This window comes from Acinetobacter puyangensis, from assembly GCF_900096995.1.
Lineage (GTDB): Bacteria > Pseudomonadota > Gammaproteobacteria > Pseudomonadales > Moraxellaceae > Acinetobacter > Acinetobacter puyangensis.
The window spans coordinates 346,029-403,699 of record NZ_OANT01000002.1 but is presented as its reverse complement, the minus strand read 5'-3'; the positions used below and the strand labels follow the sequence as shown (position 1 = coordinate 403,699).

The 57,671-nt window shown below is 37.2% G+C and carries 67 protein-coding genes (2 of these 67 cut by a window edge); 13 read left to right on the top strand and 54 right to left on the bottom strand.

Annotated elements, in window-relative coordinates; genetic code table 11:
- The 26 genes from CRO21_RS06405 to CRO21_RS06275 all read right to left on the bottom strand — a co-directional run.
- Positions 1-753, bottom strand: partial view of a glycosyltransferase family 2 protein gene (locus CRO21_RS06405; RefSeq protein ID WP_097078487.1) — the 5' portion only. 480 nt of this gene lie to the left of the window's left edge; 753 of the gene's 1,233 nt are visible here — the first part of the coding sequence; the start codon lies at positions 751-753; its stop codon lies off the left edge, out of view.
- Positions 754-764: 11 nt separating this feature from the next.
- Positions 765-4,535, bottom strand: coding sequence for a leucine-rich repeat protein (locus CRO21_RS06400; protein WP_097078486.1), 3,771 nt, complete (start codon positions 4,533-4,535; stop codon positions 765-767).
- Positions 4,536-4,606: 71 nt separating this feature from the next.
- The gene (locus tag CRO21_RS06395; protein ID WP_097078485.1) at positions 4,607-5,236 is read right to left on the bottom strand and encodes a hypothetical protein; all 630 of its coding nucleotides are present in this window, start codon (positions 5,234-5,236) and stop codon (positions 4,607-4,609) included.
- On the bottom strand, positions 5,236-6,849 hold the full coding sequence (locus CRO21_RS06390; protein ID WP_228150378.1) for a hypothetical protein: 1,614 nt from the start codon (positions 6,847-6,849) through the stop codon (positions 5,236-5,238). Before CRO21_RS06390 ends, CRO21_RS06395 begins: the two co-directional genes overlap by 1 nt.
- Positions 6,850-6,925: 76 nt before the next feature.
- Positions 6,926-7,411: a hypothetical protein gene (locus CRO21_RS06385; protein WP_228150377.1), complete on the bottom strand. Its 486-nt coding sequence runs from the start codon at positions 7,409-7,411 to the stop codon at positions 6,926-6,928.
- Between the two features lie 32 nt (positions 7,412-7,443).
- A complete protein-coding gene (locus CRO21_RS06380) occupies positions 7,444-7,719 on the bottom strand; it encodes a hypothetical protein (protein ID WP_097078483.1) in 276 nt (91 codons plus the stop codon).
- A 78-nt stretch (positions 7,720-7,797) separates the two neighbouring features.
- A complete protein-coding gene (locus tag CRO21_RS06375; RefSeq protein WP_228150376.1) occupies positions 7,798-8,673 on the bottom strand; it encodes a hypothetical protein in 876 nt (291 codons plus the stop codon).
- 17 nt (positions 8,674-8,690) lie between these two features.
- Positions 8,691-9,140, bottom strand: a complete 450-nt coding sequence (locus tag CRO21_RS06370; RefSeq protein ID WP_228150375.1) for a hypothetical protein — start codon at positions 9,138-9,140, stop codon at positions 8,691-8,693.
- A gap of 18 nt (positions 9,141-9,158) precedes the next feature.
- Positions 9,159-9,815: a hypothetical protein gene (locus CRO21_RS06365; RefSeq protein WP_097078480.1), complete on the bottom strand. Its 657-nt coding sequence runs from the start codon at positions 9,813-9,815 to the stop codon at positions 9,159-9,161.
- A 74-nt stretch (positions 9,816-9,889) separates the two neighbouring features.
- On the bottom strand, positions 9,890-11,929 hold the full coding sequence (locus CRO21_RS17660) for a hypothetical protein (protein WP_228150374.1): 2,040 nt from the start codon (positions 11,927-11,929) through the stop codon (positions 9,890-9,892).
- Positions 11,917-13,371: a hypothetical protein gene (locus tag CRO21_RS06355; RefSeq protein WP_097078479.1), complete on the bottom strand. Its 1,455-nt coding sequence runs from the start codon at positions 13,369-13,371 to the stop codon at positions 11,917-11,919. The genes CRO21_RS17660 and CRO21_RS06355 overlap by 13 nt, the downstream gene beginning before the upstream one ends.
- Positions 13,355-13,789: a hypothetical protein gene (locus tag CRO21_RS06350; RefSeq protein WP_322853230.1), complete on the bottom strand. Its 435-nt coding sequence runs from the start codon at positions 13,787-13,789 to the stop codon at positions 13,355-13,357. Before CRO21_RS06350 ends, CRO21_RS06355 begins: the two co-directional genes overlap by 17 nt.
- Before the next feature lie 256 nt (positions 13,790-14,045).
- Entirely contained in the window at positions 14,046-14,570 is a 525-nt protein-coding gene (locus CRO21_RS06340; RefSeq protein WP_097078476.1) for a hypothetical protein, read from the bottom strand.
- A gap of 244 nt (positions 14,571-14,814) precedes the next feature.
- Positions 14,815-15,453, bottom strand: a complete 639-nt coding sequence (locus tag CRO21_RS06335) for a hypothetical protein (RefSeq protein WP_097078475.1) — start codon at positions 15,451-15,453, stop codon at positions 14,815-14,817.
- A 162-nt stretch (positions 15,454-15,615) separates the two neighbouring features.
- Positions 15,616-16,404, bottom strand: coding sequence for a hypothetical protein (locus CRO21_RS06330; protein WP_097078474.1), 789 nt, complete (start codon positions 16,402-16,404; stop codon positions 15,616-15,618).
- A gap of 12 nt (positions 16,405-16,416) precedes the next feature.
- Positions 16,417-17,724, bottom strand: coding sequence for a hypothetical protein (locus tag CRO21_RS06325; RefSeq protein ID WP_097078473.1), 1,308 nt, complete (start codon positions 17,722-17,724; stop codon positions 16,417-16,419).
- 180 nt (positions 17,725-17,904) lie between these two features.
- The gene (locus CRO21_RS06320) at positions 17,905-18,813 is read right to left on the bottom strand and encodes a hypothetical protein (RefSeq protein WP_097078472.1); all 909 of its coding nucleotides are present in this window, start codon (positions 18,811-18,813) and stop codon (positions 17,905-17,907) included.
- Positions 18,814-18,816: 3 nt separating this feature from the next.
- On the bottom strand, positions 18,817-19,383 hold the full coding sequence (locus CRO21_RS06315; protein ID WP_097078471.1) for a hypothetical protein: 567 nt from the start codon (positions 19,381-19,383) through the stop codon (positions 18,817-18,819).
- A 62-nt stretch (positions 19,384-19,445) separates the two neighbouring features.
- Entirely contained in the window at positions 19,446-21,218 is a 1,773-nt protein-coding gene (locus CRO21_RS06310) for a hypothetical protein (protein WP_097078470.1), read from the bottom strand.
- A gap of 104 nt (positions 21,219-21,322) precedes the next feature.
- Complete coding sequence (locus tag CRO21_RS06305; RefSeq protein ID WP_097078469.1) at positions 21,323-22,273, bottom strand: hypothetical protein; 951 nt, start codon at positions 22,271-22,273, stop codon at positions 21,323-21,325.
- Between the two features lie 118 nt (positions 22,274-22,391).
- The gene (locus tag CRO21_RS06300; protein WP_097078468.1) at positions 22,392-22,700 is read right to left on the bottom strand and encodes a hypothetical protein; all 309 of its coding nucleotides are present in this window, start codon (positions 22,698-22,700) and stop codon (positions 22,392-22,394) included.
- Between the two features lie 12 nt (positions 22,701-22,712).
- Complete coding sequence (locus CRO21_RS06295) at positions 22,713-23,246, bottom strand: hypothetical protein (protein WP_097078467.1); 534 nt, start codon at positions 23,244-23,246, stop codon at positions 22,713-22,715.
- Positions 23,246-24,379, bottom strand: a complete 1,134-nt coding sequence (locus tag CRO21_RS06290; protein WP_097078466.1) for a hypothetical protein — start codon at positions 24,377-24,379, stop codon at positions 23,246-23,248. The genes CRO21_RS06295 and CRO21_RS06290 overlap by 1 nt, the downstream gene beginning before the upstream one ends.
- Positions 24,379-24,660 (bottom strand): hypothetical protein, encoded by a 282-nt coding sequence (locus CRO21_RS06285; RefSeq protein WP_097078465.1) that lies wholly within the window; start codon positions 24,658-24,660, stop codon positions 24,379-24,381. The genes CRO21_RS06290 and CRO21_RS06285 overlap by 1 nt, the downstream gene beginning before the upstream one ends.
- A gap of 2 nt (positions 24,661-24,662) precedes the next feature.
- Positions 24,663-25,865 carry a gp53-like domain-containing protein gene (locus CRO21_RS06280; protein ID WP_097078464.1) on the bottom strand — a complete coding sequence of 401 codons (1,203 nt, stop codon included), beginning with the start codon at positions 25,863-25,865 and terminating at the stop codon, positions 24,663-24,665.
- Between the two features lie 84 nt (positions 25,866-25,949).
- Complete coding sequence (locus CRO21_RS06275; protein WP_097078463.1) at positions 25,950-27,488, bottom strand: hypothetical protein; 1,539 nt, start codon at positions 27,486-27,488, stop codon at positions 25,950-25,952.
- Between the two features lie 144 nt (positions 27,489-27,632).
- Here CRO21_RS06275 and CRO21_RS06270 point away from each other — a divergent pair, with 144 nt between their 5' ends.
- Positions 27,633-28,103, top strand: coding sequence for a BLUF domain-containing protein (locus CRO21_RS06270; RefSeq protein WP_097078536.1), 471 nt, complete (start codon positions 27,633-27,635; stop codon positions 28,101-28,103).
- Positions 28,104-28,710: 607 nt separating this feature from the next.
- Here the strand turns inward: CRO21_RS06270 and CRO21_RS06260 are convergent.
- The 9 genes from CRO21_RS06260 to CRO21_RS06220 all read right to left on the bottom strand — a co-directional run bounded on the left by CRO21_RS06260 (position 28,711) and on the right by CRO21_RS06220 (position 37,197).
- On the bottom strand, positions 28,711-29,217 hold the full coding sequence (locus tag CRO21_RS06260; protein WP_097078461.1) for a hypothetical protein: 507 nt from the start codon (positions 29,215-29,217) through the stop codon (positions 28,711-28,713).
- Positions 29,218-29,224: 7 nt separating this feature from the next.
- Positions 29,225-29,434, bottom strand: a complete 210-nt coding sequence (locus tag CRO21_RS17790) for a TraR/DksA C4-type zinc finger protein (protein ID WP_097078460.1) — start codon at positions 29,432-29,434, stop codon at positions 29,225-29,227.
- Positions 29,435-29,436: 2 nt separating this feature from the next.
- A complete protein-coding gene (locus CRO21_RS06250; protein ID WP_097078459.1) occupies positions 29,437-30,243 on the bottom strand; it encodes a hypothetical protein in 807 nt (268 codons plus the stop codon).
- 3 nt (positions 30,244-30,246) lie between these two features.
- On the bottom strand, positions 30,247-31,167 hold the full coding sequence (locus tag CRO21_RS06245) for a hypothetical protein (RefSeq protein ID WP_097078458.1): 921 nt from the start codon (positions 31,165-31,167) through the stop codon (positions 30,247-30,249).
- 266 nt (positions 31,168-31,433) lie between these two features.
- Positions 31,434-31,910 carry a hypothetical protein gene (locus tag CRO21_RS06240; protein ID WP_097078457.1) on the bottom strand — a complete coding sequence of 159 codons (477 nt, stop codon included), beginning with the start codon at positions 31,908-31,910 and terminating at the stop codon, positions 31,434-31,436.
- 124 nt (positions 31,911-32,034) lie between these two features.
- Positions 32,035-32,499, bottom strand: a complete 465-nt coding sequence (locus tag CRO21_RS06235) for a GIY-YIG nuclease family protein (RefSeq protein ID WP_171293994.1) — start codon at positions 32,497-32,499, stop codon at positions 32,035-32,037.
- A gap of 389 nt (positions 32,500-32,888) precedes the next feature.
- On the bottom strand, positions 32,889-33,908 hold the full coding sequence (locus tag CRO21_RS06230; RefSeq protein WP_097078455.1) for a DUF4365 domain-containing protein: 1,020 nt from the start codon (positions 33,906-33,908) through the stop codon (positions 32,889-32,891).
- 320 nt (positions 33,909-34,228) lie between these two features.
- A complete protein-coding gene (locus CRO21_RS06225; protein WP_097078454.1) occupies positions 34,229-35,146 on the bottom strand; it encodes a TonB family protein in 918 nt (305 codons plus the stop codon).
- Complete coding sequence (locus CRO21_RS06220) at positions 35,143-37,197, bottom strand: lysozyme (protein ID WP_097078453.1); 2,055 nt, start codon at positions 37,195-37,197, stop codon at positions 35,143-35,145. Before CRO21_RS06220 ends, CRO21_RS06225 begins: the two co-directional genes overlap by 4 nt.
- Positions 37,198-37,348: 151 nt before the next feature.
- On the opposite strand from CRO21_RS06220, the gene xseA reads away from it, so the two are divergent.
- Both xseA and xseB read left to right on the top strand, forming a co-directional pair.
- The gene (xseA, locus tag CRO21_RS06215; RefSeq protein ID WP_097078452.1) at positions 37,349-38,614 is read left to right on the top strand and encodes an exodeoxyribonuclease VII large subunit; all 1,266 of its coding nucleotides are present in this window, start codon (positions 37,349-37,351) and stop codon (positions 38,612-38,614) included.
- Positions 38,604-38,798: an exodeoxyribonuclease VII small subunit gene (gene xseB, locus CRO21_RS06210; protein ID WP_097078451.1), complete on the top strand. Its 195-nt coding sequence runs from the start codon at positions 38,604-38,606 to the stop codon at positions 38,796-38,798. The genes xseA and xseB overlap by 11 nt, the downstream gene beginning before the upstream one ends.
- Positions 38,799-39,000: 202 nt before the next feature.
- Here the strand turns inward: xseB and CRO21_RS06205 are convergent, their stop codons facing one another.
- The 19 genes from CRO21_RS06205 to CRO21_RS06120 form a co-directional block, all read right to left on the bottom strand.
- On the bottom strand, positions 39,001-39,645 hold the full coding sequence (locus CRO21_RS06205) for a hypothetical protein (protein ID WP_097078450.1): 645 nt from the start codon (positions 39,643-39,645) through the stop codon (positions 39,001-39,003).
- Between the two features lie 198 nt (positions 39,646-39,843).
- The gene (locus CRO21_RS06200) at positions 39,844-40,710 is read right to left on the bottom strand and encodes a hypothetical protein (protein ID WP_097078449.1); all 867 of its coding nucleotides are present in this window, start codon (positions 40,708-40,710) and stop codon (positions 39,844-39,846) included.
- Entirely contained in the window at positions 40,710-41,390 is a 681-nt protein-coding gene (locus CRO21_RS06195) for a helix-turn-helix domain-containing protein (RefSeq protein WP_097078448.1), read from the bottom strand. The genes CRO21_RS06200 and CRO21_RS06195 overlap by 1 nt, the downstream gene beginning before the upstream one ends.
- A 2-nt stretch (positions 41,391-41,392) precedes the next feature.
- Positions 41,393-42,070 carry a RusA family crossover junction endodeoxyribonuclease gene (locus tag CRO21_RS06190; protein WP_378234953.1) on the bottom strand — a complete coding sequence of 226 codons (678 nt, stop codon included), beginning with the start codon at positions 42,068-42,070 and terminating at the stop codon, positions 41,393-41,395.
- Positions 42,057-42,248 (bottom strand): hypothetical protein, encoded by a 192-nt coding sequence (locus CRO21_RS17525; protein ID WP_171293985.1) that lies wholly within the window; start codon positions 42,246-42,248, stop codon positions 42,057-42,059. The genes CRO21_RS06190 and CRO21_RS17525 overlap by 14 nt, the downstream gene beginning before the upstream one ends.
- Positions 42,245-42,646 carry a hypothetical protein gene (locus CRO21_RS06185; RefSeq protein ID WP_097078446.1) on the bottom strand — a complete coding sequence of 134 codons (402 nt, stop codon included), beginning with the start codon at positions 42,644-42,646 and terminating at the stop codon, positions 42,245-42,247. Before CRO21_RS06185 ends, CRO21_RS17525 begins: the two co-directional genes overlap by 4 nt.
- Entirely contained in the window at positions 42,643-43,251 is a 609-nt protein-coding gene (locus CRO21_RS17620; protein ID WP_097078445.1) for a restriction endonuclease, read from the bottom strand. The genes CRO21_RS06185 and CRO21_RS17620 overlap by 4 nt, the downstream gene beginning before the upstream one ends.
- Entirely contained in the window at positions 43,244-44,287 is a 1,044-nt protein-coding gene (locus CRO21_RS17650) for a DUF1376 domain-containing protein (RefSeq protein WP_228150373.1), read from the bottom strand. The genes CRO21_RS17620 and CRO21_RS17650 overlap by 8 nt, the downstream gene beginning before the upstream one ends.
- Positions 44,288-44,293: 6 nt before the next feature.
- Positions 44,294-44,599: a hypothetical protein gene (locus CRO21_RS06170; RefSeq protein ID WP_097078444.1), complete on the bottom strand. Its 306-nt coding sequence runs from the start codon at positions 44,597-44,599 to the stop codon at positions 44,294-44,296.
- Positions 44,596-46,059: a DNA cytosine methyltransferase gene (locus CRO21_RS06165; protein WP_097078443.1), complete on the bottom strand. Its 1,464-nt coding sequence runs from the start codon at positions 46,057-46,059 to the stop codon at positions 44,596-44,598. Before CRO21_RS06165 ends, CRO21_RS06170 begins: the two co-directional genes overlap by 4 nt.
- On the bottom strand, positions 46,056-47,099 hold the full coding sequence (locus CRO21_RS06160) for a DNA-methyltransferase (protein WP_097078442.1): 1,044 nt from the start codon (positions 47,097-47,099) through the stop codon (positions 46,056-46,058). The genes CRO21_RS06165 and CRO21_RS06160 overlap by 4 nt, the downstream gene beginning before the upstream one ends.
- Positions 47,096-47,959: a DNA repair protein RecN gene (locus CRO21_RS06155; RefSeq protein WP_097078441.1), complete on the bottom strand. Its 864-nt coding sequence runs from the start codon at positions 47,957-47,959 to the stop codon at positions 47,096-47,098. The genes CRO21_RS06160 and CRO21_RS06155 overlap by 4 nt, the downstream gene beginning before the upstream one ends.
- The gene (locus tag CRO21_RS06150; protein WP_097078440.1) at positions 47,956-48,684 is read right to left on the bottom strand and encodes a hypothetical protein; all 729 of its coding nucleotides are present in this window, start codon (positions 48,682-48,684) and stop codon (positions 47,956-47,958) included. The genes CRO21_RS06155 and CRO21_RS06150 overlap by 4 nt, the downstream gene beginning before the upstream one ends.
- Positions 48,671-49,057: a hypothetical protein gene (locus CRO21_RS06145; protein ID WP_097078439.1), complete on the bottom strand. Its 387-nt coding sequence runs from the start codon at positions 49,055-49,057 to the stop codon at positions 48,671-48,673. The genes CRO21_RS06150 and CRO21_RS06145 overlap by 14 nt, the downstream gene beginning before the upstream one ends.
- A complete protein-coding gene (locus tag CRO21_RS06140; RefSeq protein ID WP_097078438.1) occupies positions 49,054-49,656 on the bottom strand; it encodes an ASCH domain-containing protein in 603 nt (200 codons plus the stop codon). Before CRO21_RS06140 ends, CRO21_RS06145 begins: the two co-directional genes overlap by 4 nt.
- On the bottom strand, positions 49,653-50,222 hold the full coding sequence (locus CRO21_RS06135; protein ID WP_097078437.1) for a hypothetical protein: 570 nt from the start codon (positions 50,220-50,222) through the stop codon (positions 49,653-49,655). Before CRO21_RS06135 ends, CRO21_RS06140 begins: the two co-directional genes overlap by 4 nt.
- Positions 50,219-50,545 carry a hypothetical protein gene (locus CRO21_RS06130; RefSeq protein ID WP_097078436.1) on the bottom strand — a complete coding sequence of 109 codons (327 nt, stop codon included), beginning with the start codon at positions 50,543-50,545 and terminating at the stop codon, positions 50,219-50,221. The genes CRO21_RS06135 and CRO21_RS06130 overlap by 4 nt, the downstream gene beginning before the upstream one ends.
- Positions 50,546-50,557: 12 nt before the next feature.
- The gene (locus tag CRO21_RS06125) at positions 50,558-50,890 is read right to left on the bottom strand and encodes a hypothetical protein (protein WP_097078435.1); all 333 of its coding nucleotides are present in this window, start codon (positions 50,888-50,890) and stop codon (positions 50,558-50,560) included.
- Positions 50,891-50,992: 102 nt separating this feature from the next.
- A complete protein-coding gene (locus CRO21_RS06120) occupies positions 50,993-51,175 on the bottom strand; it encodes a helix-turn-helix domain-containing protein (protein WP_097078434.1) in 183 nt (60 codons plus the stop codon).
- A gap of 103 nt (positions 51,176-51,278) precedes the next feature.
- On the opposite strand from CRO21_RS06120, the gene CRO21_RS06115 reads away from it, so the two are divergent.
- The 10 genes from CRO21_RS06115 to CRO21_RS06070 form a co-directional block, all read left to right on the top strand.
- The gene (locus tag CRO21_RS06115) at positions 51,279-51,665 is read left to right on the top strand and encodes a helix-turn-helix domain-containing protein (protein WP_097078433.1); all 387 of its coding nucleotides are present in this window, start codon (positions 51,279-51,281) and stop codon (positions 51,663-51,665) included.
- Positions 51,666-51,851: 186 nt separating this feature from the next.
- Positions 51,852-52,322 carry a hypothetical protein gene (locus tag CRO21_RS06110; RefSeq protein ID WP_097078432.1) on the top strand — a complete coding sequence of 157 codons (471 nt, stop codon included), beginning with the start codon at positions 51,852-51,854 and terminating at the stop codon, positions 52,320-52,322.
- A 138-nt stretch (positions 52,323-52,460) separates the two neighbouring features.
- The gene (locus CRO21_RS06105) at positions 52,461-53,381 is read left to right on the top strand and encodes a hypothetical protein (RefSeq protein ID WP_097078431.1); all 921 of its coding nucleotides are present in this window, start codon (positions 52,461-52,463) and stop codon (positions 53,379-53,381) included.
- 82 nt (positions 53,382-53,463) lie between these two features.
- Positions 53,464-53,964: a hypothetical protein gene (locus CRO21_RS06100; protein WP_097078430.1), complete on the top strand. Its 501-nt coding sequence runs from the start codon at positions 53,464-53,466 to the stop codon at positions 53,962-53,964.
- Between the two features lie 276 nt (positions 53,965-54,240).
- Positions 54,241-54,507 carry a hypothetical protein gene (locus CRO21_RS06095; RefSeq protein WP_097078429.1) on the top strand — a complete coding sequence of 89 codons (267 nt, stop codon included), beginning with the start codon at positions 54,241-54,243 and terminating at the stop codon, positions 54,505-54,507.
- Between the two features lie 300 nt (positions 54,508-54,807).
- Positions 54,808-55,131: a hypothetical protein gene (locus tag CRO21_RS06090; protein ID WP_097078428.1), complete on the top strand. Its 324-nt coding sequence runs from the start codon at positions 54,808-54,810 to the stop codon at positions 55,129-55,131.
- 43 nt (positions 55,132-55,174) lie between these two features.
- The gene (locus CRO21_RS06085; RefSeq protein ID WP_097078427.1) at positions 55,175-55,984 is read left to right on the top strand and encodes a DUF2303 family protein; all 810 of its coding nucleotides are present in this window, start codon (positions 55,175-55,177) and stop codon (positions 55,982-55,984) included.
- Positions 55,985-56,060: 76 nt separating this feature from the next.
- Positions 56,061-56,420 carry a hypothetical protein gene (locus CRO21_RS06080; protein ID WP_097078426.1) on the top strand — a complete coding sequence of 120 codons (360 nt, stop codon included), beginning with the start codon at positions 56,061-56,063 and terminating at the stop codon, positions 56,418-56,420.
- Positions 56,421-56,422: 2 nt separating this feature from the next.
- Positions 56,423-56,746, top strand: a complete 324-nt coding sequence (locus CRO21_RS06075) for a hypothetical protein (protein WP_097078425.1) — start codon at positions 56,423-56,425, stop codon at positions 56,744-56,746.
- Positions 56,743-57,671, top strand: partial view of a YqaJ viral recombinase family nuclease gene (locus CRO21_RS06070; protein WP_097078424.1) — the 5' portion only. The gene runs 52 nt beyond the window's last position; only the first 929 of its 981 coding nucleotides appear in the window; its start codon is at positions 56,743-56,745; its stop codon lies off the right edge, out of view. Before CRO21_RS06075 ends, CRO21_RS06070 begins: the two co-directional genes overlap by 4 nt.

Here is a 57,671-nt window from a genome sequence, read left to right as displayed (position 1 = left end):
GAACTTCTCTATTTTATTTTCAAACAGAATCCGTAATATACCTTCCTCCCATTTACGTCGTTGAGACCATAGTCCCATTAATGTAAACATCCCTCCTGCAGCTGCCCTTGTATCACTAGACACGGCACAGCGATAACCACGCTTCCATAAACGCACAGTTAACTCCATATCTTCAACAACAGAGTCATGTGACCATACACCATAAGAGAGTTTAATCTCTTTTAAGATCTCATTTCTGAATAAAGAAAATTGACCTCCTAAAGTATGGGTATGACATCCTCGACGAAGTAACTCAAGTGTTGTAGATGCAAACTCTAACATTTGCATTCTCTCAAGTAGATTGCTGTGTTGGACAGTATATCGTGGCATGATTCCGGCAACATTAGGATCTGATTTTAATTGGGCTAGTAATTTCTCAATAAAATCTTCTTCCTCTAAAATCGTATCTGCATCTAACGTTGCAACATATTCATAATCGTTAACCATATTCCAACCATAGTTTAAGGCTCCTGCTTTTTTATGTTTGTTGTCAATAGTTTCAACAACTGTAACATTAAAAGCCTTTGCTATCTCAACTGTTCGGTCAGAACAATTATCAGCAACCACCACAACTAAACCCGGCTTTACTGTTTGTTTTGATATTGATTGCAATGTTTTTGGTAAATCATTTTCTTCATTATGTGCCGGGATAATGAGAGCCAGTTCATGAAGAATATGATCATTTTCAAGATCAGTATTTAAATTAGTAGTCATGATTATTCCCACTAATTCAATTCAACATTAACTGTGACTTCTTTAGATTTATTGCTGACAATATCACGAATGTAAATATCAACAATATCACCCTCAATTAATATTGGGGTATCTTCGCCTTCCTCTACCTCAGTTTGAGTTAGATCAATGATAAAACTGCCGTCTTCAGATACTAGTGCACTACCTATTATTGCCCCTTCTCTTTCTATGTAGGCTGTATCACCATAAGTTGCCGTACCTTCAATGATTGTAGCGGTCAGTGTTGTGAATACAGGCGAATCAGGTAATACATTTTCAGGGGTCTCAATGGAAGATGGCCATCCACTAAAGACCGAAGTATCCAACGAAACATAGCCTGACAATGAAATACTCGCTGTCTCAAGGAAACTCATACCAGCGAAAGCACCTGAACCAATTCTCTCTACACTAGAAGGTATATCTAAATTCCGAATTCTTATGGCAGCAGCAAATGCGCTACTACCGATATTTAATAGATTATTACCCAAGAATTTAACTTTCTTGATTTCACCATGCCCAGCAAATGCAGCAGGCATAATAGTAACAATTGTGCTATTGATGATGAGGTTATCTATCAAAATAGAGTTACCAGCCAGATAGCCTGCTGGAATAACCCCATTTTCAAAACTAACTCTGATAATTTTATTCTCTATCATATCCAGATATTGAATATCCCAACCCTCTAAATCAGTAGGAATATTAAACTCAGGAACCTGTGGAATCATATTCCAGTTATCAGGGTCAGTTTCTTGATATTGAATCATATGTGGAACAAATCTGTTCCACTGATCGTCTTGGTAATATTGCTTTATGTCAGTAACATAAATTAAAACATTCGGTTTAATTGAGATGGAAGCAACATCAATGGTCATTAGAGTTGGCTTCACTCCATCTCTTAGAAATAGAGTATCTAATGTACTAGGTGCTAAACTATACATTGTGCTATAAATCTCACCTACTGAAGTATAAGCACCCCAATAGAATTTCTCTAGGCTGCGAGGTAAAACAACTGTTTCAAGTGCAGAAGCCTCAAAAGAAGCTGAAAATTCTTTTAATGAATCAGGGAAAATAACTTGCCGAATACCCAGTTTATTAGGGCCTTGATCAGGCCCAGCAGCAAGGAAAGCTGCCTCGATTATCTCGACCCCTTTATCAAAAGTTAACTCAGTCATTCCAGTATTATTCTGAAAAGCACCTGATTTAATCACTTTAACGTTCGCAGGAATATGCCATTTGGACACATTTTGTATTCCTGCGAACGTTGTTGGTTCAATTGTTTCCCAACCTTCACCCAAATCAAATTCAGTAATCCCATACATATTACAAAATGCATGACTGGCAACACGTTTAACATCAGCAATAATCTTTACTTTAGAACCGACAGGTGGATTACTACTGACGAAAGCACTATTTTCAATTTCAAGCTGAGTACCATCAATTACGATTTCAATAGGCTGCCCATCATTATTTTCTTTATAAAAGTTACAAGTTACAAAAGCAGCTTCATCAATTTTTCGAGTTGATTTTGGAATATTAAAATTTCCGTCAGGTTGGTAAATATATGCAGTGTTAAATGCACCTTTACCGATATATTCTAATCGATTACTAAACTCTAATCCGTTACGGAAATTTTGAACAATAAAAGCACCGTCTTTGATTTCAACGGTATCTAATATTGTTTTACTAAAACTTCTCCAGACATAAGATTGATTTTCAATCGTTTCCGCAGATATTATTATATCTAATTTATCACTAGACAAATTTCCGCCATTGAACATTGCAATACATCTTTCTGGTAAGGTAGGTGCCGATATAGAAAGAGAATCTCCCATGTAGTAAGTACCTAGAAATGCTGCGTTTCCAATAGATTCATTTACCTTAAGTCTAGTATTCCCCATTGAAGCGGTTATGAATGCCCCACTACCAACCGTATCCACCTCCCAATCAATTCCTTTAAATACACCACCATAAATAAATGCACCGTTTCCAATACTGATTAATTTGTCTTTTTTATCTGGATTATTAGGGTTTAAGTTTATTTCATAAAAGCTAGAGTTTACACAGCCACCATCACCAATGTAATCTACATTTAGTTCTACGGTTCCCCAGCATTTTGCACTATTTCCTGACCAACCTCTTGCATCTAGATTAGGGTAATCCACCATACGAGTTATTAGACTTTCAATACCACCGTTTTCAATCCCTTTGGCTGTTATTGTCGCCGTATCGGAACGGGTCATTAATATACCGCCAGGTTCAATTACTCCTTCCGCTTCAATAACCAGGCTTTCTAATCCTCTTAGATAATTTACAGTTCCTCCTTTGATAGAACCTTTTGTTTTAATTCGTAAATGTTTTAAGCTGTTGTGAGCTTTCGGTAAGGCATTACCACTTAGATCATCTACGTTAATATCAAATATCGAATTAACAACCCAACCATTACCACTGGCGAATTGCGCACCGTCTACAACATTTGCATGACCAATTACGAAACTTTCTAAATAATTATGAGCAGCTCCAAAAGCATCATGTTCAATACGGTCTACTTGCAGAATTACGATTGACTTAAAATTACCAGCGGCAAAACAGCTTACATCTAAAATTAATTTTTCATTCCCAATAATTTTTAAGTTACCGATCGGACTATAAGGGAATGCACTAACACCAATATATTCAACACTCGAAGGAATTGTTAAATCAAAGTAATTAAAAGTTCTAATCCATTGTTCTGTAACAGGATCATACTCTTGATTAGTAGTTGATACTTTTTCCCAATTTTCATTAAGTTTAGATACACCAGCAAAAGCCCCTCCCAGAATTGAAAACTGTGTATCGGAGATAATAATCTTTGTTTGCCCTTCAATTACTCGCAGTCCTTCATCAATAGATATTGATCCAATCCCTGTAGCTGAAAAAGAGTCCGACTTAAGAGTATCCACGCTAGATTTAATTTTAAGATTCATAATTTTAGAACCAGAAAAAGCTCTAATTCCAACAATAGTTTTAATTAGTGAATCTTTACCAATCGAGAGATTTTCAATCGTAGAGCCACCAAAAGCACCCTCATCGATCATTAAGGTATTTGTAATTGTAACGTTGATTGCAGTTACTGCCCCAAATGCGCTTTTACCTAGAGTATTAACATTATCTACTGATATATCTATTACGCCATCCATGTTCACGAATGCATATTCGTCTACCATGCCACCACTTAATAACGTAACGGTGCCAACATTCTGCCAATTAGCGAATGCCCATTCACCAATGTGGCGAACACTTTTATTAATAATTAGATCTTTTCGATCATCAATTATTGGGAAAGACATCTCCCATAGGTATTGCTCTAATTCATCTTCCGTAAGTTCAGCTTGTTCTTCTGCACTTAGCTCAACAACAGTCGCCTTACGACCACGGTATGCATTCGCAGGGATATTCCCTGCATGATATATCCGTATAACTTCCCCTGTTGAGATAAGTGTATATTGCACATCCCACAAATCAGAAATCCGTAACACCTGCACACTAGGCACTCCGGTATCAAGCATAGACTGGACAGCGATATAATCTTTATTAGTCGGGTCATAGCCTAGTTCGGCCTTGATATTGCTATTTGTAATAGTCATCGGCTTATCGATACGACCACGGCGGAATTGACCGACAATCAATGGTGCACCCAAGCCGGTCACGCTATTTGTTTCAGTTCGATCCTGTAAGCCTGACCACTGAATTCCTGCCGCTTCACCTAATACTTTTGTCCGGATCATAAAAAATGCCTAAATTGTTCATAGACATATTATTTAAGATTTAATAATTGTGTTTTTAGCTGGGTTCCATTTTATAAATTGACTAGCATAGGAAACATTTTGGTAAATGTGACAGGTACGACTAACACACCATTTAAGTTTGTTGCATCAAATGGCACACTCGCGGCTTGTAGTGCGACGATATAAGCTTGTTCAATTGCTCTGAAATTATAATCATTTCTATCAAAACTATATATTTGCACTCTCATCAAATAATCTTTTGGTGGGAATTGGGTGCCATCATCATTAAATGTACAGTTTTTTATTAACCGAAAGCTTTCTGAAATATCACCATTTTTAGTTTCAATAAAAGATATTTGCACCTCATTTGAAGCATTACCCGTTATATGATTTAGGTTAAATGCACCAACCTTAATACTGTCTGTATCTGCATCAATTAAAGACGCTTCAACGTTTTGGGCTAAAAATGGTATTTTGTAAGTAGAATTATCAAAAAGGGCCAAATCTAAATTTGCAATCTTACCATCATTAAATAACGGCGAAAATTCCACCCCAAAATGTGCTGTTGATATTGTACCAAGTGCATATATAGCATTGTAAAGCGCATAAGCATCTTTGGCAGTCCTTCCTACCCATGGACCTGGATTTTCATCTGTAGCTGTAACTACAATTGTTTCTAATGTGCCTTGATTGGAAGCCATCAAATACCTTCCTCTTCTTCAATATTTTGATCATCAGTCGGAAGATCATCTGAATTATTACTACCAGCGAGTTGTTCCTGTTCTCTCTGCTGTACTAAATCTTTTGCCAATTTAATAGCTTCATCGTAATCCATGCCACCGTCACGCTCTAAAAGACGAGTGATCGTTTCTTCACTTAGGCCCAAGTCTTTTAATGATGCAATTGCTTGAGCTTTAAGCATCAAATTATTCATTCGCTGCTGTTGATTTGTAATTGCTTCGGTCATTGCCGCAGATTGATCACTGTAATATTCAATCTTCCATGGATAATCGTTAGTTTCATTGAACTCTTCATTGTAAGCATATCCCCAGTCCAAAGCTAAAATCTGATTTACAAAATCCATAGTTGCCTGACGTTGCATCATCGAACGGCGCATAATTTGTGCTGATGTATGAAATGCAGAACCATCACCTAAACCACCAGCCAGCATATCTGCCCAGCCTACCATGGATGGATCAAGGCCAAGTCCACCCATCAGCAGGCGAATATTAATCATTAAAGTTTCAGTATTGATCGGTGATGTACGTTGTCCCTTTAAATCACCCAATGTATTTAAAATTTGTTTCTCATTATTTGTAGGTAGAAAATGATATTTTGTATTCCAGATTGAATCGCCACCCTCTAATGCATCACGCACGAACTTCTCATGGTCACGCATCATGGTATTAAGGCCATTTTTATATGCATCACGTTGTGCCGGTGGCATTGCAGACATATTAACCGACAAAAAAACCTGATTCACAGCATCTGCGATCTGCTGACTGTTCATTGTCGATAATGCCAATATAATATTATCGTAAAATGGTTCTACATCAGCACAATATGAGCCGCCTACTGGCGCTGGTACAATAGGTGCTTCATTAATATTATCAACTTGTAATGTCTTGATATTAAAAAAACTATCTGATGCATGGTATTGTGGCACATGAGAAATTCGAGGCATTTTCAAACGAAGCATCTGGATCATATTTAATTTTGAGACAACTTTTTGCCAATTTTTATAATCTAATGCCTGGTACGCTACAGTTTTATTGACCTGTTCATAGGCTTGAATAAGTGGTGGATAGGTGAATTCATTAGCCATTAGATCAACAATACCCATGCCTTTGGTACCGTAAACTCGTGTGTAACCATCGCCAAATCCTATTGCATCCCGGCATATTTTAACAATATGTTTGTTAATCAGCTTTTCCATGGGCTTTATACGTTTTTCTAATTTTTCCAATTGAGCTTTATTGATTGTGCCCCCACCTCCCCGTAAACGTTGGGCCGGTGTGATAAAAACCTGTTGACTGGTCGTTGCATCACCACCTAAAGCAGCTGTAACGTGGATCCCCATTGCTTCCGAAATAGGTGCAAATCTAAGCATTTTCTCCCATTTGCTATAGATCTCCATGCGAGTGCGTTTTTTATTGTCTTTAGTTTCAAAAGTTCCAAGCGAAAATGGATTTAGTGAATCTTGAATACGAGCCATAGATTCTTGACTTGCATTACTTAATTCATTTTGTTGAAGGTTGGACATGCCGCTTGAATCAGCACCCAGTAAAATCGCTAAAATATCCTGCGCTGCCATAAAAAAAGCCAAAAAACCAATTAATGGTTATTTTGGCTTAGACTTATTGTACAATTTTTGAGTTGTTCCAATACGATTAATTAGACTTATTGGGTTTATTGGTATCACCAGATCCTCGCTCTACACCACTATGATCATGGCTTACAGTTGAAACACCATCTGCGACCATATCAACAGTTGCCGTAATAGTTCCAATAGTGGTCTGATTACCAGTGTGGGTAATATCTCCATCAATAATGACATGGCCTGTTAAATAGATTTCAGGTGCCGCAATTGCCACCTTGGCAGTCGCTAAAAGTTCAATATTTTTCTGCCGTATCCGTCGAATATCAGTGGTGTTTCCCGAACCATGGCTACTGTAAAATGCTATAACTGGTCGGGCTTCGTCACCACCCTCAAAGAAAACATAAACATCATTTTGCAAAACAATTTGCCGTTCCGTATCTCGATCATCATCACCAACCGGATACGCAAAAGTTGCCGTCAAACCCTCACTAGCACCATCAGTTAAACCAAAGATATGCACTTTCGCTGTACGGTTTGATGCATCATAGCTGAGCATTTTTGCTCGTCTAAAAAGGGATTGCAACATAACTAATTGTGGTTTCCAATCCGTAACACCTGCACACTAGGCACTCCGGTATCAAGCATAGATTGCACGGCGATATAGTCTTTGTTGGTCGGGTCATAGCCTAGCTCGGCCTTAATATTGCCGTTTGTAATTGTTATTGGCTTATCGATACGACCACGGCGGAATTGACCGACAATTAATGGTGCACCTAAGCCTGTCACGCTATTTGTTTCAGTCCGATCCTGTAAGCCTGACCACTGAATTCCTGCCGCTTCACCTAATACTTTTGTCCGGATCATGTTCTAACTACCAAAAAATGATTTATTAATCCTATTTTGATTGATTTGTTATATACCTTTTATTGAGAGTTCCATTAATTAAAGTGATGCAATCCAAAATTTACTGGCCATAGCGGATGCTCCACCAAGTGAACCGGTATTAATCAGATGTGCAGCTGTAACTATCACATAATTTTTACTATCAATATTGATTAAATCTCCGGCATTGAGATCAGTCATTAATGGTCGCATTATTGTACCTCGCTGAATCAATACCTTATTTAAATTTTTCAGCTGACGGCTACTCAATCTCGCCCTTTGAATGATCTTTTGATCAGATGTTGTATCTTCTCCAAGTACAGTGCTGCCATCATCATCTACCGAAACATATGATGCTTTTTCAATATTTGCCAATCGATCACTATGGATCCAAGTAACTGCACTTGGATCAATTTTTTGTTTAGCCTCTTGTTTAAACAGTGCATCAATCTTTAATGCACAAATTTTTTTATTCTGGTACCCAATGACTGCTGCTTCTTGTTGCATATATAAGGCAATTCGTTGAGTAGGTAGGGATCCTTTGAGGCAAATAAATTCAGGCAGAGGCAAATCAGATCCAAGTCCAATTTTTGCACCACATGCCCGGTATGCTGAATTAAAAGAAGTTTGCTCTAATATAACCGCATTGTTTGCTGCTTGAATTAGCCGATTGCAACCTACAGGAATTGCAACACAGGCAATGCCACCAATCCGACGGCCATTTTTGACCAATTGTGTCTTTAGTGGAGCAACTTTGATGATATTCAGCATTACACCAAAATCACCAATGCTCAACTGAGCATCCAAAACCAATGCAGCGGATAACTGTTCAGTGTCCTGTACCGTAAATTCTAGACTTACTGGCACAGGCACAAGATCAGTGCGTAACGTAGCATTTAATAGATCAGATGCTGAAATCGTTAAATTTTCATTCAACAATGTAATCTGCATCTTTACTCACTCATAGTTTTATAAGAAAAAGGCGGTTCAACAAATGCTTCCAGTTGCATAGTCTTACGTGCCTCCAAATAAATTTGATTGGCTTCACTGACAGATAGACCAAAACCATCACCACCAAGCGACCGAGATCCTTCGACCAATCGTGATTGAACCAGATCACAATGCGCACGTAATACAGGATCAATTACTGCCCACTCGTAAGCTTCTAGAGTGATATTTTTATCAAAGGGAATGATCATCGTGGCGTTACGCTGGGCTTCCAGTACTGCCCAAGCGGAATAATATTGCGCCTCCATAAGCGCAATATTGATTACATCATCAATTAGTAGAGAATACCCGGCACCGGATAATTCATCATGCAACTGAGTTGCTAAAGTTTCAATCGTACCCGCATCTACTCTGAGGTAAACCGGGCGCGCTGTATTTTCATCGTCTGGCTGCAAATTAAAAGTCATATTGAGCTACCCAAATAATGAACCTAATGTATTGGCTGCATTAGCAATTTGACCGACAGATGATAAAGCAGCCTGAGTTGCTCTGATTGTTGATTGAACAGTATTTGAGAAACTTGTGGCAGCAGCAGTTTTTTGCCCCACAGACACAGTACCATTACTTCCAATATCAGCATATAGTCCAAAATAGTTATAATCACAAGGACAAGATATAGTCATAACTTGCGAGCGGCTTTCGGAATCAAATTCACCTGGTTCAAACCGCAAAGCTAAATTATGAAGACTATATGCACGAGTATAGCTGTCCATACGACCATCATAATAGGTGGCTTGTTCAATGATCCCGCCAAGTGTATTTACTACATATTCAGCAAGTTCCTGTTCATAGCCTGACTCAGTTGCGATAATCTGAATATTACCGGTATATTTTGTATTGGGCACACCGGCAACAATACCAGTAAGTCCACCAGCATACTGCACCTCTGCTGGATCACCATTGCTGACAATTGGACGCATTGATGATTTGATGTGATATCGCATCAATGAAATACTACTATCTTCAAAAACCAACATTCCTTGTGAAGCGAGTAAAGGCGCACCTATCGCTTGAATAGACTCATAATCTTGGCGTAGTTGAGACAATAAAACTGGATTGGTCTGACGCATTGTTCTGAACTCATAATTATTTCATAGTGCTAGTTTGCAATATGCTTTAGAGGTACATTGCGCAAGGTTCCAATCTAAAAAACTATACTTTCCTCAGAAACGGCCAATTTCTCTTTTGTAGAAGTGTAGGCACTAATCCGATAAAAATAGCGTTGATCATGTTGTAATACAAAATCATCTGCATAATTCAACTGATCAGTGGTTAATTTCAAAATCGGATATGGAGAAAGCTGATAGGTACGATCAGTAAGTACATTCAATAAAGCTTGTGACCAGATCAATGCCAGATCATTATTTTCATATATTTCATCATATGCAGCGGCTTGTTGAATAAAAGATTGACTCGCCTCATCCGAAAGATTATTAAGCAGATAATCCTCTACAAAAGTTGTCACCTCCTCATTACTGACCGTAATTTGTCGATACGCATCAGGATCGGAGACATAATCAGGATTATCAATACAATTTAAATTGATAGTTAGTGTCTTTTCAGTGCCATCAATTTTACTCAAATAAGTCACCAACACTTCACAACTTGCATCCGTGATACCACAACTATGAGAAGCTGACTGAAATTCACCGTAATCATCGCTTTCAGCACTATTGGCCAAAAGTTCATTTTCATAATAGTTTTGAGCAGCTTCGTTAAAATCACGATAACTATAAATTACGTCTTCATATTGATACAAATATGCAAAATGATTTGGATTGTCTATCCTAACTACATCAATAGTTATGGTTTTTATTGTTGTATTATCTGATTTACTCAAATAGTGAATTGTTACTTCACAGTTTTTATCCAGGATATTACAGCTATGAGAAATTGAATCAAAATAACCATAGTCATCTTCATCCGTAGCATTTGCCTGAATAATCTGCGAATAATATGTCGCTGCTGCATTATCAAAACTTTGGAAGCTATAAGCTTTGCCATCAATTACATATGAACTTTCATAGTAATCTGGGTTAAGTTCTGAATAATAGGCATTCCCCGTATTAGAAATAGACCAAGCATTATTCGATAAGATATTACTAAGAGCATTTAACCCCTTAAAGTTCACTAGATCGTAGGCTTTGGCTGATTGCCAACGATTGATAATAATCGAAACTATATCAACAAGGGCAATTGATGTATTTGCACCGGTGCTGTAGTTGTAGAGTGTGGCATGAATTGATTTGTTTAACGCTACTGTAGCACTTATAAATAGCATACCTTCATCATTCATCACTTGATTTAAAGAAAAGATGAATCCACTATTTTTTGCTAATAAATCTGGTGTGAAATTCTGATAAAGATCAATAAAATATTGTTGATATTCTGATACTGTAAAGGATTTTTCAGCGATAGAATTCAAGCTTAGATTCAACAAGCTTTCTTCACAACGATAGATGTGAAATCCTGTCACAACATCATCACTTTGCCAACTACAGATAATTTTCTCGTCAATTTTTTGCAAATTCAGTAAATAAGGTGGTGCAAAGCCGCTATAGCGATCATATTCAACGCCAATTCTGACAAAGTTGTAGGTTTTTGCTACACAGGCGACACCAATTTGAGATTCACCCAAATCTTTATTAAGAGCTTTGGCAATCACTTTAAGCACAATATTTGCCGGCACAAGTTTTCTGACAGCTGGAGATAGCTCTACAATTTCAGATAAATCAACATTTTCACCAATTTCAAGGTTAATTCGACTTGTTAGGAAATGATGATTTTGCTTAATTTCTGATAAAAAACGTGGATAATTTTCTATTTGGTCCGTTTTATGCCAAAGCCTTTTTATAGTCCAATTATTTGCCCAAAGCATTTTTAAGACAAATTCTAAAAAATTAAGACCGCGCTCACTGCCAAGACTTTGCCATGTTGCAAAAATAACCTGCATAATCTTGTCTGATGAATCTGAACGCCTTAATACAACCAGACCATCTTGTTTAGTGAAACGTTCAACAACTCGGGCACTACCAATATGTGGACAGCCATAATCAACCAAATCCTGAAAATCAGCATGGATTTCATTTGCCATTACAGCAATAAATGCTGAGACCAAATCAGTTTCAAGTCCATCTTGAGCAAAAGATTGCTGGATGGGTTGAGTAAAACTTACAATATCCATGAAGTTCCTATGCTGTCTGCTGTTCGTTCAAGATTAATATTGATACTTTCAGCACTCATATATAACCACTGATGTGGTAATACACTGTCTGAAGAAGCGATAAGTGAAAAATCACTGATACGATCTTGAAATGCGGAAATATTGTTCCGTAATAACGTGGAAATTTCTTGTTTATTGAAGCCATTCACCAGCCAGCGGCTTGCAGATAATGTCGTGCGACCATACTTTTCTACCAAAAGCGCCTTAATCTGTGCTGTAACACTATCAATATCATGTACTGCTGCTAATTGACCGGAAATTGTCAGTGCATATTTCTTTTCTTCGACTGTTTCAGTAATCACCCGATCCTGATACAAATTATCAGCATGGCCTATTAGTTGGCTGATCTCGGCTATGATACTGCTCTGTTCATCTTGATTTTGCGCGACAACAGCAACATGTAAATGATTGATATCTTGATAAGTTGCACCATAATATCGGTCCTGTAAATTTTCATTCCAAACACTAATAAAATGACAACGAGACATGAATTTCTTACGCACTAAATAATCAAAATTTCCTAAATACACAGCATTTTCATCATAAAGTGAGGGATAACTCGACAAAACACGTAATTGATTGATATTGAGGGGATCTGACCCAGCACGAATAACACCACCTGAAATAAACTTTATTGTCAGTTTTTGTTCAGCATTATTATTTATATCTACCAAAGATGCATCTTTAAGTCTTGATGTATCGACATATCCATAAGTTTCTGTAATTCCAAAAGTAAATACTTCACCAATTTTGGCAGTACGGCCAGCACGTTCACTATCTCCAAATTGAACAAATAATCGTCTTAGACTATCTGTAACAATATTTACGGCATAATCATCAATATCAACATTCATCCAACGTGGCTGTAATGCATATTGATTTGGGGTAGGTGTATCATCATCAAATATAGAAAGCACACACAATGACATATCATCTTGTAATTGAATCTCTGCCTGATGAAACACTTCAGTCATTGGAACCGTATAACTCACTTCTCGATATGTACTTTGCTCTGCAATAACGGTGGCACTATCTCCAGCAGCAATTGTTACCGATTGCAGTAACCGCCAAGGCCGCCCCCCACTGTTATCTTCAATTTCCCTACCTTGTGATAAAGAAACACTATTGTTTCCATTATTGTTGATCAGCATCTGATGTTGACATGCGGTAGCCGTTGGTAAAATATTTTTGTTGCTCGCATCGGCAATGATTGAACGATCACGAGTTTTAATGAACGGTTCAAGTGTAGCAATATCAATTTCACGTGACATTAGGGACAAATATGCTGCCATTGAGCGTATTTGCTGGATAACAATAGGATCACCAGCATTATAACGTTGCAGAATATCCGAATCAGATAACTGGGCAACCAGTTTCGTTTCAAACTCAGCTTGCGTTAGCATCGTATGTTTCCCCTTGTTCACTCAATAACTGATTTTGAACATTGTTTAAATTAATTGTGATTGTTCCAACGCTCAGAACAATAATGCGTTTTTCAAATCCTTCAGCAGTGCTATACAATGCCAATTGACTACTATCTAACCCTGCTAAAATTGGAATATCTGTTTTCATCTTTGCAATAAACTCATCCGCTACCGTCGAGTTTAAAGGTCGTAACAACAAACCATTCAAATCTGCACCATAACTTGATCCAAAATAGCCATTGGGTGGTGTAAATAACCAGTGCTCGATCATGGCAATAACATCACTGGTTACAATCATGGATAGAATCTCATTTTGGCAGCGTGCAGTAGTCGGTACCCTATCGCAATGTAAATAAACCAGATGCAAAACAGAAAATATAGAATCACCAGAGTCCATGCACTGACCCCATATCCCCCAAGATCAATAATGACCTGCATAAGTCGCCAAGCTGAAATCAAGATAAGTAAAGTTACAAATGCTAAAACCCATGCCAAAAGCACCATAATTTTTTTTAAAACGATAGGTAAAAAGGGATGCGAATTTAATGTATGAATCATGGTTTTATGCTTGTTAGCCCAATAACCAGATAAAAATGCCAGCAATGTCACGAATCCAACCAATATTACATCTAGGATAAGAACCATAATCGCTCCTAAGCTGAAAGTAATTTTGCTTGTTCGATTTGTTCAAGCAATTGATCTCTAACTGTTGTGCTATCTGCAATCTGTTGATCAAGTGAATTTTCTTGTTCAGTTACCTCTTTAAGTAAACTTGTGAGCGATTTAGAGGGACTTGATGTACTTGGAATTTTTACCTTTTCTTTGGTCCGTGAAATCTCAAATTTCTTTTGGCCGTTACGGATTAGTTTGGCTACACCATTTACACCATTATCAAAAGTCATTTTAAGATCATTGGAAAAATCCCCAGACAAGACGATTGATTTACCATTCAATTCTGCTTTGAAAACGTCCGCACCAGCCCGAATGAATAATTTTAAGGCTTGGCCACCGGCAAAAATAAATTCTACCGGTACTGCACTTACACCAGATACCCGCTTGACTTTTTCTAAGTTGATAATTGGGATTTCCTGACCAGTCGTAGATGCAAGTGCATTTTTAATTTTTTGAATATATGGATCTGTTACAGCCAATGTCGCTAAATTAAGTTGAGTTGCCATCACACAAATACCAATTGATTTCAATCTAGTTATTTTGGCTGATAGAAAATAGTGAAATTTTTATAGGTTCCAGAAATAAAAATGCCACCCTAAGGTGGCCAAGTCATAGTTTAAAATATTTCCCTTGTAACAAATAAGGAAACTGTGGCTGTAAATCTATTTCCGGTTGTGTAATCTCTCTATCATAAATAGGTTTCTCTCACTAGACAAAGTAAATACGTAAACAAACCTTAGAGCCACGAATTCAATCTGTTTTAGTGACGTCCGTATTTATTTTGAATATAGGTGAATTTATTACATTCATCACATTACTAGGTACCGCTTTTTCATCAATAATCCTATTTATAGTCTCAGAATTTATATTGAAGCCAGAATTTGAGGCCGATGCTGTTGCTTGTTTCTTGTCTGGTTCAGTATTTTGATTGGTTGATTCATTAGATTGCTTAGCAGTATTAATACTAGCAAGCCCTTTTAATTTCTCAAGATACTCCAAATTATATTGATTAGCACTTTTGAATTTGATGACTAACTTGCTACCTCTTAGATCCTCAATTTTCGTATCTTGAGATGCATCAAATGAAAAAACACTTTTAGATAATGATTTTAGACTCAGTGGATCTGCCGCTATACCCAACTTTCCATCTTTAGATGCATTAGCACTCAAATTAATTTCTAACTGAATATCATCAACATAAACCCCTGCCTTTACACTTTCAGCATCTAAGTTTTTTTTCATGTTAGCAATACCAATTGCAATTTGAGGTAAAGCATCCTCAACGCTTATGTCTTGACGAGTTTCTTTATAATTTCTATTAATTTGGGACGACATACAGCCACTCAAACACAAAGTCACTAAGCATGTACTTAATATTTCATTTTTCATTTCAAAACTCCTTTTGATTATTGTTTTACTAATAAACATTATAATTACAATTTAAACAATATTTACAACATATTGTTACAATGTAAATAAATACTCAAAACTAATATCTAGACAAAAAGACCGCCTAAGCGATCTTTTTATCAATCATCCAAAAAATCAGGATCAATATAATCCCAATTTCCGACCTTTTTTAAATGATTTGACACGTAATTTGATTGCATTGGCTGTGCGGGCTTTTAAACCTGCTTTTTTCACTGCAACTTTTTGTTTTGCTGTTAAGCGAACAGTCTGGTTAGGTAAACGTTTATTTACTATAACCTTACGGCCTTTGCGAATAGCCCAAGCACCTTTGTAGACCACTTTTTTACCATGTACTTTACGTGCTGCAAAACTACCTACCCGCGCCTTACCTTTTTGTTTCATTTGACTTGAAGATAATGCAGCATCGAAACCGGCTTCACCTTCATATGGTTCCCCGTAAACAAAATCGCTGATAAATGCATCAAGTGGCTCACCATCATCTGGCAAATTAGCCAATGCAGATTCAGAACCTGCTTCAATCGCTGCATCTGCTACAGTCACATCGTCACTAAACATTTGAGCAATCGTTGTCTCATCAACACCCAGGCTTTCAAAAGCATCTTGAACTGCACCTACGACCAAATCAAATAAAACATTATCATCATCGTCAGCATCATCTACTGCCTCAACCAAAAGTCCATCCAGATAATCAGAAGGAAGTTGATCACCTAAATCACCGGCACTTAAATCTGCAATTAAAGTCGAAACAATGCCTAAACCAAGAGAACGGGCGTGTTCAATGATAGATTGTGCCTCACGAACTTCACTGGTACTTAATTGCTTGGCAGCATCTTCAAATTCAGCTGCTGTAGCACCGTCAAATAAAGCAAATGACCCTTTTACACGTTGTAAACTACCAAAACCATTCATGGTTATTTTCCTCTATTTAGTAATGACATCATCAAAAATGACTGAACGCACAGCACCTTCAGGGCGGCGTGCAAGATATAAACGAACTCGTTCAAATGGTTTTGATTCGTCCGGTACCAGACTGAATTGATATGGCTGGTAACCTAGATCCTCTGCATCCACGATTAACCCTGCGCTATAACAGGCATTTAAAAATTTGGTAATATCCCGACCGGCATCTTCGAGAAAAGATGTTGTTTTTTTCAACATATGACGTTTTAGAATTTCAGTCACACGATTAGTTGTATAGCAGGCAATTTCTGCCGCATTTACGACACGTAAGGCGCTGGTTTCACTAACATATTGAGTAAGTACATCACTCATCACGAATTGGATACCAGTATCATAATTGATACGTCGCACGACATTGATTTTTGCTTCTGCTAGTGCCTCGATGGTTTCTTCATCAAAAATCACATCATCTCGTGGGGTCATTGCCTTTAATTTAAACGGATAAGGTTCACCAGCAACTGGGTCGGCAATCATCGGAATGGATTGAGCAGTAGTTTTCACATTGCGTAAAGCTTTCAAGCCCAAATAATGGCCCAATACATAACAAGGCTTTTGACGTCCTCTTAATGAACTTGCATCACGTGGACGGCATGTGTTGGGTGACCAGATCAGTTGTACTCGATGATCTTGTGCATCAAGTGATTGAGCCAAACTTATGGCGACATCCTGATCTAAAGTAGGATCCAGTTCGACTATCAATGGAATATTAAGATTATCTATCACACGATATAAAGCAGAATATACTTCCAAATAATCAAGACCATTCAGGCCAATATCACTTGGACGCTGATCAAGAGAAATCAAAGTTTTATAAAGTGTATCTGCATCAAAACCAGGTGGTTGATCTTCAATAAGGACCAATTGAATAGAATTTCGGCCTAAGCTGTTAACGGAATTGTACGCATCACTTAGGAGTATGGCTGCGATCATATTACTGTAACTATTGTTGCCATAAACCAGTTCAAATGATTTGAAAATATTTTTAGCTCCAGCAACATTCCAGAGTGATGAGTTATCCTCTTCATTCCAGCTTAAATTACCTTGTACTTGATATATTTCATCACCAGCCAGTGTATCAATCCATGTTAATCGACAAACAATTTGGCTTCCTTTTGTCGGATTGGCCACTTTTCCGAAAAACTGAATTTTTAATGCAACTTCTGAACCTAGATAATTGTATAGATCATAGTCAATTCCGAATGCAGCACCTTCAGTATTTCCTAAACTGATTTGACCACTGGAATTTAGATTTACTGCGACTGCTGTCATAGATTACCCCCTTGTGACGAGGTAAGGACAACTTCACATTTGCTTTTTTCGATCATTGGATTGCCACCAAACATCATTGATATATGTATTGTGGCAAATACTTTTTTGGGTATTTACCGTATGTTCCAAAAAGTAGGCTGCACCATGCAGCCTAATAGGAGTAATTAACTTGACGGTCGGCTATGACATAACTTCCGTTGAAGCTTTGATGGTATATTCATCTGCTTCTAGTGTAATGGTTATAATCTCTCCAACATCAACTTCACTACCTGCTTTAAGAGATGCTTTGATAGAACTTAAATTATTTTGGTCAACAATTGAAATTTCAAAATTTGGATTATCAACTGTCCATTTAATGGATTTAAAATGATAATTATTTGGCATATTGGACCATACGACATTGATGCCATATGATGCTACTGCCACCTGACTCATTTGAGGCGCGCCATTCAAAATGGGTTCAGCGGGTACAATAGCTGGGGAGTGTACTGTAAATCCGCGGGTTGTTCCCAATGGTGCAACTTGTCCATATTCATCATTCGAGCGCATCACTACTATTGAAATAGCTTTGTCCCCCTCAGGTATGTCTTCCTTGATATTAAAAGGAATAACAAGATCCTGACCGGGCTGTAAAGTAAAATTTGTATTTACAAGGGAATCTACCAAGCCTGTAGATACTGGTTCAACAAATTTAATTTGCACTGGCCGCGTTAGCCCACTATCTGGACGGACTATACAATTTAACGTATCACCTGGATTAAGATGATAAACACTTCGGTAGTCAAGATTCGAAAATTCTGATTCAATCGAAAACTTAGTGATAATATTAAATACATCGACCACATCTGAGAGTTTAAGAGCTGAAAATCCATGTAGATGATTAATTTGTGCAATATTTTTTAGTAGTTGCTCATAAGCCAAACGCCCAGTTAATGTAAATTCAACTTGGCCCAAAGCCCCTACCACTAAACCGGTTAAAGGTTCTAAAATGTCACGAGAAGCTAAATTACCAAGCTTCAGCACATATTCAGTAGCTTCATCACCTAATAAATCAGTAAATGCATTGGTACCATTAATTGCAATTGTCATGAATTAAAACTCCAATTTACGACCAAAGGCTTGCAATTGTGCAAGATTTTTTCGTATCTGATCATAATAAGTACGACTATTCGCTTCAATTGTGACTGTTTCACCCGGCTTAATTGAAGTACACGTCATGGGTTCAACAACTGTCATTGATCCAGAATTGGTTACCTTAATACTAAGATCTGACGATTTTGTTACAGTGGTATCCTGTTTAATTTCGTCTTGCGGAACTACTTCAACAATATTTTCAGTTGGTTTAGAGGTCGTTAAAGCTGTTTTATCTGTAGTAGTCTTACTTGTTTCTTTTTTTGTGTATTTACGCTTCGTAGTTGTTTTTTCAGCACTTACCGCTTTCATATCAATCGAATTTGCTGCTTCAGCTGTTGTCGAATTCGATGGGGAGGTATCTTCGGATTGGTTGGTTTCATCAGCTACAACAAGGCTATCAGATCCATTTGTTGCTGCATCATTTGAACTTTCATCTGCTTTATCCTCCGGCTGTCCTGTTAGATTTTCATCTGAAAGGGTTGAAGTGGCAACGGGATCATTTAGGGTTTCTGTGTTTTCAGTCATTAGAATATCCTCAAATTTTATAAAAAAAGGCGTAAAACTACGCCTTTTCTATGTTCCAGTGATTACGCACCAAGGGCTGGCAGGTTAATCATTTCGATTAGTGCCACTTGATCTGCATATCGCTCAAGTGGATTTAATTCCGCAGCCATTTGTGCATGTAGGCCGAACTGAATATCCCGTGTATCCGGTTTAGCTTCACGGAAAATTGGTGGCTGAGTAATGGTCCCAACCATTGGATTACGTGCAGGTTCATTACCATTCCCTACCAGCATAATTTCGGCAGCATTCACACCTTCAATGACAACCCCCTGAGCAGTCGGTGTGTGATAAACATCGGTACCATCATTCAGTGTACCGATTCGCACGATCTCACCCCATGATGCAGTAGCACCAGTTTTGGTGAATACGCTTGAATCAAGCTGATTAAAGAATACAGCCCCCAAATCACCAACATAAAGGCCAAATCGGACAGTTGCGCCACCGGAGGCCTGACGAATCTTTAATTTTGCAAACTGAATGAATTTCAGGATTTCACGAATAAGATCTGCCGTAGTATTCATTGCAGCAGTTAAATTACCGGTAGCCCCGCGTGAAGCATCAAAAGTGAAGATACGCTTTGCAGCACCGTCGCCACTGGTATATTTCGCACGGTCTTTTGCTTCTTTCAATAGGCGTACATTTTGTTCCAGGAAATATTTACCTTGCATCGCGGCCAATGCCGCACCCACAAAACCAACACCTAATTCATTGGCCATCTGATTATTGGTGTTATAAGAAACATTAATGTGGTTAACGACCGGTACAGACTGAATTAAGTCATATTCTGGTTCTAGCGATACACCAACTGGATTCAGCAAATGCTTTTTACTACCATCTTTTGCATCAAAATCTGCAACCAAATGCACTTCAATTGCTGTATTTGCCGGTAATGCCTGATCAAAAGTTGCAGTAATAGTACGTGTGTCAATATTTACTGATACAGCATTCAATGTAAAAGTAGTACCAGCAATTTCAATTTCTGGACGTTTGATCGTTGCACTGACTGAACCTTTAGCAACTGAAAGATTTTGATCACCACGGGTATGCGCTAATTCACGACCATTTACTCGCAATGAAACATTGCCTGAAAGAAATGGCAGTAAATCACCATTTTCATTCGGAGTTTTTGCAGTAAAATCCTCGTATGTAGTCCGAGCAGTCACCGCATAAACATTAGGAGTAGCACTTTCAGCAGTCAATGCAAAAGCAAAACGTCCTTCGGCGTATGGTAGAGCTGCGTTGGCACCATCCAGATAGTCACCTTGTGCCATTGCACCAAAAGCTGAGTCAGTCATATACCGAACAGCAACTACAGGGACACGAACAGAATTGGTTGGGTTTGGCAACATCGCGACAATTGGTAAGGAATTCGCAATGACATTGGCAATGGTCACTACAGTCATAGCCGGAACTACAGCAGCCTGTTCATAAGAGCCATTGGAGATATCATCAAATTGTGCCAAGCCATCGAACATAGCTTGATTATATTTTCCTTCCGCAACACTTTTACCAGCACTCAAGGCCGAAGCAATCACGCTCGGATGCGGTAACTCCCCACCGTTTCGGCTTTGATATGCTTCAATCCCCATGCGCACAGCATCATCAATCTTGGCTTGGTATTTTTCTTCAATGCTATCAAAAATTGCCTGCAAAGGTTCGGGACGTGCTGAAGGTTCTACACTGATACTATCGAAACCAGCGACTTGACCATTACTAAAATAATATTTTGCACAAGTTGCAATTGCCTGAGATTGTGCGTCAAAATGTTGTTGTGCTTCGTTGCTTAATGCACCCATGTCTTTTACCTATGTAAAGAAAATCTTCATTGGGAGCATCTTTACATAAGCAAAAATAGGGTTTTATGGTGGGTTCCAAAATAAAAAAATAAGTGTATGTTCAGTTACTCATTAATATCACATAAGAACTTATTATACTTTTCACTAAGCAAACCGAATTCACCCCAAGATGGACTAACAGAGAAACCAACACCACTTTCTTTAATTGTGCCCCAAAAAAGTACAAATCGTCCTGAACACCCTCCTTCACGAATTCCTCTACGATCCTGTAATTTAGATTTAATCTTTAGAGAAAAATGAATAATGGAGTCATGTTTTTCTAAAAAAGTCATTCTTATGTAATCATCATTCGCGTTTCTTAAAAATTTAGATATTTTGATCTTGCCGTAAAATAAACTAGGTATCTGGTCAATATCTTGAGCCATTTCCCTCATTCTGGGTTCGTCTAATTCTTGAATATTGATTAAAGTATCTTTTAATGTTAATGCTTTTTGCATATTTGGAAAGTAAATATAAGCGTGCAACTTTTTATCGAAATTTACACAAAGTGCCTGAATAGACATTATTCGAGTCGGTAAATTTAGTTTTTCGCCTTGATGTCTTGATATTGGAATACCTGTTATTTCACCTTCCTCATCCTCAATAAACTCAAAATCATAGGGTTTAGTTTTATCAGTTGAATTATTTTCCACTGGTTCAGAAATAAATTTTGAAATTATTATTAGCTCACCATCATTGATAGCTTTTTTGGCTTGTTCTTCATTACTATATTTTTTCCCATTCCCCTCTGGTGTTCGAAGACTACATTTTACATCTTTAAATCTCGGTAAATGTCTAAAAAATGCATTTCTATTATTTGTAAGTATATTTCCATCAGTTGGAACTCTTGATAAAGGTGTTTTACATGATGGGCAAAAAATATTGCCTTTCATACTCAACTCAAATTCATTAGCCTTTATGTGGATTGAATTATCAATTAAATCTTTAATATCTCCATTTTCATATGTCCAGTTATCAAGATAAAAAGCTGTTTCAATTTTAGGATTTTTTGACATTTAAAATACACCCTAGTAATTTTGCTTAAAATTAAGTCAAGTAACTAACATTATTACTATAATAATTAAAAAAAACTAGAGTGCAGAATCTTGATTTCCTAAATATTCCTTGGATATTTTACCCACTAACCCCGCTGGTCACATAAATTCCTACTTCCGCACCTGCGGTTACTTTATAGCGCAAAGAATTCCAGACATGTTGCCTAAAAGGTTCACTATCAGCCACACCAGATTCAATTGTGCAAATAGGGATCCATTGATCCTCAATGCCAATGTCTAGTTGATCCAAAGGCACATTAGATCCAGAAAACTCAACAACTGCTCCACTGCCAATTACCTGGTAATTAAAAATTGCAGATGTACATTGAGATTTCATACCAACATCACCTACTGATTTTCCTGTTTCATTGAACAATAAATAAGCCATAATAATAATTTCCTACTCTTTTATTGGGTCTAACTGTAAATCATCACGTCGATTAAGAATGAACTTGGTTCCAAAATCTGCCATGATGGTCTGGCCAGTAATGCTGACAATTTCAAACCAAACCATAAAATCTTGATATACAGACAATCCCAGTAGATCACCTTCATTTAAGGTGAAATCCGGAATTTTAGTTATTTGATCTGATATTTGCTCATAAGAACTATCATATGGTTCAATTTGGGCAAATATCGCCACATCATCAGGATTGACCATTGAGAAATTTTTATGGACATAACCACCATTGAATTTATCCGCTAAAATATAGGCCATCCCAATATATTCATAGCTATAATTTGGCTCGTCCTGTTGAGAAACAGCCAATGCTTCAAACGATAATGGATCTAAAGGTTCTGAAATATCTGCATTGTCGTAAATGATGTTTTTACGCCAAATCTGAGCCTGAACACTGGCAAGTGTATTCATTACGACACGCCTAGCCACAAGTCTACGACCATTGGCAACTCGATTAACGGCTGTGTTAAGCATTACTTTGTACCTCGTTTATAGAATGCGTACTGTTCTGGGGTGATTAACTTTGATGCCAGCAAAGAATCTAAAGTACGAAGTGCATCCTGTTTTTGCTTTTGTATGATTTTATCAGCAGCATCTTTACCCTGTTCTTTAGCAACTTTCTCAAGTTCCTGTTTTTGCCGTTTTTCTGCCTCTCTCTGTTTTGCCTTATTATAATTATTAGCCCGGCGCATCATTTCACGTTGAGCTGCCTTATCGTTACGTGCGATAACCTTATTGGTTTTACTCTCAATAATTTCAAACTGGCGGTCCAGTTCTTTAATCAATTGCCTGTCAGTTTGTTTACGTCGTTGACCTGCCTGTTTACTGCGTTCTTTCTGTAATTGCTTGGTAATATACTGTGTAAATGCTGGTGAAAGAATATAGTGCATGACTCTTAATACATGTTTACAAGCCACTCCGGCTAGATGTGGATTTGTGAGTTTTGGATAGCCTTCTTCAATACGCCCAAAACCATATCCACCAATTGATGCAATATATCTAAACCAGTATGTATGCCGTCCACAATCACATTCAAATTTCAACTTTCCATACATCAGTTTCTTTTTCACTGCATCCGCTGTAATAGCAGTGGGTTGTAAAATTAATGATTGATAATTAAGGAACTCAACATTTACATGGTGTTCAGTAACATTACTTTCTTTACTGGCATTTGTCATAAAATGAACAACGCCATTTTTTATGCTTAGAGGTACCGCCATAAAGATTTGTTCATTTGATTTTTTGATATCAAATGGCAAGCTTAAATTTATAACCTGTTTTGCTGTAATACCTCGCTTATACTGGTCCTGCAACAACTCGATATTTTTTTGAAAAGCCACCAGATCATCACGATTTACACGGCGTATTTCATTACCAAGAGTCGTATAAAAGACCTTCTCAACATCATAAGTTACACCTTTTTGTATATCCTGAGGACGCAGAAAAGTAGGTTCTGTAAGTTTTGAATCGCCTTTGCCAACTTCCTTTCGTTGTTGGGTTTCACTGGTAAATCGACTTTTACCTTGTGCCCTTAGGTCAGATTGCTCAACTTTCTGCCTAAGATGCTGATGTGCAGCACGCAAACGATCTGGTTCGATCTCTGCCATTAGATTTCATCACTCATATATGTTTTTCTTAGAGCAATGACATCGCTGATTAATGGTAAAATTATCCGTTGTACTGGTAATAATTCCCATATGCCTGAAACACCACAAGCAACCAATACAACATCAACATGCATCCGGGTACCATATGCCCTCAGACTAAGTAATGTAGGATCTTTGGCCTCGTCCGGCTGAACATCCCAGACAATTATGCGCCGGACATCACTCTGATTCCTGCGTTGTTCAAGCAAAGTTCTAATCGCATTACGGTAGGCATTAATCATAATTAATATCCTATTGCTTGCCAGTAAATACCATCAAATTCTCTTGTTACAGATGCAGACATATTTTGTGTCAGTACAGTAACACCTGTTAATTTAGGATTGTAGGTTTGTGAACCTAGGTCATTTTGTTGATTGAGTGTTTTTAGATTTAAGCCAGTAATAACATTAATAATATTTTCAGGAAATGCTAACGGAAATGTAACCTCATAATACCGTTCATTACTATCCGAAGATCCAGGTACTCGTACCCATCCATTTTCACTAAATGACACAAAACCCCATTGTAAAATAAATCCATTTGGTAAGGCCGTATACCCATTTTTGGATTTTAAACTTTGACCTATTTGCACTTCACCAGTTGCATTAAGTTTTAAATTTCCTTGTGTATCAGCTGAGATGCTTGCAGCAACAGTATCATTACCATGGGGTTTAAAATTAATGGCTTTAGTACCGCTTCCCCCATTGGCTGCACCGATGCTTATAGATTCTGTAGCAATAAAAGTTTCAGCAGTAAGATTCTTTTCTGCAACTACATTTTTAGTGAAAGTGGCATCACCTGAAATAGTCGTTTTTCCTGAGAGCTCTGATTCTCCAGTTACTTCCAATTTCTCGGAAACCTTCAACTCGGTTGTATTTGTCTCTTTGGAAAAACTGTTTTTATTGTTAAATGTATTTTCGCCATTGAAAGTATTGTTACCATTGACTTGGTTATTTTCTTCTCGTAAAAAATATTGTGGATGCGGATCATCCGCTGCAAGATGTTCATTCATAAGTTGCGTAGCAATCTGACCATCCGAATCAATTACTATTGAAATCGAATCAGAATTTACATCAGCAAGTGACATTCCGATCGTGACTACGGTTGTAATCTCATTAACAAGTGTAAATAATGGATCAATATCTGTTGTAGACGCTACTGCAAATAAAATTCCATCTTCTGTAAGCAAACCAATCTCATAGATATCTGCTGAAATTGTAGAATCAATTGAGGCAATTAAATTTAGTGTTCCACCCTGTGTACTTCCACCACTTAAATTATATCTAGCCAATTGATTAGTGAGAGATTGTAGATTTTCTGCTGCTTGAGAAGCATCATAACGACCACTACCCACAGCAATATAAGCAAGTTCAATTGTAACTTTCAGATTTTCAGCATCAATCGCTGCTTGTTTACCCACGTTGGTCAGATAAAATTGAGTCGCCATTTAATACAAAACCAAGATATTTAAAATAAATATCATGGTAATAATAATGCTATGGTTATTTTGTGGTTGGTTCCAACGAAGAAATCACATTTCTTTGGCAGCCTCCCTTAATTTGGCAAACCGACTGGCTTTATCTGCCTGTTCCTGCCCCTCAGGGGTATCATCGATCTGGTCAATTGTGTCATATGCTTCTGTGTAATGAACATTTTCTAAGAACAAGAAAGCGAATGCATCACCCAAATCGGGTGATTTAATACCCTCTCTACGCATTTCCTCTTTAGATTTGATTTTGTATCGGCTTTGATCATCAAAAGCATATGGGATATGAATAATCTGTTCTTTAAACTTGACCGAATGCTTTTTGGTTTTGAGTTTGAAGCGACCCTGAGATATAGCGCGGCCAAGACAGACATAAGCCTGTGCACGTTTATTGACATATTGCTTTCTATTTTCATTATTGAAACATGCACCGCCCCAATATACCGGAATATAGAAAATGCCGTTATTCTTAAGCTTTTGCCCTAGGCCCTTACCAGCTCCATTGTCATCAACAACAAGTAATGCATTAGGATAATAGTTGATACATTCGTTAATCACCCCAAACAATTCATCAATATTATCTTTGTTTTTACATAATGGAATATCGACGACTTCAACACGTCGCGCACGATCTCCCCACTGTGCTTCCCCCAAAACCTTGGACACGGCAATAACACTGTCATCTCGTCCTACACCACCACCCACATCAACAGTTATAACGTACCCGAACTTATGATCATCGAAAATACTGGTACCGACATAACATTCTTCTGCCTGGCGCATAGAAACCAGAAATTCATCAAGTCGATCAGGGAATCTACCCAGTACACGAATTTGATATTGAGGATCTTCGCGGGAACCATATTTGAGTAATTGTTCACGGATAGATTTTTTACTGACCAGTGGCGACTCTTCACCATTGAATACCAATGAAATCCAGTCACCGCCAACCCTATGGCTAAGTTTATGGTGTGTATCATAGAACATACCTGAACTTTTAGCCGGTTGTGATGTCATTACTGCACGATTGTCCTCGTGCGTTAATGCACCGAGTACCACGTCCATGACGGCATCATCAACGCCACAGGCTTCATCAATCCAAACCATGTAATTGTCGCCGTGCATACCGGCAATATTAGTTGGTTGATGTTTAGGGGCAGTTTTGGCAAAAACATACCATTTTTCTTTATAGCCTTTTATATAGACTAATTCGGATTGATAACCAACATACTCAGCAAGCCAACCCAGTGGTCCTTGTCTAAGACGGTCCAGATTGATACTGATTTCTTTCCATACTTGTTTTTTTAACTGCCCGATCTGTGGTGCAGTAAACAACATGATACTTTCATCAAAAAATAAAAGATGCCAAAGAGCGACTATACCGGATGAAGCTGTTTTACCAGTACCGTGACCTGACGCAACACTGGTTCTGGATCCATCGAATGCAATTGATTTAAATAGTAATTCTTGCTGCCATGTAGGTTCAACGCCTAATGCTTCAACAGCAAAGGCGTAAATATCATATCTGTAGCGTTCGCACAGTTCCCACCATTCAGGAATGTCTTTAAGTGGTTTTAAAGCCAAAAAAATACCCTATAAACTTTGATTTATAGGGTAATCATTTGAATTAGATTAAATTTTAAGATGTTCCAAACATCAAAATATATAAATAAAATTAATGTTTGTGCTACATTAATTATCCCCCCTGGAAAATTTAATGTGAAATCAATGAAAGCTAGACTTTGCTATTCTAGTAGAAGAAATGAAGATGAGAACTTAATTGAAGATATCATCGATATTCTTACTGTAGCCCGTAAATTTAACTCGGAAAACAAAATTTATGGCGTTCTTTATTATGCTGATAATTCCTTTTTTCAATGTCTTGAAGGTAATAAAAGTGACATAGAATCCTTATTTGAAAGCATAAAAAAAGATCCTAGGCATCACTCTTTAAAACATTTGGAAACAACACATATTGAAAAGTTTAGTTTTAAAAAGTGGTCTATGAAATATGTAGACAAAAATTCAGATATCGATATGTTCTTCAAAAAGAATGGTAGCGAAAAATTTGATCCACAGGTATTAGATTTGAAAATTTTACCATTATTTTTAGAAAACTTAATATGTGTCAATCAAAAGGAATCAAGCTCGCGTCTTAAAAAAGGCATTTTTAACCGTGGTATTACTCCAATTTTTTAAATCTTATTAAAAAATCAGCATTTTTTAATAAGAAAATTGACATATATGAAAAAAATATTCCTGTATAAATCAGGAATATTTCATTTATATTTCCCAATATAAAAATTAAGATTAAAAAAGGAATTGTTAAAACAAAGTAATATTTTGATTTTTTCAATTGAATCACATATAAAATATTGACCAAATTATAAATAAATGATGTTAGAAATAAATTTAAACTTTGAACTAACTCAAAATAATCAAATAATACAAGAAGAATAAAAAAACATATTGTTGATAATAAAAAAAAGATAAGGTCTTTTAAATTTAACATAATTTCCTCCCGATAAAAAAAGGAACCTTCTCCTATTCCCCCCGGAAATGGAGAAGGTTCCAATAGTTCATGCATTGAAATTTATTATTGAGATGGTAGTTGAAATTATGTTTTCCATTCTCTTTAATCTTGACCAAGTCAATTTCAAATGCATGAGTTAATTATAGAAAATCTTTAAAAATAGACTATAAGCTTTTGGCTTACATAGATGTCAGATCTAGCTTACATGAATGTAAGAAATAACTTACAAATGTTTATTTTTTAAACAGTGTTTCACTTTATTTCACATTGATACTAACAACTAAATGGCAGCATACTGTTATCGACATCTTCTGACACTGTTTTAGCTTCAAATGCACTATAGTTGAATGCCACTTGGCTACTTGCCCAGACTGCAAGTAAAGTTGCAACATGGCCATTATCCAACGAACTGCTGTCAAATTCCTGTTGGATACCATTCTTGTCCACTTTACGAACTTGCAGAATATTACCGGGATCAAATCTGTTTAAGTTTTTTGCAATCTCTACCAATTTTGAACGCATACGCATTTGATAAACTGAAATTACAGTCTCAAGATCCTCTTTGGCATTAAATGATAAATGCCAGCTTTTAACCAACTCAGGTGCATCCGTAACCACAATGGTAGTTTGACGATATTCTTCAAGTACTGGAAGAGTTGAAAATTTTTCCAGCTTTTCTATTAATAACTCGCCAGTATCTTTAAAACAAAGCCCTAATATCCTGACTGGCTCATTGGCAAAGCCCACAACTCTGGCATCAATACGAATAAAATCGGTCATAACAAACTTACCTGAATCTATTTGGTTTTCTTTCCATTAAAGACTGGCATTCAACACATAAACGTACACCACCCAAATTTCTACGTTGCTCCGGTATTTCATCTCCACATTCCTCACATTGTAAAAGTGAAATACCATTAAAAATTACACGATTGAGTATTTGTTCTTTTAAAAGCATTTCTGCCAGATCATTTGCCTTATCTATTTCATCACTCATTTCTAATCCTTAATTCTTTCAACTTCAATGACACCTGTATCCGGATCAGCTGTAATGCGAGTATGCAACTCATCATATTGATCAGCCTGTATCACAACACTGTCATTAATTTCCCCGGTTTTAGGCATACCATTCTTATCGTAGCCATTGCCTACAGTATCCTCATCATATGCACCTAGACCAAGAACGTGCGGAACGTAGCCAACCAATGTGACATCAACTGTAAAGATAGAAATATTAGTGGCTTCACTCGGAACCGGATTAGGCATTAAATTATTTTCAAAGACAATAAATCTAAATTCATCAAATACATTTCCACCAAGATTAAAAGTAACATTAATTTTTCGTTTCCAATCATCTGACAAATAAGCACATAATTGTGAACACACAGACCGGGCATCATGAGGATTGGTTGCATAAAAAGCGACTTGCGCACGAATTGCCTGAGGTATAACTCTAACCTTAACCAGCTTTTCATTAATGATAGTTTCCACAAAATATGGAACACCTAGTAATTGACTGGTGTCCGGTGGCATATCGACAGGTGCAGTAGCGGTTAACATCACGGGGAAAAAAGATGATGTACCAGTTTCACTACCATCATTTTTATTTTTACGATACGCACCCAGCATACCTTCAGAATCGTCCATAAGCTGTGCACGGCAGGATCTAATAGCCTTGGCAACTTCCCTTCTTTTCCATTCAGCTAATTGTAAAGTCTCTGGCATGGTCCATGCTCGAAAATCAAGAAGCAAAAGGACCCATGCATTTTGTATCGCTTTGAGGGGATCATGTGGCATTGCATCCATACATTATCCCCCGAATGTTAAGAATTTACGGACAGTTTTAACAAGGCCAGTTCCTCGCTGCTTTGTATTGTCCTGAACTAAATTACCTTCCAGTTGTTCTAAATAATGTTCAGCTTCAGCAAGCGCACTATCAAATGTACGAATTTCACCAACCATACCTGTGTAAAGATCCTGTTGACGTTGCTGCTGTAATTGCTTTTTACGTTCATGCAAACTGATTTGCTGAGTCAATGCATCAATTTGATCAAGTGCCTGTTCGTTCATTTGCCCCAAGGTAATTTGGGCATGGATACTGTCAAAAGTGCTGATAATTTGCTGCTCAAGCATATTTGCAATTAAAGCCTGTGAAGGTTCTAGTGCTGATAAATCAGTTGCACTATCAAAACATGCAATCAGATTATTAGACGGATCTTCAGGGACAAATAGGCCATCAAATAACTGACCATCACCAACATTGGTGGCATAGTTGGGCTGGGTTACATAATCAAACCCGAAGAAGCCACTTGGTGTAAGTTTATTTGGTGGTGTTTTGCGATAGTTTACAGCGGTACTAAAACCGCCAACTTTGGCAAGGTACTGCGTGCGAGCAAATTCCCCAGATTCATTTTCCAAAAATTCCGCACGATGACTTACAGTACCATCTTTATCAGCTTTGATTTCAATGGTCCTGAAAGCAGGCTCAAGGTGCACCATCTTTCCACTGATCGGTACGCTCTCAGGCGGTACCATACCAAAACGTTGTCGAATCTGATGTCCATAGAACCCGATCAATTGCCCTGTCTTAACCATTTCCTGAGTGCTTGGTGCATTAATCAAATTGATCATGCTCATAAAATCAATGTTTGATCTGTCCACACCTGTATGCTTACGCCCCCGATTATGTAGGTTGTATTGTAAAACTTTAGTTTTTCGTCCTTTAGACATGAAAAAGCCCCAACGATGTATTGAGGCTATTTTGCTTTGTATTGGAATGTTAATTTGAGCTGAGTTCCAGCAAAGGCAATTTCATCTTATCTATAATCATTAATAAGCTATTACCGCTTTGAAAACCGATGGTTACTTTATTATATTTACCACGCCCAGTAATCATTCCACCACAATATTCTGTATCTTCTACTTCAACGAACTCAACAGTTTAAAGATCAATTTGCTGATCATTGTGGTGCTTATAGCAATAGATTTTCACTATTTTAGATGACATTTTTACCCTCTACTCCTCGAAGTTTACGTGAGAGTGAACGATCTTTGAACGCTGATAACGCCAACTGCATATGTTTCAAAGCAATTTTATTCTCTTTACACGGAAATTTAGCATCCAAAATATTCATCCGGTGAATCAAAACTTCAAGCAAGGCTTCATTCGTCAAACCGTTAATACCTTCTACTGGTACCGATCCATCCTGAAAATGCAGATGAGTTTCAAAGTAACGCTCATGATCAAAATCCTGTGCTTCTAAATCAGGTGTGATTGTGTAGTAGTAACCAGGTGGATAGCTGAAAACATTATCAATGGACTGGCCATTTCTTAATTGATCTTCTTGTTCTGTGGTGAGTTCATTATCTGAAATTGCAACAAGATGCTGTACAGATAAATTTGAAGGTTCTCCAATAATATCAATTACAGCATAGCTGGTATCTGGAATTTGATTTTCAGTGTTTTTAGACATTAATAAAGCCTATATCGTTAAAGAAGTTTTAACTTTATAGGCTTTGATTTGGATTGAATGTGTTGAGTTCCAAGTCTGATCATTTACAGAATATTCCACAACGAAATGTCAAACTGCTGAAAAGTTATTTAGCGTAGACCCATAGTTCAATGTTTATAAGAGGCTGTACATTTTCTCCTATGGATTCTACTAAATCATATTCTTCATAAAGACCACGTTTATTAAATAAATCATGTTTATTTTCTTCCATATAATGTGTAATAAGTCCACGCTCTGCCTGATTTAAAGCATGCACTAAATTTGATGAACGAGTTTTTAATAATGCAAAAACAAGGTGTTTTGAACCTTTTTTAGAATTTTTGATGTGTTTCATTAACTCTAAAGACTTAAATTGTTGTTTTAATCGGCTTCTTAAATTTTGTGCCTGACCAACATACAATGCTTGTTGAGTTTCACCATGCTGACGATAAAAAATATATATGCCTGCTGATTCTGGAATCTCATTTAACTCCAATTCATCATGGTAATTTACATCATCTGTAAAAGAACCTAATTGCAATGGCTCTTGCCAATCTAATTTTATTTTCACAACTATCTCACTATACGTTTTTAAATGAAAATTTGTAAAATATCTAAATATTTGAACTTTATATTATATAAATTTCAGTGAAATAACACGAAATATTAGATGTTTTTAACTGGACTCAAGAAATATCTTTCAACCATTTAAAAGCCTAAATTCCTTTTTCCAATAATAAAAAAGCCCGCATATGAGTACGGACTTTAAATTTGGTGTGGTTGGTGGATTTTCACCACCACTTAAACCTTTGATAATCAAATTAACTCATTGACACTTTAGAGTTTTATAGTATTATTTGCAAAGGCGGTACACGCACAATAGAGGAGCCAGACCTTTTCTGGTACCGGTGATTATATATCACGTCTGGGGCAGTCTGAGCGCGATTGTACCGCCGCAATTTACTTCCCACGTCCTGGCTCGTAAACTGTATAAAACCAGAGTCTGGTTTCAGGATCATTTTCACCTTCGCTTTCTTTGAATCTTGTTTCTCTTTTTAATACAACCATAACTTCGGTGGAATTTCTCATTCTTAAAACAACCTTTGCTGTTAATCCAATAAAATCTGTATAACAAACATAACCATCCTTTCTATTTTGATATCTTCTCATGGGCGTTAGCATACGCCATGTGGATACATCATTTATAATTCTAGCTGCAATAGGTAACAAATTAAAACTGGCTTCAATTCTTGCTATAGGGCGGCCTTTGCGAGTGATATGACTCCATCCGGTCCTGTTAATTATTACTTGACCAAAGTAAGGGTTAATTGCACCATTCAATTTCCATTTTTGGTAAAACTCAATAGCTTTGCTTTTTAAAGAGGAGTTTATATTCCCTTTAAGACTTGATGGCAAAATACTATTTAAGGTATCTGATTTTACCATATCAATCAAATGTTTATCACTATAATCCCCTTGTTTCCTTGCTATGCGTCTTAAAGGACCTTTGCATTCTGGTGATTTTGAAAATCTATTTTTTTTGGGGATACTGATAATGCTACTACTACCCTCAAAATATGATTCATTTGATTTTAGATCAGCCCAATATGAATATTCATTCTCATTTTCATCTTCAAAAAAAAATATTAGAACACATGGAATTGGAGATTTTTTCCATATTTCTTTCTTTTGAGCTAGTTTATTTATCTTAAGTTTTATCTCGTTTCTATTTTGGCTACTGATATAGCTATTTCCACTTTTCACTTGTACATGAATTAACCCACCTGTGAAAGCCCATGATTGCTTACTTTGATTCTCAGGATCTTTTGGATTCGAATGTTTCGATCGGATATATATAATGCCGTCAAATCCATCATCATTTTCTTGTGAAATAGGTTGAAATCCCCATCCCCATTTGAGTAGGACTTTCTCCACATAGTTCGTTCCAAGAGATCCGGTTCTATTGCTTTCAGAAGTCATTTAACACCCTATCAAAATTGCACCTGTGGATATCCCATAGGTTTAAATTTCTAGCTTTTTAACAGCGACTAAGCGGGAATGGTTTGCCTACCTGCTATTTTATTTGTAATTGAAAAAATAAAGCTAGAAATTTAAAATTACTATATTATAACAAAACTAAGAGTTTTCTGAGTGACTAAACCAAGATAACTTTCTCTTAATTAATAAATGAATCCTCAAATTTAACATATCCACTCTTAGCAATGAAATTTTGGCTTGAAACTGATTTTCCAGCTTCAATCAAACATCAGTTTTAAGCTAGGTTATTGCTTTGCCATCTCTTAACTTAAATTAAATGGTAATTCTATATAAAATGCTGCAGGCTCTCCATTTTCAGTGTATTTATTAAATTTTGCAGCCTCAACAGCTTTTACAATTTTTTTATCAACCTGATCATCGCCACTGGTTTCAAGAATTTTTGCACTTATTCGCCCCTTTACGTCAACATCAACACGAACTATCACATTACTGTTTGTTACGCCTAATAAATCTGGCTGAGAAAGCCTTATTTTTGGGTAAGTTCTCCAGCTGACTTTACCATCCAAATTTAATTTTTTTTCACTTTCAATATTAGTTTCATGCTTTTGCTCAGGCATCAGTAGTTGATTAATATCTGAACATACCAACTGATTATTATCATTAGATTTAGTGTTACCTATCCCATCCCCATAATATGTACGTATTTCATTTTTATAAAAAACTAAGGTTCCTCTATACACATCTTCAAAATTTCCAAATTGACTCAACCTAAGTCTATTCATATCTTGCCATTTAGAAGACTGATGATCGGTAGCTTTTACTTCTTGGGCTACTCCTTCTCCTTTATTACCTGATAAGAATATTAATATATCCCCGCGCCACACCACGCCATTCAACTTATCAGCTTTATTGATTGTAGGAAATGTTCGAAATAAAATTGTTGGCTTATAATCAACAACATAATAAACCTTATCTATACCACGAATATATGATTTACCATTACACTCTACAAAATCCTTTTTAAAGTTCCGAATAGCATAATTTATTACAGTTCTTTCAACATTGTTTAAAGATTCTTTTTTGATTGTAATGATTCTATATGGATTATCTAAATTTGATAAAATATTATTATAAAATCTCTGGTCAATATCATTTGAGCTCCCAACCGCAAATGAATTTAAGCAACCCAATATCAAACCTAAAAGTATTTTTTTATTCATCTTTCCCCAATTCCCCCTGTAATTGCGTGTGCTAAAGCACGATCGCCTAAATTTTGGGTAATACTACCATCTGACTGATTTACCACCAATACTTTTTGTGGATCGGTAGAATTTAATCTAGTTTTGGCTGTTTCAATCTTAGGTGTATTTGCTTTAGCTGTATGGTTATTCAAATTTACTGGGTTAGCAGTCGCAAGCATAGTATCTGCCTTTGCAACAAATGGAGTATTTGTTTTATTTGTCGATGCCAATAAACCATGCTGAACTTGAGATGTAGAAACAGAACTATCTTTAGCATTATGAATCAATAAAGACTCGTGGTTACGTCTTTTTCTATTAATGCCTTTATTATGTGCACCTAGAGATTGAACAGAGTTAGAAATTCTTTTTAAGTCCCCAGTTTGAACAGCTTTAGTAACACTTTTTGGCAAACTTCCGTAATTGTAGGCAACCGAAGTCAAAGCTGCTTTCGCATCATCTGGTAGCTTATCCCAATTTTCACCACCAACTTTACGCCTTGCTTGGGCTGCAAAAATTTTTGAACGTCTTAACAAGTCTCTCTCAGCATCTTCCCTAGAAACCTTTGTATTAGAAGTAACTTTACGAACATTTCCATTCTTATCTGTTACAGTATCACTGCCATAACCAGTTCGATATGCATTCACATCCCAATATGCTTTTTCACGAAAACCTTCATGTTGTCTCAATAAAGCCATGGTCTTTTCTTGGGCATTTCCTCCCTCTAGAGCCTTATAGTCATTAAATCCAATGGTATCCAGTCCTTTATTGCCTATATTTTTAACAGTTTGCCAGGCACCATTAAACATACCTCCAATTGCACCAGCACCAGATTTTAGTCCGCCCCAAGCCTTATCAAACCACCCAGAAATTGTATCTACAAATCCATCCCAGATAGATACGATTTTTTGACCTAAATCTGATTTGATCAAAGAATCAGTCCAATTCTTGAAATAAGGTGCAACTGTTGTTCCCAGCTTGTCACCAATCCAAGCACCAACACCAGCACCTACAATTGTACCGGCTGGACCAAGAACCGATCCTAAAACACCTCCAACAACACCGCCCCCAATAGAGCCTATTGCACCTCCTTTCTGTTCAGTAGATTTATCCCCCCAATCCATCAAACTTATGGCACTGAGCAATCCACCAACAATTGGTAATCCTTTACCAAACTTTAATATCTTGGATAATACTTTTCCTCCTTTACCCAACAATCCGCCAAGTAAACCACCACCCGATCCCAATAGTTTGGATAATAAGCCACCCTGATTATTGCCCGTGCGATCTGCGATACGCTGCAAAATCTTAAGTTGTTTCTTATTATGATCAGTTTGCTCTTTCGGCAATGGTTCAGAACGTTTACGCATCTTCGCCAAACCGGTCAAAGGCTTAAATACTATTCCAGCCATTCGTTTAACTGGCGACAAAACGGTACCTAGTTCATTTATTGCATCAACCGTTGGATCAAAACCTTGTGCATCTGTACCTAATCCAGATACTGCCTGTCCAAATTTCCCAACTATATCGCCAAACTTTGAAATTGTTGTTGAGGTGCCAGGGACAAATCGCCCTTTATCATCACGATTGCGTTTGTCTACAGTTTCATCACTCTCAGGAACATCACCAGCAACAAAACGACCGTTACTGTCCCTTTTTCTATCAGACTGTTGAGTATTGTCTCTTGTTGATTCCACAGGTTTAGTTTGATTAGTATTATTTCGGACTGGATCAATTTGATCAGATTTAGATGAGTCCATATTAGAAATGGCTTTGATCTGTTGTTTAGACTGATTTTCTAATATTTGTGTTGCATCTTTTATAATATCTTCAATGTTCTTAGCCGAGTTAGCTTCATACATCGCACGCTGCAACCGGCTAATCTTAAATCGCTGTGTTTGTTCTACTGTGTCATGCCTAAGCAGCTTTAAGATTTCCAGAATATTCTTATCAATAGTTTCAACTTTTTGCTGAACCGCACCAATCAGAAAGCCTTGGTTATCATATTGTAAACCACTATCACCTATAGCCATAAAAGGCACTACCCTACGTTTAAATTAGGTATAGGTTAAGCCATGGATTTAATGAAAAATGTTGCCAGTTCCATCCCATTATTTCAAAATCCTTGTAACTGATTTTCAGGTCTTATACTATTGATAAATTATTTATATGCCATCAACACACATGCCAGATCAACAACTCTCATTAACTGAATACCTTAGCGCGATTAAGGAAGTCATTCAGATTTCATTTGATGAAGCTGTATGGGTTAAAGCCGAGATCCGGAATCTAAGTGTAAAAGGTGGACATTATTATCTGGAATTAGCAGAAAAAGAAGAAGATACAGATAAGGTTATTGCAAGTTGTAGGGCAACGATCTGGAAACATACAAGTAAGATTGTTTTAAGATTTCAACGTGAAAGCGGTATTGAATTATCCAAAGATTTGAACGTTCTCATTAAAGTCAAAGCACGATTTGACCCACAATATGGATTTTCACTTAATATTGAGGACATCGATTCCAGTTTTACACTCGGCGATATTGCAAAACGATACCAGCAAATTGTCGCTCGATTGACGGAAGAAGGTTTAATTAATAAAAATAAGCTTCTCCCTGTCCCATTTGATATTCAAAATGTCTTGGTCATTGCTCCACAAAATGCCGCCGGCTTGGGTGATTTCAAAAAAGATGCTGATGCTTTAGATAAAGCCGGTGTGTGTCATTTCGTATATCATTCCGCCACATTTCAAGGCAATACAGCTGCTGTCAGCATTATTGAGTCCTTAAGCTCGGGCTTGCGCCAATGGGTAAAAGATTATGATGGTACACCACCAGACCTGATTGTGATTATTCGCGGAGGCGGTGCAGTCAATGATTTGGCGTATCTGAATGACTATGACCTTGCCGCTTTATTGTGCAAACGAACTGTGCCAATCTGGGTCGGCATTGGTCATGAGAAAGACCGGACAATATTAGATGAAATTGCACATCGCTCTTTCGACACGCCCAGCAAGGTAATTGCCGGTATACGCAATCAAATCGCTGATCGTGCTCAGGAAGTCATTACTTTCATACAGTCCATAAAGTTACTTTCCCAGCATCATATTGCCAATTACCAGAATAAGAATGAGCAATTGATCGGTACAATCAAAACCGTGGTCCAAAATCAAATTTCAATGGCAACCAAAAACCTGGAGTTGATGAAAGGTACGACACATTATTTTGCCCAGCAACAGATCAAAATCGCTAATAGCAACGTAGAATCCTTAATGCGTGAAACACTACTACAGAATCCTAGAAATGTACTGGCAAAAGGCTATGGAATCGTACGCAGTAACGGCAAAGCTATCAGATCAATTCACCAAATTTCTGGCACTGATATTTCAATTGAAATGCAAGATGGTCAGATCCAAGCAACAGTTAACAAGGTAATCGACAATGACCAATAAAGAACTTACTTTTAAAGAAGGCTACGAAATTTTAAAGAAAAATGCTGCCCTACTTGAATCTCAGGAAGAACCAGACATTGATAACCTGATGAAAATCGTTGAAGAATCCATGCAAGCATATAAAGCCTGCAAATCAAGGGTTGATGCTGTTCAACAGGCTTTGTATGAGACGTTTAAGGAATAGAAACGACAATTAATATTATAACTTAACTCTTATTTTAAATTAAAATCAAACTGAATCTGTACTTAATAAATTCTGATTTAATAAAATAAATTAGACCTCTTGCGAAAGTGTTATTTCAATCGATTTTCAACTTTCACAATCTCTCATAGAACATAGAATCTTACTGGTCAAGATTTGATTTACGCAAGAGGTCTATTAAAATCTAAAATACTTGTTTAACAGAGTCTATATCTTTTATATCAATAAATTTAAATCTATTTTCTTTATCAGATTTATTTATAAGAATTACATTGTCAGAATATTTATCCAGTAAGAACCATTGATGTGAGTCTGTAATCTCAACTATTGGCAAACTTTTAGTTGATAGTTTATGTGCATGTGCAACACCCAATTTGTATGGAACAATAAGTATTAAAATTAAGCCAATTATTTTACCGAATTTTTTGCTGAGAAATAGTATTCCTATTCCATTTAAGCTTAATGCAATATACAAATAAGTATTAAATATTGTACTAATTGATTTTTCTTGAAAAAAATATAATAAAGAAAGTCCACCAAATGAGGAAATCAACATAAGATTTGCATTTAAAAACTCAACCATAAAACTTCTATCGGTTGTAAATATAACTTTTTCTAAATAAAATATTGCTATAGCATAATATATGTACACCTCGAGATCGGAAATCATAAATTCAATAGGCGAAAAAAAAGATAAAATCCAACTTGAATTAATCTCATTAGAAGTATAAATACCAATTTTATTCATTAAACCAATAATAAGTATTATAGGTGTAATTATTGATATTAAGTCTACCATGCTTGCTTGTTTTATTTTCTCGACTATCACAGTAAATACTCCATAAATTTAAATTAATTATTACATATTGATGTGTATCAACTTATCAAAGGAACTATCAACCTAACTTAATAATTATAGAACTTGTCTTAGAATCTTAATTCTATGATCAGAAATCTTTAGAAATCAAATTTATCAAAGTTGATAACTATTTTTGATAATGTACTTAACATATGGTTATTACTTAATCTACTGTCCATTTTCCTCGATTTCCTTGCCCATTTCAATGTATTCAAGCTGCCTTTTGAATGCTTCTTTCTTCTTCTCTTTCATTTGTCGTTTGGCTTCTTCCAACTTGGCAGTAGATTGATTCATAACAGCCGTGCGCTTGGCTTCCTGCTCGCTCTGATCTTTTAGGTCCTCAACTTCAAGCCCCCAGAACATGGCCTCGGTTCTAGCAACATTGGCAATGGTAATACTCTGTTTAAGGTTTTGCTCGATCATCTGTGAAGTAACGGACATTTTAAATTTAATCGCATTGATCTCTGCTTCACCAGCGGTCATCACATCCATAGACTGCAATTCATCTCTGACACCCCCAAGACTATCTAAAGTATCTGTAATGAAATGGCTTAATTTTGCCAAATTATTACGGGTTTTACGAACGACCTTTGCCGCTGTGAGTTTTCTTTCTTTGATATCGTGGATTAATTTTTCCCGGCCAGCAGATTCTTTATCAAATACGATAATGTCATTATCTTTTGTTTTTGATTTTTTTGACTTTTGATTGTCATTTTTAATGTCATTTTGACATTCACTGTCATTTTTTGAAGTGTCAGATTTGACAGGGTCATTGTCATGAGAGTTTTTATGACCACCCTGTTTTTCAATTTCATCATTAAGGGATTGAGCATCTTTGCCAACCAAAGATGAGATATTTTTCTTCCAGCCCTCTGAAATCGCACGGCGACGAATTACAGAAGATGCAGGGACTTCACGACCAAGTTTTTCACTTACCTGATCAGCAAGAGCCTGCCATGTGATTTTAGGTGATGACTCCCATACCAAGTGAAGCATGTTCCAAACTTCATCAGAATAACTTTTTTTTGAGGCCATTAATTAATTTCCTCAAACACGTCTAATTGCTGCACATACTCATGAGTTACTTTAGATTTTGAAGTGGTTTTTTTCATTGCTGCATCACAGCCGGCTTCAAGAGATTCCGTTACGATTTCATCACTACGCTCAACCAGATTATCCAGTAACTTGAGATTGGCTGAAACTTGTTGAGCGAGTTTAATGTCACACTCTTTTACCAGTGCTGCAAAATTATCAAAATCTTCCTTTCTAAATTTCCCAGTCCGGACCTGTGTTACTACATTTCTTGCTTGTTCAACCAATTCAAGAAAACACGAATTAGGTAATTTCGACATATGGGCCGCACCAATCTCAGAAAATGCCTCTACAATGCGTTGAATACTTTCAGATAGCATACGATGTGTACCGTTGTATAAGATACCAACTCGACTAGCATTGATATCAATTTCAGGCTCTACGGTAAAACCAAGAATCCAGTCACAGGAAACGCCGTACAATAAGCAAAGCTCTACCAATAACTCAGCATCAGGTAAAACCTTTCCATTTTCAATTTCACTAATCCGATTTTTTTGTGTTGGGTTCCGAGTATTAAAGATTTCTTTCATTACTTCAGATTGAGTATATTTTGCAAGTTTTCTCGCCTCAGATAATTTTAAACCGATTAATCTACGTCGTTCATCACTGGATTTAAAAGCCATTTTTATCGCCCCGCTAACCAACTGAAATCAACAGAACGGTTTAACCAGTCCTGTGATTGTTCTTGCATAAATACACATGAAACCCATACACAGCCGTTTTCTATGGGTTTGGCCAATTGAATTTGTTCATGAATAAAAATATTGTCATCTTTAAAGACCAAATCCTTTAATGAATCTATGATCAACTTTGGATAGTTGTCGATGTCATAACGTGGATACGTCTTTGCAGAGTAATTCTTTGTCTTAACTGGTGGTTGGGCTATTAAACGTACCTCGCATAATTCATTGATTTTCTTAAATTCAATATGATCAAGTAGCGGCTTATAAATATTATGGACATTACGCTTATAATTACGGGCAGATAAACTCAAACTGTTTCGTTGTACACCTCGTTCATCGATAGTGGCCCGCCAGATTTCATTTACGCTTAAACCATAAGGTAATTTGAGAATGATAAAACTATCACCTAAAATTAAATGTGCATCGTTGTTAGAGACATAGTGCGTATCACCGTCTATCACTTGACTTGTGCATTCAAAAGGTACAATCCGTTTAATATTCAATGCATTTTTTTGGCGAGCATTCCGTTTGGTTTTGGGTACAGCAAAAGGATCTTCCAAAGATTTGCCTTTTGATTTAAAAAAGTTGGTCCAATTGTGCCGTGTTCTACTCAACTTCAACCTCTCGATATTGGTGATGCCAAACCCGTTTATCTTCTTGCTCACCAAAGCCGCAAATGAGACAAGCAATGTCAAATCCATGTGGGCAATGAGTTTTATGAGTTTTGTTCATCATTGCCTGAATGCTACGCTGTTGCCGCCGTTGCTGGTTCGCACGTTGTTTGAGTTTTCGTTTCATTCTTCCTCACTCAGCATGATTTTTTTAATAAATTCTGCCGTCTCATTTGCATCTACTCCCAAAAATTCATCTGCACATGAGTTAGTAACAAGTTGAGAATCAGTTGAAATCTTGCAATCAATTTCCTCATAGGCTTTTTCAAAAAGTTTTTGCCTTGTCTGCCATGATGCCAACCAAATCAACCAATCGTTATTGTGAGGGCTTGAAGGGATATATCTGTAACCAAAAAAGTTTTCTGCTTCATCAAGTTTTTGCTTTAGTTCCTCATATGGCACATTACATTTTTTTGCTTCATATCGTTCAAATGCTTCCTGACATAGGCTATTCATTTTGATACTCAAATTATTTTGAGTATCAATTTTCTCTATTTCTGATAGACAAGCTTCCAGACTATTCATACTTTACCCACCTTGGCGTATGCCTGTTCCATCATTGAATGCACATCAACTTTTTGTTCTGGTGAATGATGCTTTTCAGGATTATTTTCGATAGTTTTCTGATCTTTCTTTTTAGCTTTTTCCCAAAATTGCTGTGATTCACCTGCCAATTTTGCACGTTGAAGATAGTCATGATAAATATCACGAAATGCAAAATGAGCGGCTTTCTGGCCTTCGTTTTCCAAAATCAACCGAACTTCATCAAGTGAATCTTTGGCAATTGTGGTAATTGGTTTTGACCTGTCATTCATAAAAATCATAGCTCTAGCCCAAGCATGGTCTGCCGTCCACCATTCACCGCCTGAAACACACCATGAGCGAAACTCTGGTAATTTCGGACACCACTTTTCATTGTTCATGCGAAGCAAACCACGTGCAATGTCTTGCTGTGTCAAGCCATTCAGTACGCTACAAGCTAGATTCTGTAACTCAGCCGGTGACATGTTCCCGTAGTGTTTTTCAAAGCCATCGCCATACAAAGCTTGCATACGCCCCAAGACACCATCGGCAATTTCAACCGGAAAATCAACTTGAAATAAATTTCCAAAAATTTGTAAATTACTCATGATCCACCTCACTTACATCACGCATTTGATTTTGATCAGGTGCTGAGGTTACAACGCCTGTGCCGTATTTATGCTTTGGTTTTTCAGGTTGTCGAGAGTTTTTGAAATGTGATGGTTTTTCAGTAGATTTATCAAATTCATGAGCATTGTTTTTCACAATGGTTAACCATGAATTAATCCATTTCTGCGGTGTTTGACCGATTGATTTTGTAAGCGACCATTTTCGTAATTCTGTAAATAATTCAAGATATTGATTCATATTCAACGTATGTGATTTATACGATGCTTTGGCTTGATCAATAAAATTCTGCTGCAATGCAGGATATTTTTGCTCAAGCTCCATCAGTGAGTACAAACCGTGATCTTGCATCTGGTAAACAGCATATCCAGCAATCACGTCTTGCTGCGGTGTGAAATTTTCCTCGCCCGCATTACTACCACTACTACTATTATCTATTCTATTCTGTGTCTTATCTGTTGCGATCCCGACCTGATTGGGGTTGCTATCGCCCCCCGATACGGGTTGCGATTGGGATTCGATAATTTTGGCAATTTTCTTTGTTAGTGCTTTGGATTGGGGGGCGATATTTTTTAGTCTGTAAACTGCATCGCATAGCTGATTTTGCAAATCAGAAGTATTGATCTCTATTTGCCAGCGTTTAGCATTACCTTGTGCGCCAGATATTGCACTGGCAAGCTTTTCAATCCATGCTTCCAATGCTTTCTCTGCAACAACCGGATGGTATAAACGACCATCTCCACCATCAACCCAGCCACGCAATGCATGTTCCTTAACCTTTTTCCACTTCGTCCCCATTCCAGATAAATGAGCAAGCATCTTGTCATTATTAGGAATACTAGCAGCAGGAATCTGATGCCAGCTTTTAAGCCACAAAGTCATTGATGCAACTTTTTCTGAATCATCACCAAGAATCCATGTTTCAGAATTTAATAACCTATCTATATCTAATGGCATAAATGGGAAATTAGAAACATCACACTCCTTAGGTGTAAGTGGACCTATTAAATTACTCATACCACCTCACCACAAATCTTCACTGCATATCCCCAAGCGAGAAAATTTCATCTCGCCCAGTGCTATGAGTTCTAAATCATTTTCAGTCCATTTATCCTGACCGCATTCAATTGCATGTAATGCTGCTTCTGGACGGGTATAGAATTTGCCGTTTTCATCATAGAAACCCTGATGAAGTGATTTTCCCCACTGGTTTTGAATATCTGGTACCAAACCAAGTGACAGAATGATATTGATACAATCTGTATGGCGATTGGGTCGTGGGAGAGCAACCATCAGCTCCCCGGCTTTCACTGCTACACCGGTGATCATGCTGCCCCCTGAAATTTCAATTCGTGTTTGAAGTTGGCACGTACAAGTGATTCTGAGAATTGAGGTGGAACTGAGTTACCTACCATTCGACACTGTTCTGTTTTAGTTAGTTTGAAGGTATTTCCATTTTCGTCGATCCCATATTCAATGATGTATGTTGATGGAAACCCTTGTGCCGCAAACAACTCATGCGGTTGCCACATACGAAATCCTATGTCATTAATTTGATAAAGCTGACCTTTTACCATCACTAATCCAAATCGATCACGAGTAGATATTGTGCGTAGCGGTTGCGCTATGTCATTACCATCTTTTTCATTGCCATAGAACGCAGTTAGAAAAGCTTGGACTTGAGCAAAGTGGGCTCCACTAGATGTAATTGTATGTAATGGCTCATTCTCAGCTTGACCGATATTATTATTTCTCAACTTGACTACATTGCCGACAACAATGCTATTGTGATCTTTTGCAGTAATCGTATGGATTGGCTCTCGAATATCGCTACCAATTACTCCTGTATAGTGCTTTGCAATAAATGCTGTGACTAAGGCATGATGACCACCCTTTACTCCAGCACAAATAGTTCGTAACGGTTCGTCAATTGGCATAGATCGTGGTGATGATGTATTTGCACACTCTGTTAAAACTGGTGCAACATCATTAGCTGCACTTACTGGAACAATGAACGGTTCTGGATTGTTAATCACATAACGCATGAGCCCATTTGCAATACGGCGGCAAGTTGCCTCAACTAAAGGTTTTTTACGTGTAAATATACTTGGACATGGTATTGACCAATCAACACATTCAGCGGCAGTACGCCATGGTAAAAGTTTCCCAGACTTGACTGCTTTTGATTGTGGATCTGCATGTGTTGGTCTTGGCCACTGAATAGCTAAACCATCACGACGAGCAACCAAGAAAAATCTTCTACGAATTGTCGGTGAACCATAGTCACATGCTTTCATTACACGCCATTCAACGTCATAACCCTGGTGTCTTAGTGCTCTTATAAATGAACGAAATGTTTCACCTTTATATTTCGGATCTGGTTTTCCGTCGTGCCCCACACGTCCCCATGTCTTAAATTCTTCAACATTTTCAAGCATGATTACACGTGGACGTGTTAAATCCGCCCAACGAAGCGCAATCCATGCTAATCCACGGATTTTTTTCTCAACTGGTTTTCCACCTTTGGCTTTTGAAAAATGCTTACAGTCAGGTGAAAGCCAAACCAAACCCACAGGCTGATTGTTTGTAACCTTAATAGGGTCTACATCCCATACGTTCTCGCAATAGTGATGTGTATTAGGATGATTTGCTCGATGCATTGCCAGAGCTTTAGGATCATGATTTATGGCAATATCAACTGCACGACCAAAAGCTTTTTCTAGTCCAGTAGATGTACCACCGCCTCCGGCAAAATTGTCTATGATCAATTCGTGTGGTAATAAGTTCATGCGCTCACCCCACAAATTTTCTCAATTCTCAGCTTTTGAAGATGCTCATAATCTGGATTTAGTTCACATCCTAGATAGTTGCGATCATGTTTAAGGGCGGTTGCAGCAGTTGTTCCGGATCCCATGAAAGGATCAAAAACAACATCATTGACTCGAGATCCTGCAAGAATGCATGGTTCTATTAGATCAGGCGGGAAAGTCGCAAAATGTGCGCCCTTATAAGGTTTTGTCGCTACTTGCCAAACACTGCGCTTATTTCTGGTGAGTAGGTCATATTCACTGTCTGGTCGCTGTAATCGATGTGTACCAGTGCTCTGATTGGGTATAACAGCAGCTCTTTTACTGTTTTTACGCTTGAAATTATCTCGTGAAGATCTCGAGCAAACAGCTTTCATCGTGCCGTTGTGTTTACCTACTGCTATATGACTACCTCCTTGTTCTTCAAGGTCTTGAGACAAACGTTTTAGCGAACTTTCAGCAACAGGTTCTTTAATCGCTTCATGATCAAAATAATAACGACGAGATTTACTGAATAAGAAAATATATTCATGTGCTTTTGTGCATCGATCTGTGATGCTTTCAGGCATGGGATTGGGTTTGTGCCAGATAATGTCTTGGCGCAGGTACCAGCCATCGGCTTGCAATGCGAATGCCACACGCCAAGGAATGCCTATCAAATCTTTTGGTTTTAAATTAGATTGGCTAGCATTTTGTTTGGGTAAAATTAATCCCTTCGTTTTTGGATTTTTACCATCATTTAAGCCTGTCCGAGTCATGCCACGACCAGAACCAGCATAACTGTCACCAAGATTTAACCAAAGTGTCCCATCATCATGCAGCAGCTCTCGTACTAGACGAAAAACTTCAACCATGTTCTGGATATATTCATCAATTGTATCTTCTAAACCGAGTTGACCATTAACACCGTAGTCACGTAAGCCAAAATATGGAGGTGATGTGACACACATCTGAACCTTGGTGCCCTGTTCAATAAGCTGTTGCATGGTCTGGCGGCAGTCGCCAAAATAAATTTGATTCATGCCAAATCCCCCTGTTTTATCTCAAACAAAGGAGCCGCAACTTCTTTTAAGCTTTTGACCTGCTGTTCCATATCTCTTAAAAGGTTTCCAACAACATGTTGGCTTCTCAGATAATTTTCATCACTGTTAAGTAGGTTCAGCTTGTTACGCAATGCAGTTTGAATTGCATATTGATGAGAATTAGGCTTCAACCCAAGTTGTTCACATAACTCAGTCCGAAGTTTTAATAAATACTCTTTTTCTTCACGTGCATCTTCGATAGCACGCACCAAATCAAGTTCTTTATTTTTCTGCTTTAAGTTATCTGTTTTTTGTTCTAAATGACGTTGTGCAGTATCACGATTAGCCAGAGCGATTGCTAATTGCTCACCATATTCTTTCGCAATTTTGTCATGAACATCATTTTGATAAAAACGATTGGTGTTATATTCACGAATCGACCGATCCACACCATCAATAACAAGTTTCAGCCATGCTTCCCGTGGTAAGTCCTGTAAGGGTAATAATGTAGGGCCCTTGACCATTCGCCACACATTTTCACTACGAACAATCAACCCACAGCCTTTTGACACATCATCTTTTGTGATTAAACCTTTGGGTACAGCAAAAATCACACCACTAGAATATTTTAAATAGCTTGACCACTTGCCTTTTGTGATGTCAGACCTAAAATCAGATACAGAAATTTTGCACTCATAAGCTATAGGACAAAATTTTGTGTATGACTTTGGAATTGTGTACACATCTGGACGTGGAGAACCCGCTGGTCCAAGTTGCATATCTTCCCATACAACTCGATCAGTTGAGTTTTGCAAATGCTGTGCGAGGTCGTGTGCAAGTTCATTATGTTTCCATTTCATGCCGCTTCCTCCCCAATACCAAAGCTTTTAGCCTGAGAGTCCACAACTTGTTCAGCAATCCAAAGTTTCCTTAATTGATCTTCAGCAACACCGGTATTGACCCATTCAGCTACTGCGAGGAACTCACGATATGCTGCTACTTTTGAAAATTTGGCATCAACCTTTATTTCGACTTCAATTTTTTCAATGCCAAAACTGTCCGGGATTTCTTTGGTATCTTCGAGTTGTTTTATAATTTCATTATCCAAACCATCCCAACCTTTAGTTTTTAGGCCATTACCACGGCTGATATAACAATCCTTTTTACCTTTCCATAGCTCGTAATGAGACATGCAAGGTGCAGTAAATGGAATATTTACAGTAAATATTCGATCATCAATCCCTGTCGTATCATACAAAGTGATAGAAAGATCAATATTCCACTGTTCCGGATCTTTCAAATGTCCCAGTACCAACGCAATAGCAAGATCTTGATAACCATAAGCACCGATTACAAAATGATGTGGTAATGTCCCAGCCTCAGGAAAACGATCAACTAAAGCCTTTTCCTGAATTTTTTTATCTTCGATATAATCCCTTACATCTACAGAAATAAATTTCATACTCATTTCATATGAGTATTTAATATCTTTGCGATATTCAGCAAGTTGCTGTAACTCGCGTACTTTACTCGGTGCTAATTTGTTTGGATTAAATTTTTTATTACGTTTTTTAAGCTTCGACATAGTTATCTCCGCAGTGTTTTTCAACAATTGATTTAAGTTTTTCTGAACGCTCAATGACCTTCATCTCATCTCTTATGATGTTCCATGAGGCAAGATCTATGGATTTTTGATGTTTAAGCAAACTTTCGATATAGCCTGGTCTACCCAAGGCAAATGAAAGTTTTTGCGCCCGTTCTGGTTTTGCATCACAAAATTGTTTAATGACATTCAGACGATGAATATCATATGAATTGAGCCGATGAATTTTTTTCTTTCGCAGGACTGGCTTTATAACTGGCCGTGGTTTGACTTCTGAAAAACCTTCAAGTTCGGTAATTGGAAAATTTGTTATGTCCCAGTCAAGCGGATTTTTTAAAGTATTGAGAGTGATCATGTTGCACCGCCTTCAATCACTTTGAATGTGATGCACCAAACCCATGGGTTTGCATTCCAACCTTTTTCTTTCCACCCATTTATTTCGTTCCAAAGCATTGAAAAATATTCTTCGGCACAGTAATCATCATCAGCAATCATGCCCTCAGCCACCGCATCCGCTTCTGAAATATCATTCAATCGTTCAACACGAATATTTGTGATTTCTAAAAGAATGCGGGATGCCCATTGTGGCATGTGGATTGACGAGCGTTTCTTCCCAGTTTTAACTTCGCCGTCAGCCCAGTAATGGATTGAACGTACAGGTATATTTCTTGGTAAAATATCATCAAAGCAAGCGTGAGTAGACCATGTCTCCCTAACATATAAGCGATCTCCAACCGCCCCGAATGGACATTTCACTACTCTTGGAAATGTTGATATGTATTGCTGTTCAACCGCTTTACTTATTGCTGTACCTTGCCAATAATGTGTTCCATTTGGGATAAAACCTGTAACCACAGGATGATCACAATTTAAAACTCGCCTAGTCTGCGTCTTACGACCTTCTAAAATCGCTCTGACCATCGGTGTAGAAAAAAGGATTGGGCGTTCTTTCATGCTGCCACCTCATCTTTAAAATGATTAATCACAGCCTGAATCATTGATTCGACATATTCGTAGCATGGGTTAGATTTCTTTAACGAATCACCCCAACTCCACTCCTCACCATATAAAGCATCTAATGTGTTTTGTTCACCTGAATCCAAGTGACGATATAGTCCTTCAAGGTGATTAAACTCTTGATCAAAAAGTGCGTTATACAAGCTTCTTAAAGCATCTTTTGATACCCTTTCGTCTCTATATTCGCGCAACTCTTTAATGACATCTTTTTTAATGTAGATGCGCTTAAGAATTTCATCTCCACTTTCAATAAATACATCTTCATCAATACTGTTATGACCATTAAACATTTTGTTAATCAGATAAGATGGATTAGTTTGAGCTATAAACTCTTTAAATGTTTTGGTTCCACAGTGGCCAAAGAAAGCTGTACCAACGTAATCACCTAATATCACTGTAATGCGACCACCACAGTCCGAATAAGTATTATCTGGATCAAGATAAACTAACGCCCAATCGTCCTGGTACTTGCCAATATTTTTGAGAGAGAATTTTTCCATCATAAATTCTCCACAAACAAAGCATGGATTTCTTGGACTCGTTCAGCTTCTTGTATTGCAGATTCATGATGTAATGCGATGATTTTTTGCAATCGTGCATTTTCATCTTCGAGTTGCATAATTTTGTCATTAAGACGAGTAACTTCCGTTTGCAGTAGTTCAACTTGTTTTTTCTTCTGAATGTAACAAGCTTCTATTCTATCCAATGGACTATCTGTGATCATCTCGTGCTGTTGCACGGAATGATCAATTAAACAATGCTTGCATTGCTCATCACGATATTCAGGGCACTTGCCTGCACTTTTATGTTCTGTTAAATTAGTCATGTTCGTTATCTCTCATTGGCTTTTAGTTGATGGGACAAAAATGCTCAGTTGGTCGTAACAACTGAGCTTTTTTTGTGCTTGTGAAAAGTGTGGTTCTGGATTTGATACTAATTCCAGTGCAAATTCAGGTGTCACATCAATACAGGTATCTACGGTATCTCTGGTAAGATCGAACTCAGTTTGTAGACAATTGAGTAACGCTTCTACCTCGGAGATTTCTTCAATGCATACAAACCGCACCAATTCAGATAACGACATTTTTCTTGATCGTGCTATCGCTTCAAGTTTTCGTTTTTCTTCATCAGTACACTTATGTGTAATGCTCTCGGTTAGTTTTTCGGACATTAGATTTTTTCCTAAAGGAATTGATAGCTGCTTTTTAGATTTGCTCTGTATCCATGGAATGCAGTACAAAAATTTGGCTAATAAAAAAATACTTAAAATAAGTCAGTTTGATTTTTTGATAGGTTCTTTACCATCTAGAAGATCTCGAATTTGGTATTGGCGAGATAACGAAACTTCTATTCGTCCTGTTTTCCACATACTAATTAGAGATTTTTCTACACCAAGTTTTAGGGCCAATTCGGTTTGATTGCACCCTAGCTTTAGACAAATTGCTGCAATGTCCATTTAGTCGCCACATGTTCAATATATTGAACCAATATTAGTTTAAATACATTGAACTAGTCAATAGTTAAAATAATTGAACCTAAAAAATAAAGTTGAATTAACAATGGAAACATTAGGAACTAGATTAAAACGGTTGAGAGACGAGCAAAAACTGACACTACAACAAGTAGGTAAAATTGCTGACAACTCTTCCAAAGCGACTGTGCATTACTGGGAAACAGATTATAGCGAACCAAAAGCCAAAGCTTTAAGCTTACTTGCTCGCTACTATAATGTATCTGCTGATTATCTTCTTTTTGGCTACGAGGATACTTACATGAAAAAAACAAAAGAAACTTTAAGAAAATTGGATAGTTTGATTCATGAAAAAAAAATATCCATGGATCAAATCCAAAAACTAGACTCGGAAGCTACAGGCTTTATTGAATTTTCCATTTCTAAGTTTGAGAAATTAAATTCATCAGATGATGAAGCACAAAAAACGGCGTAACTTCAAAGTTTTAGATTAAGTCTAAGATATTATGTAAATTTGTAAATGCAAATCAATTGCAATAAATATCATACTATTTTCAGTATGATTAAAGTTCTACATCAATAAATTGGTTGACTTTTTAAAAATTAATTTGTGATTAATTTTTATTTTTCTTTAAAAGTATTAACACCATAGGAGTGAATAATGTCATTAAAAGACCTTGGATTATCAGGTTTTGTTGTCGGATTACTTGTATGGGGTTTTGGCTTGGATCAGGATTCCACAGTAGTGGCACTATCGCATTGGCTATCGTACAAAGGGTTATTAGCATTATGGTTGATATCATTACTTCTTCTCGCAAAGACTCTCCTTCTTCTTTTGAAGAAGCGAGGTGAAAACAAAGATAAAGACTTATTAGATATCCAAAAAGTGCAACCCAAATATGAACCATTAAATAATCTCACTATTAAAAACTGCGTCTATTATGATCAGGATGGCAATGCGTTCTGCCCTACATGCAAAACATTAATGACCCACCAGTTGCCAGATTATTATGATGCAAATTATTGGTGGTGCAATGCATGCAAAAAATACTATGTAATAAATCCAACTGATGAAGATAAGGAATTACCTATGCCCTTTTCAACAAGAGGTTACCATGATAAAGATTATTGATTTTAACAGGTTCCAAAAACGGCTTAAGTTCAAGGTGTTGGAATAGATTTTCGTATATGCACTCTAGTCAAATGTAAATAAGTTTCAATTGCAAAAAATATTTGATTTTTAGAATATTAAAGTTATAAGGAGTTAATTATGGGTAGTATTGCTGTTGATATTATGCCTCCAGCATATTGGCAAGATTTTGAAAAGCTCACATTAGATATATGTAAAAAAAGATGGGATGATGACTATGCCCAAAGAAACGGCAGATCAGGACAAAAACAGGCTGGTGTAGATGTTTATGGTTGTAATAAAACCTCTAAGGAATTCACTGGAATCCAATGTAAAAAACGTACATGGACGTTAAAGCCTGGGGCTGATAGTCCTTGTAACACATTAACTAATAAAGAGATAGATAATGAATATTTGGCAGTAAAAGAATTCTCACCTAAATTAGATAGATTCATTATTGCAACCACGGGACCAAGAGATAAAGATTTACAAGAACATGTTAGAAAAATTAATGATACGAATCCATCAATTAAAATTACAATATGGTTTTGGGAAGATTATGTTGAATATTTAAATGATTACCCAGATTTAATGTATCGTTATTATGAAAATATATTAAAGTATCGCAGTTCATATAATTCTGATGAACATTACTTAAGATTACTTTCCATGGCTTTTGATCGACCATCAATCAGAACGCCATTCCATTTAGAAAATAGAGCCACTGATTTCATAGATGCTTTAGCTGCAACTCAAGCTGCCATATCAACAGGTTGCCTAAAAGATTCGGGCAATAAAACTATCGATCAAGCAAGAGTTCCTTCACCACTGCCGAATGAATTAAAACATGCAAAAAAATGCTTGCAAAAAGCTCGAATAATTGCAACAAATGCTATTAAAGAAGGAATAATTCAAGAGCATCACAGTGTAATTGAAATTAGGGATCCAGAAATAGCAATTAAGCTTAACAAATTGAGAGAGGAAGCTGTTAACTTTTTGAATACTGTGTTGAAAAATAATAATTTACCAACTGTAGATAATGAATTTTGGGGAGCACTATAATGATGACATGGACAATGTGATCAATTCCTAATAGTTGTTTATTCTTGCACTAAATTTACAATTGCAATATAGGTAATTACATATGATTTTAGATCGTAAATTACAGCTTGAACTGCTTAATAAAATGGCTTCCACTTATCCAGAATTTTATGATTTCAATCACGAATATTCACATGGCACTAATGAGTATAATAAAGCTGTAGCAAATTTATACTATTTACTACAACATGATTTAGTGGAAACAGGAAGTGTCTTAAGATCAAATGCATTTGATGGTTTAAAGCGTTTACAGTTTGGTACACCCACTATTAATCAAATTGGTTTAGATTTTTTAGCAGATGATGGTGGACTTTCTGCAATACTTGGAGTTATAACTGTAAAATTTGAGGCTGATCAACTAAAAGCTATTCTTGAATCTAAAATCTTGGCAGCTGATTTACCTCCTGCTGATAAGCACAAATTACTCGATGGGCTTCGATCGCTTTCTGCCGAGAGTGTAAAACACCTGACAACGAAAATTGTGGATTTGGGTTGGGATAATGTAGGTTCACTAATTCGGATAATTCAAAGCAGCCTTTCTTAACGCCTTTTGCTATGCGTTGAAATTTTAAATACCCAATAGGTTTGACATAATCCCCTACAGGCACAAAAAACTGATCACCCTCAATATCAATTTCCTCAATATAGATTTGGGTTGAATTTTTATAAAGTCGATCAGAGATAAATATAATATTATCTATTTTCAATTTAAACTCCTATTACCCTGCTATTTACAGGTTTTTCTTTTACCAATCAAAATCCTGTGATTTAAACTCAAGTTGCATTTTCAATTGTTTAAATCACTTATAAGGAACAATTTATGTACTCAATAATCTTGCGTGAAATTATTGAAAATAATGAAACAGATGGCATTCTAGTTAAAAGGCGAGAGGAAACTAGCGCTGCTTATATCCCTTTAATAGGTCAATGGCTGTCTTTAATCGATGATGAAACGGAAGTTGTTTATGAAATAGTACAGATTTCATATCCTTTGTGGAGGAACGGAGAGTCTGTAGAGATTTATATAAAACGCCTTGGAGATAAGGAGGAAGTTGAGGGTACATTGACTCGTGAGGATGAACTATAGTCGCCCAATCTGGCATTGTCTCACCTTTGTATAAGATAAAGGCGACATAGTTTGACTTTTTGTCTTTGTCGGATACTGGTTGAGATGCTGTTATCTCAACAATGTGACCATTACTTTTAATAGCAAGCATAATAAACTCCAATCCACCCATCCTTGTGATGGGTTTTCTTTTGTCTATTAAAACATAAAAATAAATTATTGTTAAATTTATTGAACAAAATAATTAACCAAAAATTCTTTATGAGTTAAATTTATTGAACAAAGCAAAAACCAGTCTTACCCCCACAAGAGGACTTAACCATGAAATCCACAGACCATACCCAGTTTATTGACGACATCGACGGCGGTGTATTTGCACAGCAGCTCGGCTATGCAATTAGTGAAGTTGCATCGGCTGTCGTAGACAACGACAAAGCTGGAGAAATCACAATCAAATTGAAATTAACAAAAGGTGTGGGTGCAAACAGCGTAACTATCGACCACAAACTGACATCTATTGCCCCACTTGCCGATGGTCGCAAATTAGAAGATCACGGTGCAAAAACATCTATGTACGTCAATAAAGACGGTGATGTCACCTTGTTTGCAAACCACACTGCCCAGCTTTTTGAAGAAAACGCTTAAATCAGGCGTTTTCAAGACCAACCCAACCTAGAAGGTAAATATCATGTCATTAGAAAATAGTGAAGTTGCAGCAGTTGTTGAACATTGCAATCCAGTTCTGGAAGTAGAGCGCGGTAGCCTGCAAGCGGTTCATCAAAACTACAAAATTTTGGACGCAGAACAGTATCAAAATGGCCGTAACCGTATCCGTGGCAAATTCGCCACTCCAATTTTTGCAGACTTTGCACAATACATTGATCATCCGAAAGTAAACCAACCTACACCAGTTTTTGTATCTCGTGATGATGTCAAAGCCGTCGCTGTGCTGAATTACATCGAAGTTGGTTATGACCAAGGCCATTGCGACCACACTGCAACTTTACAACTCGATCCAACAGTAGTTTGGAAAAAATTAACCGGTCTTAAAGACACCAAGCTTGATCAAAAACGCTTTGCAACCTTTTTGGAAGACTGGGCAACTGTGTTGACTGCGATTGATGCAGATGACAATAAAATCGATATTAAAGATGCGATTACTGCTGTTCGTAATATGAAAGTAGATGTCAACTTATCGACTGATGCAGAAGTTGAAAACACCCGTGAAGTCCGCACCGCACAAACTGCTATCGCTGCTAAAGCAAAACTTGGCCAACTCCCTGCAAAATTCAAAATTTCTGATACCGCTTATGTGGGTCTTGATAAAAAAGAAATCGAATTGCGCCTAATCGTAAATGGCGGTAGCGGTGAGCCTATTTTCGCAATCCAGATTGTGAAAGAAGAAATCTTGGTAAATGAAATTATCCAGGAATTTAAGCAAAAAGTAATTGATTTACTGCCAGAACAACAAGTTCTGATCGGCACATTCCAAGCGTAATTCTTAATTTTTAAGCAGTAAAAAGCCCCTCTGAACGGCTAAATCTGAAGGGGCTTTTCACAACAAGGACTCTAATATGTCACAAATAAAACCTCAATTCAAGCTCGCACTAGGCGCAATAGCGTTGATGTGCATGCTCGGATTTGTTCAAGTCAAATCCGAAGAACCAAACAATCCGCAAAATTCTCTCTATGTAGAGCCGTGTCAAGTGGATTACACCAAGCTTAATCACGTGACTTGCACTGCCTATATATCAATTGCGGGTAAAGAATATCAAGCACTTATTGAATCAGTGGATTACACATATTTGACGGACGTAAGCGTTGAGTATGTGCTGATCGAATATCCCGGCGATGCAGTCATCGAAAAGCAGATCAACAATGAGTTGATTGCGTACTTTGATGATCGTCGTACGGCTTGGTTCCGGAGAGTTTAAACATGAAAATCAAAGAACAATTTTTTGTTATCAAGAATCTAAAGACTGGGCAGTTTGTTTGCAGTGTTGGGTCTGATAATCATAAATCCTCTTTCACACGTTTACTTACTGCTGCTAAATGCTTTCAAACACATGAATGTGCAGAAGATGCAATTGAAACCATCCGTGTATTTTTTACAAGCAAGGAAGCGGAAGCTGCTAAAGCCGATGATCATCCTGAATATCGTATAGAAGACGCACAGCGAAATTATGAAAAATTCGCCAAAAATCTTGTTATTTGCAAACTAACAAGAACTCACTCTATTTCAAAAGGAGTTGAACGATGAATACACAAGTAGATCGTGACCAATTTCTTGCAGGTCGTAAAAAAGGCATCGGTGGTTCTGATGTCGCGGCAATTCTGGGTTTTAGCCCGTATAAATCCCCTTACGCCCTGTGGTTGGATAAGACCGGACGATCTGAAAAGAAAGAATCTCAAAGCGAGTCAGCGCATTTTGGCAACTTGCTCGAAGATGTGGTAGCCAAGGAATTTTCACGTCGTACTGGCATGAAAGTTCAACGTGTTACTCAGCAATTATCTTTAGATGAGCATCCGTGGGCTTTGGGAAATATTGATCGAGCAATTATTAATCCTGAAATTGCTGGCAATGTACGGTTTAAAAATGGAGAACTGACCACTGACAAGCTGCTCGAATGTAAGACTGCAAGCGAATATATGAGCAAACTTTTTGGAGAGGAAGGTACGGATCAGGTTCCGGATTATTACCTTACACAATGCCTTTGGTATTTGCTCATTACAGGTTGTAAAGAAATTCATCTTGCTACACTGATTGGTGGCAACAAATTTCGTATGTATCGCATTGAACGTGATGAAGATTTGATTCAGTCAATTTTCAGCCAAGTAAAGGCATTCTGGTTCAACCATGTTATTGCTGATGTACCACCCGACCCGACTTGTTTTGATGATGTTTTACATCGTTGGTCAAAGCATATAACCGGCAAACAGGTTGAAGCCGATTTTGAGCATATCAAACTTGGCGAAGAATTTGTTGCAGTTCAAAGTCGCCAAAAAGCAGATAAAGCACGTGAAGATGAAATTAAATTAAAGATCGTCTCCACCATGCAAGATGCTGAAATGATGATTAGTCAAGGCAAAACCCTATTCACCTATAAAGAACAATCCTCTACCCGTATTGACAGCACGCTGTTGAAAAAGGAAGAACCAGATTTATTTGCGAAATACAGCAAAAC

Coding starts and splice junctions, on each gene's coding strand:
- CRO21_RS06400 (WP_097078486.1), bottom strand. CDS start 4,535: ATGATCCGGACAAAAGTATTAGGTGAAGCGGCAGGAATTCAGTGGTCA.
- CRO21_RS06395 (WP_097078485.1), bottom strand. CDS start 5,236: ATGGCTTCCAATCAAGGCACATTAGAAACAATTGTAGTTACAGCTACA.
- CRO21_RS06390 (WP_228150378.1), bottom strand. CDS start 6,849: ATGGCAGCGCAGGATATTTTAGCGATTTTACTGGGTGCTGATTCAAGC.
- CRO21_RS06385 (WP_228150377.1), bottom strand. CDS start 7,411: ATGCTCAGCTATGATGCATCAAACCGTACAGCGAAAGTGCATATCTTT.
- CRO21_RS06380 (WP_097078483.1), bottom strand. CDS start 7,719: ATGATCCGGACAAAAGTATTAGGTGAAGCGGCAGGAATTCAGTGGTCA.
- CRO21_RS06365 (WP_097078480.1), bottom strand. CDS start 9,815: ATGCGTCAGACCAATCCAGTTTTATTGTCTCAACTACGCCAAGATTAT.
- CRO21_RS17660 (WP_228150374.1), bottom strand. CDS start 11,929: ATGGATATTGTAAGTTTTACTCAACCCATCCAGCAATCTTTTGCTCAA.
- CRO21_RS06355 (WP_097078479.1), bottom strand. CDS start 13,371: ATGCTAACGCAAGCTGAGTTTGAAACGAAACTGGTTGCCCAGTTATCT.
- CRO21_RS06350 (WP_322853230.1), bottom strand. CDS start 13,789: ATGGACTCTGGTGATTCTATATTTTCTGTTTTGCATCTGGTTTATTTA.
- CRO21_RS06340 (WP_097078476.1), bottom strand. CDS start 14,570: ATGGCAACTCAACTTAATTTAGCGACATTGGCTGTAACAGATCCATAT.
- CRO21_RS06335 (WP_097078475.1), bottom strand. CDS start 15,453: ATGAAAAATGAAATATTAAGTACATGCTTAGTGACTTTGTGTTTGAGT.
- CRO21_RS06330 (WP_097078474.1), bottom strand. CDS start 16,404: ATGAATGGTTTTGGTAGTTTACAACGTGTAAAAGGGTCATTTGCTTTA.
- CRO21_RS06325 (WP_097078473.1), bottom strand. CDS start 17,724: ATGACAGCAGTCGCAGTAAATCTAAATTCCAGTGGTCAAATCAGTTTA.
- CRO21_RS06320 (WP_097078472.1), bottom strand. CDS start 18,813: ATGACAATTGCAATTAATGGTACCAATGCATTTACTGATTTATTAGGT.
- CRO21_RS06315 (WP_097078471.1), bottom strand. CDS start 19,383: ATGACTGAAAACACAGAAACCCTAAATGATCCCGTTGCCACTTCAACC.
- CRO21_RS06310 (WP_097078470.1), bottom strand. CDS start 21,218: ATGGGTGCATTAAGCAACGAAGCACAACAACATTTTGACGCACAATCT.
- CRO21_RS06305 (WP_097078469.1), bottom strand. CDS start 22,273: ATGTCAAAAAATCCTAAAATTGAAACAGCTTTTTATCTTGATAACTGG.
- CRO21_RS06300 (WP_097078468.1), bottom strand. CDS start 22,700: ATGGCTTATTTATTGTTCAATGAAACAGGAAAATCAGTAGGTGATGTT.
- CRO21_RS06295 (WP_097078467.1), bottom strand. CDS start 23,246: ATGCTTAACACAGCCGTTAATCGAGTTGCCAATGGTCGTAGACTTGTG.
- CRO21_RS06290 (WP_097078466.1), bottom strand. CDS start 24,379: ATGGCAGAGATCGAACCAGATCGTTTGCGTGCTGCACATCAGCATCTT.
- CRO21_RS06285 (WP_097078465.1), bottom strand. CDS start 24,660: ATGATTAATGCCTACCGTAATGCGATTAGAACTTTGCTTGAACAACGC.
- CRO21_RS06280 (WP_097078464.1), bottom strand. CDS start 25,865: ATGGCGACTCAATTTTATCTGACCAACGTGGGTAAACAAGCAGCGATT.
- CRO21_RS06270 (WP_097078536.1), top strand. CDS start 27,633: ATGAAAGCTAGACTTTGCTATTCTAGTAGAAGAAATGAAGATGAGAAC.
- CRO21_RS06260 (WP_097078461.1), bottom strand. CDS start 29,217: ATGACCGATTTTATTCGTATTGATGCCAGAGTTGTGGGCTTTGCCAAT.
- CRO21_RS17790 (WP_097078460.1), bottom strand. CDS start 29,434: ATGAGTGATGAAATAGATAAGGCAAATGATCTGGCAGAAATGCTTTTA.
- CRO21_RS06250 (WP_097078459.1), bottom strand. CDS start 30,243: ATGGATGCAATGCCACATGATCCCCTCAAAGCGATACAAAATGCATGG.
- CRO21_RS06245 (WP_097078458.1), bottom strand. CDS start 31,167: ATGTCTAAAGGACGAAAAACTAAAGTTTTACAATACAACCTACATAAT.
- CRO21_RS06240 (WP_097078457.1), bottom strand. CDS start 31,910: ATGTCTAAAAACACTGAAAATCAAATTCCAGATACCAGCTATGCTGTA.
- CRO21_RS06230 (WP_097078455.1), bottom strand. CDS start 33,908: ATGACTTCTGAAAGCAATAGAACCGGATCTCTTGGAACGAACTATGTG.
- CRO21_RS06225 (WP_097078454.1), bottom strand. CDS start 35,146: ATGAATAAAAAAATACTTTTAGGTTTGATATTGGGTTGCTTAAATTCA.
- CRO21_RS06220 (WP_097078453.1), bottom strand. CDS start 37,197: ATGGCTATAGGTGATAGTGGTTTACAATATGATAACCAAGGCTTTCTG.
- xseA (WP_097078452.1), top strand. CDS start 37,349: ATGCCAGATCAACAACTCTCATTAACTGAATACCTTAGCGCGATTAAG.
- xseB (WP_097078451.1), top strand. CDS start 38,604: ATGACCAATAAAGAACTTACTTTTAAAGAAGGCTACGAAATTTTAAAG.
- CRO21_RS06200 (WP_097078449.1), bottom strand. CDS start 40,710: ATGGCCTCAAAAAAAAGTTATTCTGATGAAGTTTGGAACATGCTTCAC.
- CRO21_RS06195 (WP_097078448.1), bottom strand. CDS start 41,390: ATGGCTTTTAAATCCAGTGATGAACGACGTAGATTAATCGGTTTAAAA.
- CRO21_RS17525 (WP_171293985.1), bottom strand. CDS start 42,248: ATGAAACGAAAACTCAAACAACGTGCGAACCAGCAACGGCGGCAACAG.
- CRO21_RS06185 (WP_097078446.1), bottom strand. CDS start 42,646: ATGAATAGTCTGGAAGCTTGTCTATCAGAAATAGAGAAAATTGATACT.
- CRO21_RS17620 (WP_097078445.1), bottom strand. CDS start 43,251: ATGAGTAATTTACAAATTTTTGGAAATTTATTTCAAGTTGATTTTCCG.
- CRO21_RS17650 (WP_228150373.1), bottom strand. CDS start 44,287: ATGAGTAATTTAATAGGTCCACTTACACCTAAGGAGTGTGATGTTTCT.
- CRO21_RS06170 (WP_097078444.1), bottom strand. CDS start 44,599: ATGATCACCGGTGTAGCAGTGAAAGCCGGGGAGCTGATGGTTGCTCTC.
- CRO21_RS06165 (WP_097078443.1), bottom strand. CDS start 46,059: ATGAACTTATTACCACACGAATTGATCATAGACAATTTTGCCGGAGGC.
- CRO21_RS06160 (WP_097078442.1), bottom strand. CDS start 47,099: ATGAATCAAATTTATTTTGGCGACTGCCGCCAGACCATGCAACAGCTT.
- CRO21_RS06155 (WP_097078441.1), bottom strand. CDS start 47,959: ATGAAATGGAAACATAATGAACTTGCACACGACCTCGCACAGCATTTG.
- CRO21_RS06150 (WP_097078440.1), bottom strand. CDS start 48,684: ATGTCGAAGCTTAAAAAACGTAATAAAAAATTTAATCCAAACAAATTA.
- CRO21_RS06145 (WP_097078439.1), bottom strand. CDS start 49,057: ATGATCACTCTCAATACTTTAAAAAATCCGCTTGACTGGGACATAACA.
- CRO21_RS06140 (WP_097078438.1), bottom strand. CDS start 49,656: ATGAAAGAACGCCCAATCCTTTTTTCTACACCGATGGTCAGAGCGATT.
- CRO21_RS06135 (WP_097078437.1), bottom strand. CDS start 50,222: ATGATGGAAAAATTCTCTCTCAAAAATATTGGCAAGTACCAGGACGAT.
- CRO21_RS06130 (WP_097078436.1), bottom strand. CDS start 50,545: ATGACTAATTTAACAGAACATAAAAGTGCAGGCAAGTGCCCTGAATAT.
- CRO21_RS06125 (WP_097078435.1), bottom strand. CDS start 50,890: ATGTCCGAAAAACTAACCGAGAGCATTACACATAAGTGTACTGATGAA.
- CRO21_RS06120 (WP_097078434.1), bottom strand. CDS start 51,175: ATGGACATTGCAGCAATTTGTCTAAAGCTAGGGTGCAATCAAACCGAA.
- CRO21_RS06115 (WP_097078433.1), top strand. CDS start 51,279: ATGGAAACATTAGGAACTAGATTAAAACGGTTGAGAGACGAGCAAAAA.
- CRO21_RS06110 (WP_097078432.1), top strand. CDS start 51,852: ATGTCATTAAAAGACCTTGGATTATCAGGTTTTGTTGTCGGATTACTT.
- CRO21_RS06105 (WP_097078431.1), top strand. CDS start 52,461: ATGGGTAGTATTGCTGTTGATATTATGCCTCCAGCATATTGGCAAGAT.
- CRO21_RS06100 (WP_097078430.1), top strand. CDS start 53,464: ATGATTTTAGATCGTAAATTACAGCTTGAACTGCTTAATAAAATGGCT.
- CRO21_RS06095 (WP_097078429.1), top strand. CDS start 54,241: ATGTACTCAATAATCTTGCGTGAAATTATTGAAAATAATGAAACAGAT.
- CRO21_RS06090 (WP_097078428.1), top strand. CDS start 54,808: ATGAAATCCACAGACCATACCCAGTTTATTGACGACATCGACGGCGGT.
- CRO21_RS06085 (WP_097078427.1), top strand. CDS start 55,175: ATGTCATTAGAAAATAGTGAAGTTGCAGCAGTTGTTGAACATTGCAAT.
- CRO21_RS06080 (WP_097078426.1), top strand. CDS start 56,061: ATGTCACAAATAAAACCTCAATTCAAGCTCGCACTAGGCGCAATAGCG.
- CRO21_RS06075 (WP_097078425.1), top strand. CDS start 56,423: ATGAAAATCAAAGAACAATTTTTTGTTATCAAGAATCTAAAGACTGGG.